General features: G+C 45.3%; 53 protein-coding genes, 2 tRNA genes and 2 pseudogenes (1 of these 57 running past the window's edge). 22 read left to right on the forward strand and 35 right to left on the reverse strand.

Going from position 1 to position 57,671, the window contains the following annotated elements; genetic code table 11:
• Nucleotides 1-228: pseudogene (locus tag K941_RS0105745) on the reverse strand (IS5/IS1182 family transposase); the annotation flags it as partial.
• 9 nt (nt 229-237) lie between these two features.
• Entirely contained in the window at nt 238-567 is a 330-nt protein-coding gene (locus K941_RS0105750; protein ID WP_029102864.1) for a hypothetical protein, read from the reverse strand.
• 388 nt (nt 568-955) lie between these two features.
• Here K941_RS0105750 and hutH point away from each other — a divergent pair, with 388 nt between their 5' ends.
• The 3 genes from hutH to hutI all read left to right on the forward strand — a co-directional run bounded on the left by hutH (nt 956) and on the right by hutI (nt 5,264).
• Nucleotides 956-2,515, forward strand: coding sequence for a histidine ammonia-lyase (hutH, locus tag K941_RS0105755; protein ID WP_029102865.1), 1,560 nt, complete (start codon nt 956-958; stop codon nt 2,513-2,515).
• Between the two features lie 357 nt (nt 2,516-2,872).
• A complete protein-coding gene (gene hutG, locus K941_RS0105765; protein WP_029102866.1) occupies nt 2,873-3,880 on the forward strand; it encodes a formimidoylglutamase in 1,008 nt (335 codons plus the stop codon).
• Nucleotides 3,881-4,034: 154 nt separating this feature from the next.
• Nucleotides 4,035-5,264, forward strand: coding sequence for an imidazolonepropionase (gene hutI / locus K941_RS0105770; RefSeq protein ID WP_029102867.1), 1,230 nt, complete (start codon nt 4,035-4,037; stop codon nt 5,262-5,264).
• Nucleotides 5,265-5,451: 187 nt separating this feature from the next.
• Here hutI and K941_RS0105775 read toward each other — a convergent pair whose 3' ends face one another.
• The gene (locus tag K941_RS0105775) at nt 5,452-5,871 is read right to left on the reverse strand and encodes a LexA family protein (RefSeq protein WP_208854362.1); all 420 of its coding nucleotides are present in this window, start codon (nt 5,869-5,871) and stop codon (nt 5,452-5,454) included.
• Between K941_RS0105775 and K941_RS0105780 the strand changes: the two genes are divergently transcribed.
• The gene (locus tag K941_RS0105780; protein ID WP_167539588.1) at nt 5,870-6,316 is read left to right on the forward strand and encodes a hypothetical protein; all 447 of its coding nucleotides are present in this window, start codon (nt 5,870-5,872) and stop codon (nt 6,314-6,316) included. The two genes, K941_RS0105775 and K941_RS0105780, sit on opposite strands and share 2 nt — an antisense overlap.
• A 112-nt stretch (nt 6,317-6,428) precedes the next feature.
• Here the strand turns inward: K941_RS0105780 and K941_RS0105785 are convergent, their stop codons facing one another.
• The 7 genes from K941_RS0105785 to accB form a co-directional block, all read right to left on the reverse strand.
• A complete protein-coding gene (locus K941_RS0105785; protein ID WP_029102870.1) occupies nt 6,429-6,833 on the reverse strand; it encodes an acetyl-CoA carboxylase biotin carboxyl carrier protein in 405 nt (134 codons plus the stop codon).
• 3 nt (nt 6,834-6,836) lie between these two features.
• A complete protein-coding gene (locus tag K941_RS0105790) occupies nt 6,837-8,018 on the reverse strand; it encodes an NRAMP family divalent metal transporter (RefSeq protein WP_029102871.1) in 1,182 nt (393 codons plus the stop codon).
• 163 nt (nt 8,019-8,181) lie between these two features.
• The gene (pxpA, locus tag K941_RS0105795; protein WP_029102872.1) at nt 8,182-8,943 is read right to left on the reverse strand and encodes a 5-oxoprolinase subunit PxpA; all 762 of its coding nucleotides are present in this window, start codon (nt 8,941-8,943) and stop codon (nt 8,182-8,184) included.
• Between the two features lie 12 nt (nt 8,944-8,955).
• Nucleotides 8,956-9,879: a 5-oxoprolinase subunit C family protein gene (locus tag K941_RS0105800; RefSeq protein WP_029102873.1), complete on the reverse strand. Its 924-nt coding sequence runs from the start codon at nt 9,877-9,879 to the stop codon at nt 8,956-8,958.
• Between the two features lie 9 nt (nt 9,880-9,888).
• On the reverse strand, nt 9,889-10,581 hold the full coding sequence (gene pxpB, locus K941_RS0105805) for a 5-oxoprolinase subunit PxpB (RefSeq protein ID WP_029102874.1): 693 nt from the start codon (nt 10,579-10,581) through the stop codon (nt 9,889-9,891).
• A gap of 17 nt (nt 10,582-10,598) precedes the next feature.
• Entirely contained in the window at nt 10,599-11,981 is a 1,383-nt protein-coding gene (accC, locus tag K941_RS14885; RefSeq protein WP_051225911.1) for an acetyl-CoA carboxylase biotin carboxylase subunit, read from the reverse strand.
• Nucleotides 11,982-11,997: 16 nt separating this feature from the next.
• Nucleotides 11,998-12,450: an acetyl-CoA carboxylase biotin carboxyl carrier protein gene (gene accB / locus K941_RS0105815; protein ID WP_051225912.1), complete on the reverse strand. Its 453-nt coding sequence runs from the start codon at nt 12,448-12,450 to the stop codon at nt 11,998-12,000.
• Nucleotides 12,451-12,797: 347 nt separating this feature from the next.
• Here accB and K941_RS0105820 point away from each other — a divergent pair, with 347 nt between their 5' ends.
• Entirely contained in the window at nt 12,798-14,069 is a 1,272-nt protein-coding gene (locus tag K941_RS0105820; RefSeq protein ID WP_036387667.1) for an NRAMP family divalent metal transporter, read from the forward strand.
• 60 nt (nt 14,070-14,129) lie between these two features.
• Here K941_RS0105820 and K941_RS14890 read toward each other — a convergent pair whose 3' ends face one another.
• Both K941_RS14890 and K941_RS0105830 read right to left on the reverse strand, forming a co-directional pair.
• Nucleotides 14,130-15,701 (reverse strand): aminotransferase class I/II-fold pyridoxal phosphate-dependent enzyme, encoded by a 1,572-nt coding sequence (locus tag K941_RS14890; protein ID WP_036387669.1) that lies wholly within the window; start codon nt 15,699-15,701, stop codon nt 14,130-14,132.
• A 295-nt stretch (nt 15,702-15,996) separates the two neighbouring features.
• Nucleotides 15,997-16,359: a hypothetical protein gene (locus K941_RS0105830; protein WP_029102878.1), complete on the reverse strand. Its 363-nt coding sequence runs from the start codon at nt 16,357-16,359 to the stop codon at nt 15,997-15,999.
• Nucleotides 16,360-16,491: 132 nt separating this feature from the next.
• Between K941_RS0105830 and msrB the strand changes: the two genes are divergently transcribed.
• From msrB to K941_RS0105890, 12 genes are all read left to right on the forward strand, one after another.
• Nucleotides 16,492-16,914, forward strand: coding sequence for a peptide-methionine (R)-S-oxide reductase MsrB (gene msrB / locus K941_RS0105835; RefSeq protein WP_051225913.1), 423 nt, complete (start codon nt 16,492-16,494; stop codon nt 16,912-16,914).
• 33 nt (nt 16,915-16,947) lie between these two features.
• Nucleotides 16,948-17,427, forward strand: a complete 480-nt coding sequence (locus K941_RS0105840) for a glutathione peroxidase (protein WP_029102880.1) — start codon at nt 16,948-16,950, stop codon at nt 17,425-17,427.
• A 188-nt stretch (nt 17,428-17,615) separates the two neighbouring features.
• A tRNA-Val gene (locus K941_RS0105845) sits at nt 17,616-17,691 on the forward strand.
• 38 nt (nt 17,692-17,729) lie between these two features.
• Nucleotides 17,730-17,806 (forward strand) — tRNA-Asp (locus K941_RS0105850).
• A 392-nt stretch (nt 17,807-18,198) separates the two neighbouring features.
• Nucleotides 18,199-19,296, forward strand: a complete 1,098-nt coding sequence (locus tag K941_RS0105855) for an AI-2E family transporter (protein WP_029102881.1) — start codon at nt 18,199-18,201, stop codon at nt 19,294-19,296.
• A gap of 140 nt (nt 19,297-19,436) precedes the next feature.
• Nucleotides 19,437-20,933 (forward strand): SulP family inorganic anion transporter, encoded by a 1,497-nt coding sequence (locus tag K941_RS0105860; RefSeq protein ID WP_036387671.1) that lies wholly within the window; start codon nt 19,437-19,439, stop codon nt 20,931-20,933.
• A 107-nt stretch (nt 20,934-21,040) separates the two neighbouring features.
• A complete protein-coding gene (locus tag K941_RS0105865; protein WP_029102883.1) occupies nt 21,041-21,808 on the forward strand; it encodes a DnaA ATPase domain-containing protein in 768 nt (255 codons plus the stop codon).
• Nucleotides 21,809-21,877: 69 nt separating this feature from the next.
• A complete protein-coding gene (locus tag K941_RS0105870; RefSeq protein WP_029102884.1) occupies nt 21,878-22,507 on the forward strand; it encodes a DUF2057 domain-containing protein in 630 nt (209 codons plus the stop codon).
• A 252-nt stretch (nt 22,508-22,759) separates the two neighbouring features.
• Nucleotides 22,760-23,371 (forward strand): CDP-alcohol phosphatidyltransferase family protein, encoded by a 612-nt coding sequence (locus tag K941_RS0105875; protein ID WP_051225914.1) that lies wholly within the window; start codon nt 22,760-22,762, stop codon nt 23,369-23,371.
• Nucleotides 23,372-23,406: 35 nt separating this feature from the next.
• Entirely contained in the window at nt 23,407-25,206 is a 1,800-nt protein-coding gene (locus K941_RS0105880; RefSeq protein ID WP_036387673.1) for a bifunctional alpha/beta hydrolase/class I SAM-dependent methyltransferase, read from the forward strand.
• 2 nt (nt 25,207-25,208) lie between these two features.
• Nucleotides 25,209-26,312, forward strand: coding sequence for a patatin-like phospholipase family protein (locus K941_RS0105885; RefSeq protein ID WP_029102887.1), 1,104 nt, complete (start codon nt 25,209-25,211; stop codon nt 26,310-26,312).
• 80 nt (nt 26,313-26,392) lie between these two features.
• Nucleotides 26,393-27,217: an SDR family NAD(P)-dependent oxidoreductase gene (locus K941_RS0105890; RefSeq protein ID WP_029102888.1), complete on the forward strand. Its 825-nt coding sequence runs from the start codon at nt 26,393-26,395 to the stop codon at nt 27,215-27,217.
• Here the strand turns inward: K941_RS0105890 and K941_RS16360 are convergent.
• From K941_RS16360 to K941_RS14900, 3 genes are read right to left on the reverse strand one after another with little or no spacing between them, the layout of a single operon-like run.
• Nucleotides 27,188-27,901 carry a phosphatidate cytidylyltransferase gene (locus K941_RS16360; RefSeq protein WP_051225915.1) on the reverse strand — a complete coding sequence of 238 codons (714 nt, stop codon included), beginning with the start codon at nt 27,899-27,901 and terminating at the stop codon, nt 27,188-27,190. The genes K941_RS0105890 and K941_RS16360 overlap by 30 nt on opposite strands.
• Nucleotides 27,898-28,656: a dual specificity protein phosphatase family protein gene (locus tag K941_RS0105900; RefSeq protein WP_147287563.1), complete on the reverse strand. Its 759-nt coding sequence runs from the start codon at nt 28,654-28,656 to the stop codon at nt 27,898-27,900. The genes K941_RS16360 and K941_RS0105900 overlap by 4 nt, the downstream gene beginning before the upstream one ends.
• On the reverse strand, nt 28,620-29,324 hold the full coding sequence (locus tag K941_RS14900) for a phosphatase PAP2 family protein (protein ID WP_029102890.1): 705 nt from the start codon (nt 29,322-29,324) through the stop codon (nt 28,620-28,622). Before K941_RS14900 ends, K941_RS0105900 begins: the two co-directional genes overlap by 37 nt.
• Nucleotides 29,325-29,814: 490 nt before the next feature.
• Between K941_RS14900 and nrdA the strand changes: the two genes are divergently transcribed.
• A complete protein-coding gene (gene nrdA / locus K941_RS0105915; RefSeq protein WP_029102891.1) occupies nt 29,815-32,091 on the forward strand; it encodes a class 1a ribonucleoside-diphosphate reductase subunit alpha in 2,277 nt (758 codons plus the stop codon).
• Nucleotides 32,092-32,403: 312 nt separating this feature from the next.
• Here the strand turns inward: nrdA and purF are convergent, their stop codons facing one another.
• From purF to xthA, 12 genes and pseudogenes are all read right to left on the reverse strand, one after another.
• Nucleotides 32,404-33,918, reverse strand: coding sequence for an amidophosphoribosyltransferase (purF, locus tag K941_RS0105925; protein WP_029102892.1), 1,515 nt, complete (start codon nt 33,916-33,918; stop codon nt 32,404-32,406).
• 99 nt (nt 33,919-34,017) lie between these two features.
• The gene (locus K941_RS0105930) at nt 34,018-34,521 is read right to left on the reverse strand and encodes a CvpA family protein (RefSeq protein ID WP_029102893.1); all 504 of its coding nucleotides are present in this window, start codon (nt 34,519-34,521) and stop codon (nt 34,018-34,020) included.
• Between the two features lie 101 nt (nt 34,522-34,622).
• Nucleotides 34,623-35,636: pseudogene (locus tag K941_RS14905) on the reverse strand (quinone-dependent dihydroorotate dehydrogenase); the annotation flags it as partial.
• Nucleotides 35,637-35,785: 149 nt separating this feature from the next.
• The gene (locus K941_RS14910) at nt 35,786-36,745 is read right to left on the reverse strand and encodes a cbb3-type cytochrome c oxidase subunit I (RefSeq protein WP_228130371.1); all 960 of its coding nucleotides are present in this window, start codon (nt 36,743-36,745) and stop codon (nt 35,786-35,788) included.
• 48 nt (nt 36,746-36,793) lie between these two features.
• Nucleotides 36,794-37,198 carry a hypothetical protein gene (locus K941_RS17700; RefSeq protein WP_228130372.1) on the reverse strand — a complete coding sequence of 135 codons (405 nt, stop codon included), beginning with the start codon at nt 37,196-37,198 and terminating at the stop codon, nt 36,794-36,796.
• A 588-nt stretch (nt 37,199-37,786) separates the two neighbouring features.
• Complete coding sequence (sixA, locus tag K941_RS0105950) at nt 37,787-38,281, reverse strand: phosphohistidine phosphatase SixA (protein WP_029102894.1); 495 nt, start codon at nt 38,279-38,281, stop codon at nt 37,787-37,789.
• A 152-nt stretch (nt 38,282-38,433) separates the two neighbouring features.
• Nucleotides 38,434-39,708, reverse strand: coding sequence for an NAD(P)H-dependent glycerol-3-phosphate dehydrogenase (locus K941_RS0105955; protein WP_029102895.1), 1,275 nt, complete (start codon nt 39,706-39,708; stop codon nt 38,434-38,436).
• A gap of 288 nt (nt 39,709-39,996) precedes the next feature.
• Nucleotides 39,997-40,569 (reverse strand): nitroreductase family protein, encoded by a 573-nt coding sequence (locus tag K941_RS0105960; protein WP_029102896.1) that lies wholly within the window; start codon nt 40,567-40,569, stop codon nt 39,997-39,999.
• A gap of 324 nt (nt 40,570-40,893) precedes the next feature.
• Nucleotides 40,894-41,991, reverse strand: coding sequence for a cell division protein ZapE (zapE, locus tag K941_RS0105965; RefSeq protein WP_029102897.1), 1,098 nt, complete (start codon nt 41,989-41,991; stop codon nt 40,894-40,896).
• Nucleotides 41,991-42,530 (reverse strand): hypothetical protein, encoded by a 540-nt coding sequence (locus K941_RS0105970; RefSeq protein ID WP_147287564.1) that lies wholly within the window; start codon nt 42,528-42,530, stop codon nt 41,991-41,993. Before K941_RS0105970 ends, zapE begins: the two co-directional genes overlap by 1 nt.
• A 17-nt stretch (nt 42,531-42,547) precedes the next feature.
• Nucleotides 42,548-43,174 carry an alpha/beta hydrolase gene (locus K941_RS0105975; protein WP_228130373.1) on the reverse strand — a complete coding sequence of 209 codons (627 nt, stop codon included), beginning with the start codon at nt 43,172-43,174 and terminating at the stop codon, nt 42,548-42,550.
• A gap of 304 nt (nt 43,175-43,478) precedes the next feature.
• Nucleotides 43,479-44,294 (reverse strand): exodeoxyribonuclease III, encoded by an 816-nt coding sequence (gene xthA, locus K941_RS0105980; protein ID WP_029102900.1) that lies wholly within the window; start codon nt 44,292-44,294, stop codon nt 43,479-43,481.
• Between the two features lie 210 nt (nt 44,295-44,504).
• On the opposite strand from xthA, the gene K941_RS0105985 reads away from it, so the two are divergent.
• Nucleotides 44,505-45,731 carry an NRAMP family divalent metal transporter gene (locus K941_RS0105985; RefSeq protein ID WP_036387698.1) on the forward strand — a complete coding sequence of 409 codons (1,227 nt, stop codon included), beginning with the start codon at nt 44,505-44,507 and terminating at the stop codon, nt 45,729-45,731.
• A gap of 79 nt (nt 45,732-45,810) precedes the next feature.
• Here the strand turns inward: K941_RS0105985 and K941_RS0105990 are convergent, their stop codons facing one another.
• The 7 genes from K941_RS0105990 to K941_RS0106025 form a co-directional block, all read right to left on the reverse strand.
• Entirely contained in the window at nt 45,811-47,409 is a 1,599-nt protein-coding gene (locus K941_RS0105990; protein ID WP_029102902.1) for an ABC transporter ATP-binding protein, read from the reverse strand.
• A 1-nt stretch (nt 47,410) separates the two neighbouring features.
• Complete coding sequence (gene oppC / locus K941_RS0105995) at nt 47,411-48,307, reverse strand: oligopeptide ABC transporter permease OppC (RefSeq protein ID WP_029102903.1); 897 nt, start codon at nt 48,305-48,307, stop codon at nt 47,411-47,413.
• 12 nt (nt 48,308-48,319) lie between these two features.
• A complete protein-coding gene (oppB, locus tag K941_RS0106000; protein ID WP_029102904.1) occupies nt 48,320-49,240 on the reverse strand; it encodes an oligopeptide ABC transporter permease OppB in 921 nt (306 codons plus the stop codon).
• 602 nt (nt 49,241-49,842) lie between these two features.
• Nucleotides 49,843-49,983, reverse strand: a complete 141-nt coding sequence (locus K941_RS17055; RefSeq protein ID WP_156892303.1) for a hypothetical protein — start codon at nt 49,981-49,983, stop codon at nt 49,843-49,845.
• 55 nt (nt 49,984-50,038) lie between these two features.
• Nucleotides 50,039-51,706: an ABC transporter substrate-binding protein gene (locus K941_RS0106015; protein WP_228130374.1), complete on the reverse strand. Its 1,668-nt coding sequence runs from the start codon at nt 51,704-51,706 to the stop codon at nt 50,039-50,041.
• 62 nt (nt 51,707-51,768) lie between these two features.
• Nucleotides 51,769-53,424, reverse strand: coding sequence for an ABC transporter substrate-binding protein (locus K941_RS0106020; RefSeq protein WP_029102907.1), 1,656 nt, complete (start codon nt 53,422-53,424; stop codon nt 51,769-51,771).
• Between the two features lie 209 nt (nt 53,425-53,633).
• Entirely contained in the window at nt 53,634-54,923 is a 1,290-nt protein-coding gene (locus tag K941_RS0106025) for an adenylosuccinate synthase (protein ID WP_029102908.1), read from the reverse strand.
• A 232-nt stretch (nt 54,924-55,155) separates the two neighbouring features.
• Here K941_RS0106025 and K941_RS0106035 point away from each other — a divergent pair, with 232 nt between their 5' ends.
• A complete protein-coding gene (locus tag K941_RS0106035; RefSeq protein ID WP_029102909.1) occupies nt 55,156-55,593 on the forward strand; it encodes an HIT domain-containing protein in 438 nt (145 codons plus the stop codon).
• Between the two features lie 117 nt (nt 55,594-55,710).
• Here K941_RS0106035 and K941_RS0106040 read toward each other — a convergent pair whose 3' ends face one another.
• Nucleotides 55,711-56,193 (reverse strand): septal ring lytic transglycosylase RlpA family protein, encoded by a 483-nt coding sequence (locus K941_RS0106040; RefSeq protein ID WP_029102910.1) that lies wholly within the window; start codon nt 56,191-56,193, stop codon nt 55,711-55,713.
• 774 nt (nt 56,194-56,967) lie between these two features.
• Here K941_RS0106040 and K941_RS0106050 point away from each other — a divergent pair.
• Both K941_RS0106050 and rsmA read left to right on the forward strand, forming a co-directional pair.
• Entirely contained in the window at nt 56,968-57,384 is a 417-nt protein-coding gene (locus tag K941_RS0106050) for a DUF4377 domain-containing protein (protein ID WP_029102911.1), read from the forward strand.
• A gap of 172 nt (nt 57,385-57,556) precedes the next feature.
• A protein-coding gene (gene rsmA, locus K941_RS0106055) for a 16S rRNA (adenine(1518)-N(6)/adenine(1519)-N(6))-dimethyltransferase RsmA (protein ID WP_029102912.1) crosses the window boundary here: on the forward strand, nt 57,557-57,671 show its 5' portion. It continues 749 nt past the right edge of the window; only the first 115 of its 864 coding nucleotides appear in the window; its start codon is at nt 57,557-57,559; the stop codon falls past the right edge of the window.

Consider the following 57,671-nt stretch of genomic DNA (forward strand, 5'->3'; position numbering starts at 1 on the left):
GCCAAAGTCAGCGGCTATCTGCTCATAGGTGCGATATTCTTTAAAATACTGTAAGGTTGCCATTAACAAATTGGGCATGCTGATTTTAAGTTTTCTACCGCCTCTTTGATGTACAGCAGCTTGTGCTTGCTCTAAACAAGCAAGCATTTCATTAAAAACCCTGCGTTCAATGCCAACTAAGCGTTTGAATTTGGTGTCGGATAGGTGTGTGGAGGCTTCGTAGTTCATTGGGGTATTTTAGCATAGGAAGGGTTTTGCAGGAGGTCTATTATAAAAATCATTCGCCTTAAACAAAATCACAAGCAAACTGGCATAACAAAAAATGCTAATCAGTGCCAAAAACATCAAGTTTACCGCACTCCGTTCGGGGCTTATCATAACCGTCAAAGGGTTAAAGGCATTTGCCATACTGCCCCAAAACAGATAATTAACAAACAGTTGTAAGATAAGTCCAATAAAGCAAATCCGCCCAACCAACCGCTCAACCTTAGCAGGGTTTTTTCTGACCAAATAAAACCCTGCCCCAAAGACCACGGCATAAATCAAAAACGAAAACAGATAAATCATACTAAGCCCCTTTTTAACCGTAATTACCTAATTTTTGTAGGGCGTGCCTGCCTTTTACGAAAAAGCGCAAGTTTTTCAAGGAAAAAGTGAAGTTTGGTAGTCGTTCTATCAAACGAGCTTTTGACTTCGAGCCACAAGGTTTAGCCATTTTTCATGCAAAAACGATTGATTTATTTTCACAATATTTCTATATTATAAATAGTGTTATAAAGGTCAGGCATGCCCTAAGTATTTATATCACAATTTAAAATTTTTGACTAGCGATAAATATAGACACTTTGTGGGATAAAATTTATATTAGGGACTTGCACTTGGTGGAATTTCTTGTTATATTTGTATAGACAAATTTGTCTTTTGCTCATTCATTTTATTTAAATAAGGATAGCCCATGAAACCCACCATCACCTTAACCCCACGCCATCTCACCTTTGGGCAGTTGCGTGCCATTTATAATAGCCCTGTTACCATCAGCCTTGACCCATCGGCTTATGATGCCATCGAAAAGTCGCACCAAGCCGTACAAGCGATTATCGCTCGTGATAGACCTGCCTATGGCATCAATACAGGCTTTGGACTGCTTGCCAAGACCCGAATCCCTGATGATGAGCTTGAACTTTTGCAAAGAAATCTTATCCTAAGCCATTCGGTTGGCACAGGCGAGGCATTGCCTGCGGACGTGGTTCGCCTTATCATCGCCATGAAAGTGTCAAGCCTATCGCAAGGGGTGTCAGGTGTTCGCCGTGAAGTGGTGGACGCACTTATCAATCTTATCAATCATGACATCACGCCCATTATTCCTGCCAAAGGCTCGGTGGGAGCATCAGGCGACCTTGCCCCGTTGTCGCACATGACACTTGCGATTTTGGGTGAGGGCGATGTGTTGGTTCGTGGCGAGCGTATGTCTGCCAAAGACGCTCTTGTCAAGGCGGGACTGTCGCCCATCACGCTTGCCGCCAAAGAGGGTTTGGCGCTTATCAACGGTACCCAAACGTCCACCGCCCTTGCCATTCGTGGCTATTTTATGGCGTGCGACCTTTTGGCAAGTGCGACCGTAACAGGAGCGTTGTCAGTGGAGGCGGCTCGTGGCAATGATTCGCCCTTTGACCCACGCATTCATGAGGTGCGTGGACATCATGGGCAGATTGAGCTTGGCAAGACCTATAAGGCGTTGCTTGAACATAGCGGATTTAGGGGTAAAAACCGTGGCGAGGCGGAGCTGCGTGTGCAAGACCCCTACTGCCTACGCTGTCAGCCCCAAGTGATGGGGGCGTGTCTTGACCTTATCAATCAAGCGGGTAAAACGCTACTCATAGAAGCCAATGCCGTAACTGATAATCCGCTTATCTTTGGCGATGATGAGCCTGTTGCCATCTCGGGCGGTAATTTTCATGCCGAGCCTGTCGCCTTTGCCGCCGATACCTTGGCACTTGCCATCAGCGAGATTGGCTCAATGAGTGAACGCCGTATTGCTCTACTTATTGACAGCAGTTTGTCAGGACTGCCTGCGTTTTTGGTGAGTAATGCAGGCGTGAATTCTGGCTTTATGATTGCCCATGTTACCGCCGCCGCTTTGGTTAGCGAAAACAAATCGCACGCCCACCCTGCATCGGTAGACAGCATTCCAACATCTGCCAACCAAGAAGACCACGTCTCAATGGCGACCTATGCAGGGCGAAGATTGTTTGAGATGGCACACAACACCGCTGTCGTGGTGGGTATTGAACTGCTTGCCGCTGCCCAAGGCGTGGACATTCATGGCGAAGATTTGGGCTACAAGAGCGATAAGGTGCTAACGGACGTTCATGCCAAAGTGCGTGCCAAGATTGCTCATTATGACAAAGACCGCTACTTTGCCCCTGATATTGAAAGTGCCAAACAGCTTGTCTTATCGGGTGAGTTGCTTGATGGCTGGGACGAGCTACGCCAAAATTGGTTTAGCAATGTGTGATGGCTGGGGTGTGTTTGACCCTATACGTCCAAATTTTAAAATGTATCTTTGTTAGAACTCTAAAATTACCACAAATTCAATGATGTATCAGTGTAGGGGCAGGTTCTGCATGCCTTATAAACACCAACATATCATCAAGAGGTGGAAGGCACGCCTTACAAATCTTGCTGTGGTAAATATAGCAAATCAACCTCATTTTGCACCAATCTACATTTTGAAAAATGCTTTTGTAGTTGAGGACTGGCAGGGCGTACCGAGCTAGCCCCTACGATGGTGCATTTTGAAGTTAAACAAGTATATCAAGTTCGCTAGATATATCCTAATTTTTATCCATCTATTTTAAACCAACTAAAAACCATGACCGACATTCACGCCACTCATATCCCCTTTGACCCCGCCCATTATACAGGACGCACCGACTCTTTTGAGAGCGATAGAGCGATGTATTGGCATAATGCCGTACAAACCTTTGACCGCCAGCCTATTGCCTTGGTGGGTTTTGCTTGCCATCAAGGGGTAAGGCGAAACTTGGGTAGGGTAGGGGCAAAGTCCGCTCCGCCTATTATTAGAGAGTTTTTTGCCAAATTGCCCATCACAACAGGCGTGCAGGACAAATATGCCACTTTGTCCGACTTAGTGGGCGACTGTGGCGATGTGGTGTGTCATGACAATGACATCATCGTCAAGGGCAGTTTAGAATCCGCCCAAAGAAGTTATGCCACGCACATCACCCATGCCCTACAAAACAACGCCCTAGCGGTCGGGCTTGGCGGTGGGCATGAGATTGCCTATGGCAGTTTTTTGGGATTGTATGAACATCTAAACGCAAGCGATGAGCATTTACCCAAGATTGGCATCATCAATTTTGATGCCCATTTTGATTTGCGAACGGATGAGTACGCCACATCGGGTACGCCATTTTTGCAGATTGCTGATATGATGGGTGATGAGTTTTGTTATTTTTGTGTGGGCATTAGCCGTTTTGGTAACACAGCAAGTCTATTTGACAAAGCCCGTGCCTTGGGCGTTGGTGTTGTTGGTGATGATGATTGCCACCGCTTGTCTTATGATGAGATTTGGGCAAGGCTTGATGGCTTTGCTCGGGGCGTTGATGTGCTTTATGTTACGGTGGATTTGGACTGTCTGCCAAGTGGTGTCATGCCTGCGGTCAGTGCGGTAAATGCCAAGGGGATTGAGCTTGATTTGGTGGAATTTTTGCTTGAAAAGCTCATTCAAACAGGCAAAGTCAAAGTGCTGGATTTTGCCGAATTTAACCCAACTTACGACATTGACAGCCGTGGAGCAAAAACCGTAGCACGACTGCTTGCGGTGTGTGTGGAGTGGGCGTTGCTTTATGGTGTGTGATTGGGATTATATTAAACTTAAAACTTATTAATGACTATTAATCTACTTTATTCTCAGCTTTATATAGGCAATTGATTTATAATAATTGCCCAATAATCAATAATTTGCAATTTTAAGTTGAGATTAAAGCTAATCTAATATTTAAGGAAAAACCATGCAATTTGACACCTTAATCACCAACGCCAACATCGCCACCATGAGCGAGACATTTGGCTACACCAAAGATACCCCCTATGGGGCGATACATGGCGGCGTGGTTGGCATCAAAGATGGCAAAATTGCCTTTGTCGGCACGATGGACGAGCTTGGCACGGCAACTGCTGACAAGATAATTGATGCCAAACAAGGCTGGCTAACCCCCGCTTTGATAGACTGCCACACCCATGTGGTCTATGGCGGTAATCGCAGTAATGAATTTGAGATGCGTCTAAATGGCGTGGATTATAAAGACATCGCCAAGCAGGGCGGTGGGATTTTGTCCACCGTGAAAGCCACAAGACAGGCGGATTTTGATGAATTGTATGAGCTTAGTTTGCCACGTTTTAAAAGCCTTGTAAGTCAAGGCGTGGGGACGATTGAGATTAAGTCGGGCTATGGGCTTGATTTGGATAACGAACGCAAAATGCTTAAAGTTGCCAAAAAATTGGGCGATGACTTTGGCATTACCGTCAAAAAAACCTACCTTGCCCTACATGCTCTACCGCCAGAATATCAGGGGAGGGCAGACGAATATGTCAAACAGGCGTGCGAGTGGCTAAAAGTGTTGCATGACGAGCGTTTGGTGGATGCAGTAGATGCGTTTTGTGAATCCATTGCCTTTGACGCCCATCAAGTGGGCAGACTCTTTGAAGTTGCCAAATCATTAGGTCTGCCTGTCAAACTTCATGCCGAGCAGATGAGCGATATGGGCGGAGCGGGTCTTGTGGCAGAGTTTGATGGCTTGTCTGCCGACCACATTGAATATCTGTCCACCGACAGCATTGTCAAGATGGCAAAGCATGGTACGGTAGGCGTGCTGCTGCCGACCGCCTTTTATGTTCTAAAAGAAACCAAACTGCCTCCCATTGATGCCATGCGACAACATGGCGTAAAAATGGCGGTATCCACCGACTGTAACCCTGGTACATCACCATCAACAAGCTTACTGCTTGCCCTGAATATGGCGTGTACGCTGTTTGGCTTAACGCCCGAAGAAGCGTTGGCAGGGACAACCATCCATGCGTCCAAAGCCTTGGGGCTACAAGATACCAAAGGGCGACTTTTGGTAGGAATGGATGCTGATGTGGCGTTGTGGCAGATTGACCGACCCGCCGATTTGTCTTATCTTATCGGACAAAACCGCCTACAAGGGCTTTGGGTGGCAGGTAGGCAGGTAGGCAGGTAGGCTAGGCTTTTCGCATAACGCTATTTAACATAATAGCTATTATGCGAAGTAAAATATCGCTAATTATAACATAGATTCACCCAAACTTCTATGCTGTTATTTTTACCAAATCTTACGCTTTTTTATCTATATCAAAACTCGCACATTTTTAATTATGTACGAGTTTAACTCAAAAAAGCAGGCGTGGTTATCGAAAACTCTTAATCACGTGCATGACCACGCCCACAACCATCATATGGTCGCCATCTTTAAAACTAAAATTGGGATGTGGGTCAGCTTCGTTTTCTGAATGTAACTCCAGTCGCCCATCTTTAAACTTGTGCAAGCGTTTAATGGTAAATTCACTGCCCAAATCCGCCATCACAATGTCAAAATGTTTTGGTTCTACCGAGCGGTCAATGATGAGCAAATCATCTTTATCAATACCAGCATCCAGCATTGAGTAACCCCCACATCGCACCACAAACGTATCACTCTGACGCCCGACCAGATAGTCATTAAGATTAATCTCTTCGCTTTGTCCGTCATTATAAGCAGGCAAACCTGCTGGCACCTTGGCAAGGCTCATCAGCACCGACATATCTGTGTCATCATTGGAAGGTATCATGGCATCAAGTGGCACATTAGGGCTTTTGATGACCGCTGAATCTGCCAATGTCTGTATCATGTTCTCAGTCATCTTATCAATCATCGGCACCAAAATACTCGGCTCAGCACGTGGCACATTCACAGGGCAAAAAATCTTTACGCCCCATAAGAAATTATATCATACAACTAATGTGCTATTTATTGCAGGTTGTTATGTCATTTGCCAACAACTAGAAATGCTTTATCAAGACATTCGACAGTCGCTATTACATATCAAACAAGACATCACGGGTAATAATGTGGTATTTTACCATAAGAGCAGTGTTAAAAACATTCGCATAAAAACGCCCAAATTTTACCAAGTCAAACAAGGACTGCCTTTGGTTTATCAAGCGTTTAGCTTAACCTTGTTTGTCATGATAATATCCAGCGTGGCACTGATGTTTGTCAAAGCTGGGTTTTAAATTCGCTCTTTTCAATGTCATTTCTTTTTAAATTAAAATTTTAACAATTCAAGCTTGTATAAAAAGGCGATGAGTTAATAACATCCCAGCCAATCAATATCAGCAAATGAAGTCATGCCAAACGCAACACCGCCTGCCCCCATTCTACTTTATCGCCAGCTTTGACAAGGTAGTCATGCAAAACCCCCGATTTATCGGCTATGATGGGGGTGAGTACACCAAGGGCAAGCACGCCCCCCACTGTGTCGCCAGCTTTGATGGTGTCGCCTGTGGTTAGGGCAATCCCATCAAGGCAGAACTTGCCCACACTTGCCGCTTTTATGATGGCTGATTCATCGGCATTGTTGGCATCATCGCCCAAAGGCGGGGCTAGGCTCATGGTTTTTGGGGCTATTGGCATTGAGGTCTTTGTGGTATTAACTACCTTGATACGCTCTGTGCCGTCTGTAACTTCAATTTGCCCAAGTTCGCTTGTCTCGGCAAGTGCGATAAGGCGTTGTATTATCTCAAAATTCATGATTTATCCTGCCAAATATTTATAAATTGTCATCACGCTAAGAATGGACATTGCCACCGCCACAATCCAGCCAAAGCCTGCCATCCAGACAGGGTGCTTGTAATCGCCAATGATGTTTTTGCGATAGGCAGCAAGCAAAATAACCACAAGGGCAATCGGCAGTACAAGCCCGTTTAGTGTACCCACAAGCACAAGCACTTGGGCAGGTCTGCCAATCGTTGCAAAAATGAGCGTTGAGATGGCAATAAAACCGATGATAAAATAACGGCTGTTTTTGGCGATACCTGCGTGAAAATTGGTCAAAAATGATACCGATGTATAAGCACAGCCAATCACCGATGTGATGGACGCTGCCCAAATCACCATACCAAAAATAATCCGCCCTGTGTCGCCAATCCCATGCACAAAGGGCGTAAGAGCAGGGTTGTCCTTCATCATGGCAACGCCTGAGGTAACCACGCCAAGGCACGCCAAAAATAAGAACACCCGAATGACGGACGCTGCCAAAATGCCCTGAATGGAGCTTTTTGAGACGACAGACAGATTTTCTTTGCCAGTAATGCCAGCATCAAGCAATCTGTGAGCCCCCGAAAAGGTAATATAACCCCCAACCGTACCACCAACCAAGGTAACAATCGCCATCGCATCAATTTTTTCGGGAACAACAGTGCGAGCGACCGCTTCGCCAAAGGGCGGATTGGTGTTGAATACCACATAGATGATAAGGGTAATCAGCACAAAGCCCATAAATTGGGTGAATTTGTCCACCAATGAGCCAGCTTCTTTGCTCAAAAAAATCCCAACGGCAATCACGCCTGACACTAACGCCCCAATGATGGGGTCAATGCCAAAAATAGACTGCACGCCAAGTCCTGCCCCGCCGATGTTGCCAATATTAAAGGCAAGTCCGCCCATGATGATAAGCCCTGCCAAGACATAGCCCATGCCAGGCATGACAAGGTTGGCAATCTCTTGAGCTTTCATTTTTGAGACGGCGATCACTCGCCAGACGTTTATTTGTACGCCAATATCCATCAAGATGGACACCAAAATCACAAAACCAAAGCTTGCTCCTAGTTTTTCGGTAAAAGTGGCGGTTTGGGTCAAAAAGCCTGGGCCAACAGCCGATGTTGCCATCAAGAACGCCGCCCCTAAGATGGCAGAATTTTTGGTAGAATTTTTCATAAATGTCCTTATTACCAATTAATGATGTTTTGCCCAATCTCAACTTAAAATTGTAAATATTGATGATTGGGCAATTATGGCAAATTAACTTCAATTTACACCAACGCTACATTTTAAAAAATACTTTTGTAGGGGCGAGTTACATTTGCCCTTACAAAACGCATTAAATGCTAGGTTTTGAGTTGTATTTGGGTGCAATGCCAATGCCTTTTTCAAGTAAGGTTTGTTTGATTTTTTGGGCAAAATCTAGGGCGTGCTTGCCATCGCCATGCAAACAAATGCTATCCACTTGCACATTGATGACCGAACCATCCACCGCCACCACTTGTCCGTCTTGCACCATACGCACCACTTGATTGATGGCTTCGTTATCGTATTCTATCAAAGCGTTGGGCAAGGTGCGTGAAACCAACGTACCATCGGCATTATAACGCCTATCGGCAAAGGCTTCACAGATGACCTTTAAGCCTGCCTGTTTGCCTGCATGAATAAGCTGACTGCCAGACAAGCCCATGAGTGCAAGGCTTGGGTCAAAGTCATACACCGCTTGGGCGATGGTCTTGGCAAGGGTGGGGTCGGTGCTGGCTTGGTTGTACAATGCCCCATGTGGCTTGACGTAGCTTGGGGTAAGCCCCATATTTTGGCAGACCGCCACAGTCGCCCCCAACTGATAAAACAACAAAGAACGCATGTCATCGGCAAATAGATTGTGATTGGTACGCCCAAAGTTGATACGGTCGTCATAGCTTGGGTGTATGCCAATGCTTACGCCATTATCACGGGCAAAGGCAAGCGTTTGGGCCATGCACACCGCCCCACCTGCGTGTAGCCCTGCACAGATGTTTGCTGAGCTGATGATGTGCATGAGTGCTTCATCAAATTCAAATCCTTCTGCCACGTCCGCATTCAAATCAATCGTTGTCATATGCTCTCCTATCTAAAAGCGTTTTGCCATGCTTGCCACTTGATGTAGATGGGTGTGATACGTTGCCATCTTTTGTAGGGCGGTGTCTGCGTCCACATAGATAAAGCGAATTTGATTGCCAAACCGCACCTGAGCTAATCTGCCCAAATCCGCCCCAATGACCGCCCCAATCTTGGGATAACCGCCTGTGGTCTGAGCATCTGCCATCAGGACAATGGGCTTGCCATCGGGCGGTACTTGTATCATGCCAAAGTCCACGCCGTGCGAATTCATCTCGATTTTGTCAAAGGTTAATGGCGTACCATCTAGCCGATAGCCCATGCGGTTGCTGTTTGGTGATAATGTGTATATTTGTTCGCCAAATTCATCACGCCCTTGGACAATCTTGTCATATTCGCTACTTTTAATGACGTGAATGTTGGTCAATTTGCCAAATTGGTACAAATTTGCCACACCCATCGATTTCATCTCACGCCCTGTATGATAAGGCAAGTCATCGCCTGCCATCACATAGCGACCAAGTCCGCCAAGGCGTGTCTTGATGTCGGTGCTTGCCGAGCCTAGCTCGTGTGCCACATCAAATCCGCCTTGCACACACAGATAGCCGTGCATACCATCTGTCATGCGTTTTAGGGTCAAAACTTGCCCCTGCTTGGCAAAATAACGATAGCCTGTGATGACACGCCTATCATCAAGTGTGCCATCAAAAATTGCTCCCATCAGACAAAACGTGGTGTCTTTGGTAAATGTAGCGGTCAGTCCGCCAAGCGTGATTTCAAGGGCAGGCAAGTGAGTATCATTGCCAAGCAGGGCATTGCCAAGTTGTAAGGACAAGCCGTCCATCGCCCCACATCGTCCAATGCCAAGCCCCAGATAGCCTGTGCGTCCTAAATCTTGAATGCTGGCAAGGGCAGATAATGTATTGATTGTTAACATGAATTATCCTTATGCCAAAATGTCCGTTGCCACAAAACGCAAGGTATCGCCAGCTTGCAGTAGCGTTGGGGAGTTGTGTGTTTTGTCAAAAAGTGGCAAGTTCGTCCGCCCCAAAAGTTGCCAGCCCCCAGGCGATTCAAAAGGATAAATGCCCGTCTGAGCCCCACCAATACCCACCGAGCCTTGTGGGACTTTGGTGCGAGGTTTGGCGTGGCGTGGCAGGTGTAGCTCATCAGGCAGTCCCCCAAGATAGGGAAAACCCGCCTGAAAGCCAATAAAATACACGGTATAAAGCGGTGCGGTATGACGTGCCACAAGCTCATCAATGCTCATGCCCAGCATTTTTGCACTGTCCGCCAAATCCACCCCATATTCTCCGCCATAGATGACAGGAATGTCCACGTGCTTGCCATCTATGCCATCAACACTGCCCGATGAGCCAACAAAGTCATGGGTAATTTCATTTAGCAGTTTTTGATAAATGGCAAGATTACTTGGATTTTGATAAAGTACATCTTTATCCAAATACATCGTCAAGGCATTCATGCCGACCACCGTCTCACTTACAGGCAAATCGGCGCAAGTGTCAAGATGGCGAGACAATGCCCAGCACAGTTTTTGTTTGTCAAGGCTGATTTGCCCACCCAAAAATAGTACAAAGGTGCTTTCTGATGAGCTTATCCATTGAGTGTTTGTGTCCATAAGTTGCCTAAATTTATCTAGTTTTTGTGATTGGGCTGATTGTTTTGATAATTGTCAAGCCAATGGGTGAGGTAATGAATGCTCACGCCACCTTTTATAAAGCTGTCATCATCAAACATTGCTTGATGTAGGGCTTTGTTGGTCTGTACGCCTTGAATGTCAAGCTCGGTTAGGGCGGATTTCATCTTGGCGATGGCAAGCTCTCTTGTCGGTGCGTGGATACATAGCTTGCCAATCAAGCTGTCATAATAGGCGGGGATTTTGTAGCCCGTATAAAGATGGCTATCCACTCGTGTGCCATAGCCTGCAGGCAGATGGCAGTAGCTTACCGTCCCTGCCGATGGCATGAGTGTGAACGGATGTTCGGCATTGATACGGCATTCAAAGGCGTGTCCTGTCAGCTGTATGTCGCCTTGGGTAAATTGTAAGGGATAGCCTTCTGCCACTCGGATTTGTTCGGCGATAAGGTTTACGCCTGTTACAAGCTCGGTAACAGGATGTTCTACCTGAATGCGGGTATTCATCTCAATAAAGAAAAATTCCCCATTTTCATACAAAAATTCAAACGTTCCCACCCCACGATAGCCCATATCAAGGCATGCCTTGACGCACGCTTGACCGATTTTGGCACGCTTATCATCGCTGATAAAGGGAGCAGGGGCTTCTTCGATGACTTTTTGATGACGGCGTTGCATGGAGCAGTCTCGCTCGCCCAGATAAATGGCATTGCCATGAGTGTCTAAGATGACTTGAATTTCAATGTGGCGTGGGTTTTTTAGGTATCGCTCCATATAGACCACAGGATTGCCAAAGGCACTCATTGCTTCTTTTTTGGTCATGGCAACCGCAGACAACAGCTCATCCATACTCTCAACAACTCTCATACCACGACCACCGCCACCGCCAGCGGCTTTGATGATGACGGGCAGTCCCACATCTTGGGCGATTTTGATGATTTGTTCGTCATCATCGGGCAACGCCCCATCAGAGCCTGGCACGCACGGTACGCCTGATGCTATCATGGTGTTTTTGGCAGCAACTTTGTCGCCCATCATGCGGATATTTTGGGCGGTAGGGCCAATAAATACAAACCCCTGCTCGCTAACAAATTCGGCAAAATCGGCGTTTTCACTCAAAAATCCATAACCAGGGTGAATGGCATCCACTCCCGTCAGCTCGGCTGCCGATACGATGGCACGCTGATTGAGATAGCTGTCTTTGGGCAGATGACTGCCAATGCACACCGTCTCATCGGCAAGACGAGCAGGCAAGCTGTCCTTGTCGGCGGTAGAATGTACAAGCACCGATTTGACACCAAGCTCACGGCAAGCACGGATAATTCTTAGGGCAATCTCACCACGGTTGGCAATGAGAATTTTTTTAAAAGGAGTTGGGTTCATGGACTGTCCTTATTGTCTATTTATTATTGATGACAAATAATGGTGCATCATATTCCACCATGTCGCCTTCTTCCACCAAAATCTCAGCCACCACGCCATCGCTGTCCGCCTTGACCTCGTGCATTATTTTCATCGCTTCTACAATACACAAGGTGTCGCCTGCTTTGATGGTGTCGCCTGATTCCACAAAATTCGGGCTATCTGGGGCGGATTTGCGATAAAACGTCCCCAGCATGGGCGATGTGATGGTGTGCTTAGCACTTGGATTGTTGAGGGTTTGGGTGGCTTTGGTGGGGGCTGTGCTAACTGTTGGCACAGGAGTGGTTTGTCCAATGGGGGCAACTGGTGTATCAGATGGGTATTTGGTCAGTTTGATGGTTTGAGTGCCGTCTTGAATTTCTAGCGAGTGAATTTGAGCGGTCTCGGTCAGCTTGATAAGGCGAGCTAAGTTGTCAAAATCGATGTTCATTATTATCCCTAAAAATGTGTGGGTGGGACTGCGATTATAAAAAAATTTTGCAAATTTGTCTAGACATTTTGACAGATTCTACATATGTTTTGAATACAAGTATATGATTTTACTTGATGTTTATTTGAAAGTTTTGATTTGTGATAGATGTGCAAAATTTTTCCATTCTATTGCATTAATCCAACCATATTGGGAAAAGTTTTATTGGAAGAAAGCTCTCAAACGCCATCATTATTATTCAACCTATCTTAAAAATCCTTCACTTTTTATTTTGTATAAACCATGTTATCTTATTTAACCATACCTTATACCTCTGTTGATTTATAGATTTTTATTTGAGAATAAACATGACAACAGCCGAACAAAGCATATCGCCACAAACCAATGCACAAACACAAAAACTCACTTGGAAAGCCTTCGGTCCCGGTATTCTTATGGCATCTGCCGCCATTGGCGGTTCGCACCTTGTATCGTCCACCCAAGCTGGGGCGTTGTATGGTTGGCAACTTGCCATTATGATTGTGCTTGCCAACTTTTTTAAATACCCTTTTTACCGCTTTGGCACAGAATACGCCTACAAAACAGGTGATAGTCTCGTGGCAGGTTACGCCAAAAAATCCAAAGCCTACCTTTGGGCGTTTTTTGGCTTATCTGTCGTGTCAGGCGTGATTACCACAGGGGCAGTTGCCCTGCTCTGTGCGACCATTTTGGGCTTTATTCTGCCTTTTGAGCTAAATCCACTTATCCTGTCCATCATTGTAATGACCGTCTCATGGGGGCTACTCATTGCAGGGCATTATAAGGTTTTGGATAATATCTCAAAGTGGATTATTCTGGCATTGACGGTTGCCACCATTTTGGCGGTTATCATCGCAGGTATGTCGCCAAAAGAAGCCGCCCCTGATTTTGTGCCAATGTCGCCTTGGAATTTGGCATCTTTGGGCTTTATCATCGCTCTTATGGGTTGGATGCCTGCTCCGCTTGAATTTTCGGTCATTACATCTGTGTGGACTGCCAAAAAAATCCGCACCGACCACACAAGCCATTTTCAAGGCGTGGTAGATTTTAACGTGGGCTATTTTACATCGGCGATTTTGGCATTATTTTTCTTGACACTTGGCGTGTTTGTACAGTACGGCACAGGCGAAGAGATTGCCACCAAAGGCGGCGCTTACATCGGTCAGCTTGTAGAGATGTATACAGAGACCATTGGCAATTGGTCAAAAATTCTCGTGGCATTCATCGCTTTTTTGTGTATGTTTGGCACGGTCATCACGAGTGCGGACGGCTATGGGCGTACCAATGCCGAGAGTCTGTCGCTCATCAAAACAGGCACAACCGAGCTTACCGAAAAATACGTCATGCGCTGGACGACCGCTATGGTCATTGGTGGATTTATCTTGATTAATGTGTTTGCAGGACAAATGGCAAGCCTACTCAAATTTGCGATGATTAGCTCCTTTGTCTCCGCTCCGATTTTTGCCTACTTGAACTACTCGTTGGCAAAATCTGAAAACCTACTCACCCCAAAAATGAATATTTATGCCCTACTTGGCATTACCTTTTTGGCAGGATTTGCAGGCTCGTTTTTATTGCAGTTTTTTGGGATTATTGGATAAAAACAAAAACATCAAAAAAGGGCGACAGCAATCGTCCTTTATTTTTGCAAATACCCTACCCTATTCTGTGCCAAATTCCTTACGCTTATTGGCAAAAAATCTATCCAGCCTATCCATCGCATCTTCCAAATCTATCAAATTGGGCAGAAATACGACTCTAAAATGGTTTGGCTTATCCCAATTAAAGCCCGTACCCTGCACCATTAAGACTTTTTCTTGAATCAATAAATCCATCATGAATTTCATGTCATTTTGGATGGGATAGACATCAAGGTCAATCTTGGCAAAACAGTAAAACGCCCCTTGCGGTTTGGTACAGCTAATGCCCTTAATAGCATTTAGGCGAGAGACCGCCATCTCACGCTGTTTATACAGTCGTCCTGTCGGTGCGGTCAGCTCCTGCATGGACTGATAACCACCCATTGCCGTCTGTATGGCGTACTGAGCAGGCACATTGGCACACAGTCGCATACTGGCGAGCATGGTCAAGCCTTCTATAAAGTCGCCAGCATGGTCTTTTTTGCCCGACAACATGACCCAGCCTGAGCGATAGCCTGCAATGCGGTGCGATTTTGACAAGCCATTAAAGGTCAAAACGAGCGTCTTGTCGGTAATCGTACACATGGGTGTATGCACAGCATCATCATACAAAATACGGTCATAAATCTCGTCCGCCATGATAACCAAGCCATGTTTTACCGCCAAATCAGCAATCTGCTCTAAGATTTCCTTGCTATACAATGCTCCTGTGGGGTTGTTGGGGTTGATGATAACAATGGCTTTGGTTTTGTCGGTGATTTTACTCTCAATATCTGCCAAATCAGGGTGCCAGTTGCCTTCTTCCACACAGCGATAATGCACCGCTCTGCCCCCTGCTAGGTTGGCGGACGCTGTCCACAGCGGATAATCAGGCATGGGAATAAGCACTTCATCGCCGTCATCAAGCAGGGCTTGCAAGGTCATGACGATAAGTTCCGACACGCCATTGCCGATATACACATCATTGACATCGGTCGCTGACAGCAGTCCTTTGGCTTGATAATATTGCAAGATTGCTTTGCGAGCTGAAAAAATCCCCTTAGAATCGGAGTAGCCAGACGCATTTTGCAAGTTCATCGCCACGTCTTGCACAATCTCATCGGGGGGCAACAACCCAAACGGTTCAGGATTGCCAATATTGAGTTTGATGATACGCTGACCTTCGGCTTCCATGCGGTTGGCGGTTTGCAAAAGTTCGCCACGAATGTCATAGCAGACGTTGGCAAGTTTGGCAGATTTTTTTAAAGGTTTCATTAGGGATGCCTTGTGAGAATGGTTGTGTGGATTTGGTAAATTATCTTGTAAATCAATCTCTTGACTGGCATTATTAGCGGTTATATTTGCCGATACATTACCTGTCAAAAGATAATTTTCGGTCGTGCCTAGCACTTGGGCGACTATGGGGAGCTTGCTACTTGTGATACCATTTTTATCGCATTCCCAATTGGCAATCGCCCCACGACTGACGGACGCACCGTGAGCGTTTAGCTTATCGGCTAGGGCTTGGGCGGATAATCCTAAGGATTTGCGGAGCTGTTTTAGGCGTTCGCCTTGCGTGGTGGGCGTATTTGGTGGGTGGGTGTCGTTGGTCATGGCGGTAATTGCAAGTAAAAGTTGCAGTTATCATACGCCTGTTTGGGGGATTTTGCAAGAGGTTTTTATAGATTTAAAAATCCCCTTAAATTACTACTAATAACAAAACCAAGCAGTCCAAAAGCACTTAACATTATTTCATCTTTGGTGCGTTTTGGGTGTTTCATGTTTGGCATGATAAAAAATGTCTTGGTTCTAAATGAATATTTTATCATGCCTATGGCAAAGGTAATAAAGCAAATAAATTGGATATAAGGAAGTAATTTTAGCCACACAACATCAGGATATTTTATTTTTAAATTTTTTGCTCATCTTGCACCTTAGGTTTCCACATTTTTGCAAATTTTAAAACATTTGGTGTATTCTGTGGCAACATGGGGTACAAAACCGCACAACAATGTTTTGCGTTCAAAATGGTACTCTCAAAAGCCAAATGACAGGGCAGTTGGCTGATTTTGTCAAATTCTTTTTGATTAACCCTGATTATCACTTTTCTAAAAGAATGGGCTAACCAATCTTGATAAATTTCATCTTCTGTTCGCGATGAAAATTTCAAATGAGCTGATAATACCGCATGGGCGATAAGCGTTGGGGTCATATAATCAGGCACATCATCTAAAACGGCGACATACATTTTACTTAAAACAGGTTGATTCATCTGATTTTTACTTTAATTAAAATTTCATTATACCCCAAGCCTTACCTTTTTACCACCAAAAAGCCGTTACAAAAAGCCAATTTGCCACCGCACCAAATTATGCTACACTTATTCTTTTAATTAGGAAAAACCATGCTATCTGATAACGTTTTAACCCCCGATGAAATCGCCCAATTGACCGAACAAGATTGGCAAAACCGCCTAACTGCGGACGAATACTATATCTTACGCCAAAAAGGCACCGAGCGAGCTTTTACTGGTCTTTATACCGATGTGTTTGATAAGGGCGTGTATCGCTGTAAAGGCTGTAATGCCAAGCTGTTTGACAGCGATAACAAATTTCACTCAGGCTGTGGCTGGCCAAGTTTTGACAAGACAATCAACGACACTGCCCTGACCGAAACACTTGATTTGTCGCACGGCATGAGACGTATTGAAGTGACTTGCACCAACTGTGGCGGGCATTTGGGGCACGTTTTCCCTGACGGGCCAAGGGAGACGACAGGCGTGAGATATTGCATTAACTCAGCGTCCATTCATCTTGAAAATCAATAATTTTTGATAATTATCAATAACTTAGGATAAGCCATGACAACCATCTACACCTTTACCGCCACCGACATTCGTGGCAATGTGGTTAATTTTTCCGATTTTAAAGACAAAGTGCTACTGATTGTCAATACCGCAAGCAAATGCGGATTTACGCCACAGCTTGCAGGCTTGCAAGAATTACACACAAAATACCACGACAAAGGCTTGGTTGTCATCGGTTTTCCTTGCAATCAGTTTGGCGGACAAGAGCCTGATGACGAAAATGGCATTGCAAGTTTTTGTGAGATGAACTATGGCGTGGACTTTTTGATGATGAGCAAGGTTGATGTCAATGGCGACAACGCTCACCCAATTTTTGAGTTTTTAAAAAACGAGCAAGGCGGAATTTTGACCGATGCAATCAAGTGGAACTTCACCAAATTTTTGGTCGGTCGTCATGGCAAGGTGCTAGACCGCTACGCCCCCACCACCAAGCCTGAGAGTTTGGAATATGACATCATCAAGGCATTGGCTTAACAAGCAAATTTTATAGATTTTAATTTAATAAAAATCAAACACTTATAAAAAATTTTAAAATTTTTTGCAAAAAATGTTTGACACCCACCAAAAAATCTATATAATACGCACCACAACGAACGACATACATAACAAATAAACATGGTTTAAATTGTTTATTAAAATAGTTAAGTAAGTAAGTTAAGTTCGGGCGGTTAGCTCAGTTGGTAGAGCGTCTGCCTTACAAGCAGAGGGTCAGCGGTTCGAATCCGTTACCGCCCACCATTTTAAATCTTTTATGCTAAAAAAGATTAGCGACCTTAGCAGCGGTAGTTCAGTTGGTTAGAATACCGGCCTGTCACGCCGGGGGTCGCGGGTTCGAGTCCCGTCCGCTGCGCCATTTTTAACTGGTTTTTCCAGTTTATCCCCTAAGTCTCCCCTGACTTAGGGATTTTTTATGTCTTTTGTGTGTCTATTTATCAATCCTTTACCAATAAATTTTCAATAAAATCTTTCAAAAATCTAGGGCGTGCCTACCTTTGGTGTTTGCAATGAAAATGAGAAAAATCGCACGTTTTTCAAGAAAAAACGCAGACTGATTGTCATTCTATCAGATTTTCATGCAAAAATTGGTTACAACGTTAAATTTTTATCATTATTTCTAAAAATGTTATCAATGTTCAACATTCCTTATCATTTATTTTTACAAAATTTATCATAAATAACTTACTCTTTTGGCAAAAATAGGCTAAAATATGCGGATATTTGTCCACTTTTTTGTGCTATTTTATCATGCGACATCGTACCCTTGACCCCTTTTTTCGCCGAATACTGATTGTTCTGTTTTGGGTGGTTTTTCTGTATGCCCTATATCTCATGCGTGCGGTGATTTTGCCTTTTATGGCGGCGTTTATTTTGGCATACATGCTAAACCCTTTGGTGACACAATTGGCTCGCTACATGAATCGCATGCTTGCCATTGTGGTGGTGTATTTTGCTAGCATTCTACTGACGGGGGCGTTGGTTGTGTGGTTTGTGCCTGTATTGTGGCAACAAATCACTTTGGCGTGGGAGTCGCTACCCTTGCTTGTAGAGTGGTATAACACCACAGCAAGAACATGGATAAGTCAACACATGGGCGGACGTCCCATGCCCCTTGAAGTTGATGTCATCTCAAATGCACTCATTGAGTACGCTCAGAAAAATTATCAGGTGGCGGATGCTCAGTCGCTCATCAAGCAGGCGCTAAACTCGGGCATGATGGTGGCAAATAATGTTGGCATGGCAGTAATGGTGCCGATATTGACGTTTTATTTTCTCATCGGCTGGCAAAAACGTCTAAATACATGGCTGCATGCCATGCCTAAACCACATCAGAAAAAAGCTCTAGAAATCGCCAAAGACTGTGATACCACGCTCATGAACTTTATCAAGGGCCAGCTTAGTGTCATGTTACTGCTTGGGGCGATTTATGCCATACAACTACAACTCATCGGACTAAAATTCGGACTGCTCATCGGTGTCGGGGCAGGCGTAGCAAGTTTTGTGCCGTATTTGGGTTTTGGTGTGGGGATTATTGCGGCGATTGTCGTGGGGCTGTTCCAATTTGGTTTCGACCCCATTTATATCGGTCTTATCATTGGGGCGTTTATGGTCGGTCAAGCGATGGAAGGCTATGTATTACAGCCCCTACTGCTTGGCGATAAAATTGGACTGTCGCCATTGTGGGTGATTTTCTCGGTATTGGCAGGGGCGTCCTTGTTTGGCTTTGTTGGCATGCTCATCGCACTGCCCGTCTCAGCGATTTTAAATGTTCTGTTTCATCATGCGTACTGTGCTTATCTGAACAGTGATTGGTATAAAGGGCAAAAACAGCTAACGTTGTGGTGAATTTTTAAACCACTATCGATTTTTAAAAAATAAATAATGGCAGGGTTTGTCTTTGCCATTATTTATTTTGGGCGGTTATTTGGGTTTGGGTGTCAGATACGCTATAATAGGCGGTTTTTGCTACTGTACTGACTTAACTGATGAATATTTTTAACCACTTTACCAAAGACCAATGGTTCTCAAACGTCCGTGGCGATGTGCTGTCAGGGCTTGTGGTCGCCCTTGCTCTCATTCCAGAAGCAATTGCCTTTTCTATCATTGCAGGGGTTGACCCAAAAGTGGGGCTGTATGCGTCCTTTTGCATTGCGGTGGTGATTAGCTTTTTTGGCGGTCGTCCTGCCATGATTTCGGCAGCCACAGGAGCGATGGCACTTGTCTTGGCAAGTCTTGTCAAAAATCATGGGCTAGAATATATGCTCGCCGCCACGCTACTGACAGGCGTGATACAAATCATTTTTGGCTTTTTAAAAGTCGGGTATCTTATGAAATTTGTCGCCCGTGCGGTGGTCGTGGGCTTTGTCAATGCGTTGGCGATATTGATTTTTATGGCACAACTGCCTGAGATTTTGGGACGTGGCATGACAACCTATGCCTTGATTGCACTCGGGCTTGGGATTATTTATGTCTTTCCTTATGCTCCCAAACTTGGCAAAATCCTGCCATCGCCCCTTATTACCATTGTCGCCTTGACCATCATCAGCGTGATGATGGGGCTTGATGTGCGGACGGTGGGCGACATGGGCGAGTTGCCCGATACGTTGCCTGTGTTTTTGTTGCCTGACATTCCTTTGAATTTGGATACGCTGTGGATTATTTTGCCTTATGCACTTAGCCTATCGGCGGTGGGTCTGCTCGAATCCTTGATGACGGCAACCATCGTGGACGAGATGACCGACACCACAAGCGACAAAAACCAAGAATGTAAAGGACAAGGGGTTGCCAACATCGTAGCAGGATTATTTGGTGGCATGGCAGGCTGTGCGATGATTGGGCAGTCAGTCATCAACGTCAAATCAGGCGGTCGCACACGGCTATCCACGTTGTTGGCGGGTGTGATTTTGCTGATTATGGTCGTATTTCTGAGCGATGTATTAAGTGTCATTCCCATGCCAGCACTGGTGGCGGTGATGATTATGGTGTCCATCGGCACGTTTAATTGGCAGTCGGTCAAGGAGCTAAAAACGCACCCCTTGGGCTTTAATATCGTCATGATTGCCACGGTCGCCATCGTGCTATATACCCACAACTTAGCCCTTGGCGTGGGGGCAGGCGTGCTACTTGCGTCTTTGTTTTTTGCCAACAAAATCGGTCGCTTTATGTCGGTACAATCCTTACCCACGCCAGATGAGACCACGCTTGCCTATGGCGTGGTGGGGCAGGTATTTTTTGCCAGTGCTGACCGATTTGTCGCTCAGTTTGATTTTGATAAGCCTGCTGAGGCGGTGAGCATTGATTTGACTTATGCTCATTTTTGGGACGTAACAGCCGTATCCGCCCTTGACAAAATCGTCATGAAATACCGCAAAAAAGGCGTATCAGTGGAAGTCTTTGGGCTAAATGAAGCGAGCAAAACTTTGGTGGATCAATTTGGCGTACATGACAAACATGATGGCAAGGATATTATTTTTGAGCATTAGGGCGATATGACTTGCAAAACCGTCAAAAATTTGGTATATATAGCACATTTTTAAATCAGTTGAAAACCACTGAGCGATTCTAGCAAACTTTGGGATACCAAGCTTACATGACCGACCTTTTTCAGTCCGCCCTAGACCTTGACGTACAAGAGGAACCTCGGCTTTCGGATTTTACGTCCGTGGGCTATCAAGCAGTCATCATCGCCACCCAAAAGCTCTGCCAAGGCGAGTTGCCTGAAATCTTTATTTATGGTAAAAAAGGCTCTGGCAAATCCCATCTCGCTCTCGCCATTTATAACGAATACACCAAAACAGGCAAAACCGCCATCAGTCTATCGCTTGACAAGATGATAGAGAGCGAGGGCGATGACGCATCCGCCCTACAAGGCTTACAGCTGTTCAACCTTGTGATACTAGATGATGTCGAGGCGGTAGCACACAGTCATGAATGGCAAGAGGGGCTGTTTCATCTGATTAATGAAGTCAGACGTGAACAAAAACAGCTCGTGTTCCTAGCTAACGACCCTGCCCGTGAGCTGGACATTAACTTGCTTGACCTGCTCACACGACTCTCGCTCGCTCCTGCCTTTAAACTGCCCGATGGCGACCGCCCTGCCGACCGTGAGGCGATGTTAAAGTCCATTCTAAGACGTAAAAACTGGCGACTGCCCCCTGTTATTTTTGAGTATCTGGTCAGCGATGGTCCTTATAATGCCACAGACATGATGAGCGTGCTAGACAGCATCTCGCCCCTGCTCACACGATTGGCACGCACGCCCGTGAGCAAAAAAACCTTAGAAGACACCAAAAAAATCATCGATAAAGAAACTCTACTTTTGGAGCTGGGCGACTACATTGATGACATGGATGGCTGATTTTGCTTTACCGATTTTAAATAATTAGCATTTTCTCACTTTCTCCAACCCCACCCAATAGGAAATACCATGAAAAAATTAAGCCTACTGCTCGCTCTCGCACTTGCCACTCCTGCTTTTGCCGAGGTACGCCTGAACGTAGATGAGCATATTAAAGTAACCGCCATCAATGGGCAAGAGATTAAACACGGAGCCTTGCAACCACTCAAACGTGAGTTCACCCTTGACGCTGGTCGTCATGTCATTACCGCTCGCTATGACCGCTTATTTGACTTGCCCCGTGGCGAGCATGATTACCTAAAATCAGGTAACGTTACCATCACCGCTGACCTAGCGGACAACCAAACTTATCAGCTGGTCATGCCAAATCAGCCAAGCAACTACCGTGATGCCAAAGAGTACGCCAAAGCCCCTACCCTTGCCATCAGCCAAAATGGCAAAGTGTTAGCTTCTGAGCAGACCGTAGAGAGTCGCACGGGCATTTTATCAACACTAGGCGACAGCATTGGTGGACTGTTCGGTCGTGATGACGTCACCCGAGCCAACCAAAAAGCCATCGCCGCCCTTAACCAAGCCCCCACGCAGCCCACCACTCCAACCATGGTCGCCCCCAAGGACAACTTAGACGGCTTTATGCAACTGTGGCTCAACGCTACTCCCGAAGAGCGTGAAAAAATCCGTCAATGGGTTGAAAAATGATTTTAGGTATTGTAAAAAAGCTGTCTTTGGACGGCTTTTTTGTTGGCTATAAACTGCATACGCCAAGGAGATGATTTTGAAATTAAGCAAAAAAACAATTCTCCATGGTTAAAGATATAATGATTAACTTGATTTGAATTTTCATTCTAAATAAATAATTTAAAAAGGATTATGTTAAATAAAATAATTTCCACAACGCTCTAAAAGTTTGTTAAAATACAAAACACTGTTATATTATGATGTAGCCATATCATGTCTGTTCATCAATTAAAAACTGCGTTTCAAAACAAACTTCGCCCCATCAGTAACACGCTGGTCAAACAAGGCTTCACCGCCAATCAAATCACCCTATCGGCGGTGATATTAAGCCTTATCATGGCTCATCTGATTGCCCGTCACGCAAAACACCATAAGGCTTATTGGTATCTACTACCCACAGGGCTGTTTGTCCGCATGGCAATGAATGCCATCGATGGCATGATGGCAAAAGAACACGGACAAGCCAGTACGCTCGGGGCATGGCTCAATGAAAGTGGCGATATGGTCTCAGACACCGCACTCTTTTTGGGGCTATTGCCACACACCAATCACCCTGCCCATCTTGTCTTCATCACCACCCTATCGATAGCAACAGAGCTAACCGCCATCATGGCAACCCTGCTCACGGGCGAGCGTGCCAATCATGGACCCTTGGGAAAAAGCGATCGTGCCTTGGCACTTGGGATATTTGGACTGATAAAGGGGCTGGATAAAGAGCTAAGCCATGAATGCCTAATCCTTATCATCGCCCAGTTGTTACTTATCAAAACCATCATCAATCGTGGGCAAGCCATCATCTGTCATCGCTCCACAAATCAACAGTAGTTTTGCAAGACCAACAAAGTTAATAAGGATTTATCATGCAACCCATCAGCACAGCAAATATTCATGAATATCACAGCACGTTTAATAGCTATGACGGCACAGCCATGTTCTATCGCTACTGGCTCACCGACAAGCCAGAGCATGTCTATGACCATGATGGCGACCGTGATGACCTAAAAATCATCGTCATGCTCCATCGTGGGCATGAACACTCACAAAGGCTGACCGACATGGCTCATGCCTTCGTCAAACAAGGCTATCAAGTCTTTGCATGGGACGCACGGGGCAACGGACGTTCAGGCGGTGAGCGAGACCATGCCGAGAGCTTTGGGCAATTGGTGCGTGATTTAGATGAATTTTTAAAAGTCATCAAAGCCCAAACGCACGCCAATGATGAGCAGATTGTACTCATCGCCAGTAGTTTGGGAGCGGTCATCGCCAGTGCTTATGTGCATGACTACGCCCCCAACATTCGTGGCATGATACTCGGCACGCCTGCCCTTGCCATTCGTCTGTATGTCCCCTTTGCCCTACCAGCACTCAAAGTCGCCAAAAAACTCGGGGTCATGTCTCGTGTGTCAAGCTACGTCAAAGCCCAAGTACTCACACACGACAAAGAAGCCCAAAGCCAATACCACGCTGACAAACTCATCTCATCAAGTATCTCTCGCGACCTGCTCATCGACTCCCTACAAACAGGGGCACGCCTGCTCGATGACGCAGGTGCCATCACCACACCGACCATGATACTGTGTGCAGGTCAGGATTATGTCGTGGACAAAGAAGCAATACGCACCTTTTATGACCGCATTCGTTCGCCCATTAAGCGTTGGGCGCATTATCCCAAAAGTTTTCACGCCATTTTTCATGAAGTCAATAAACAAGACGTCTTTGCCGACTGTTTGGCATTTACCGATGAGCTTTTTGCCAGTCCGCCCCAAACTGTGGACTTGACATCTGCCCACAACCCAACCACGCACGCCCAAAGTTTTAGTAAAGACAAAGTCGATACACTCATAGCAAAAGGTTTTAACCCCAGTTTTGCCATGACCAAATTCATGATAGAACGCTTTGGATACGTCAGTGATGGAGTATCAGCGGGGGTAACACATGGCTTTGATTCGGGCGTGTCGCTAGATAAGGTTTATCAAAATGAGCCACGTGGTAAGTTCGGTGTGGGCAGACTCATTGATAATTTTTATTTAAACAACATCGGTTGGCGTGGCATTCGCATTCGCAAAGCTCATCTGTTAGAATTGGCAGGGATTGCCATTGACAAACACCTTAACGCACACCCAGACAAACAGCCCATAAAACTCTTGGACATCGCCAGTGGTAATGGTTATTATGCGTTTGAACTTCTGCATAAATATCCCACACTGACCGCCACGCTACGAGATTATGATTCACACAATGTCAGCGTCATGAAGGATAAAGCTGTCAAACAAGGTCTGTCATCACGAGCGACCATCAGCCAGCAAGACGCTTTTTGTGCTGACAGCTACCACTCATCTGATAACGACATCGCCATCGTCTCAGGGCTGTTTGAGTTGTTCTCAGATAACACCCTTATCCAAACCGCCCTAACTGGTATGCACCGAGAATTATCAGACGGCGGTTATCTGCTATACACCAATCAGCCGTGGCACCCCGAACAAGAATTCATCGGCAAGACCCTAAACAGCCATCAAGGCACAGATTGGGTCATGCGATGTCGCTCACAAGCCGAAATTGACCAATTGGTTGCACAGGCAGGCTTTAAAAAGATTGATATGCGAATTGATGCGTTTGGCATTTTTAGCGTGTCTTTGGCAGTCAAGCTCCCGACTGACTAATCATGACCACAAGCACCACACCGCCCCTTACAAAGCCCCTTTACCGCCGAGCCCTACTCATGGCAGGCGGAGGGTTACGCTTTGGTTATTATTTGGGGATTTATCAGGCGTTGTGTGATACAGGCAGGCGACCTGATTTGGTGATTGGTAACTGTGGAGGAGCAATGGCAACCGCCCTGTTGTTAGAAGCCCTGTCCGATTCGTCAGAGACAAGCCGGCAGTCGCTTATCACTGTGATGAACAGTCGCTTGCCTTATGAAAGTATCGGTAGCATTACTGACAAACGCTCTGATGGTTATGGGCAGTATCTCATGCCTGCCCTAAAACGTTGGTGTGGTTATCAACTCTCTCATCTACTTAACCGTCCTATCCGCCACACTCATCTGACGGACAAACTCATCGGCAACCTCACCCATCACGCCATCGGTCATGTGGACGGCGAAACGCACACGCCCTGTTGGCGTTTTGATGAGCCCACCTCCAAGCCGTCCGCCACACACGCTCTGATTCTCGCCAGTCAGCTGAATCGTATTCACGCCCATCATCAATGGCAAGGGCTACTGTGGACGTCAAACCCTCTGCTTTGGCAAGCCCTTGAAGAGCTAACCCCAACCAACATCATGGCACGCTACTCACCGCTCATTTGTGCCGATTATCATTTGACCAATCTGCCCTTGTCCGTCATGGTGCGTGCGTCCATCACAGACATGTATTATTTACCTCCCCTATGTCATGATGACCACTGTCTTATGGGCGGAGTCATCGATTTGACGCCCATTGAGCTTGCCTGTCAGCTTGCCGATGTGGTGTATGCCGAACCAAAATCTCCCTTTGGTCGTGTGCTTGCCGAACCTGCCATTCATCACGTCTTTGGCTTCTCGCCCAATGCTCGCCTGCAAGATGTGCATGATTATATGGCAAATAACCCCCAAATACGCCATTTAGATACCAAAGATTATCGCCGTGTCCGCCCTTTATTTGACAAAAAACCCAATCTTCGACAAGGGCGTATTTTGGCATATCATCATGATTTTACTACTTTTGTCCAAATCACTGCCGAGCAGTTTGCCTATGGCTATGATGTGGGACTGCGTTGTGATGAGTGAATTGGGTAATTATTTTAAGAGAAAGTTAAAATTTTACTCTATAAATCAATTACTTATATTAAATTAAAAGGCATAAATAAATGAACACCCCCCAAACCATCATCATCTTTGGCGGTACGAGCGGTATCGGTCTTGCCCTTGCCAAATGGCACGCCCGTCAAGGCAATCTGGTTACGGTCATTGGTAGCAATCCCCACAAAGTACAAGCCATCTTAGAGCTTGACAACATCACCGCCATCTGCTGTGATGTCCGCTGTCGTACTCAGAGAGATGAACTCTTGAAACGGCTAGATACGCCTTTTTCTCAGCTGATTTATAGCATTGGTAAATATTATCCTGAACGCAAACAAGCCCTTAGTGCCGATGAAAGCCATGATATGCTCATGCTAAATTTGCAAGCCTTTCAAGCGGTGTTTGCTTGGGCAAGTGAGCGTCTTATTCACAAAAAACAAGCTCAAGAAAAACAAACCATTCATCGCACCACGCCTGCCACGCCCACAAGTTTGGTCGCCATCTCATCTGTGGCAGGGCTATTTGACTTTCAAGGGGCAAGCCTATACGCTCACTGCAAACGTGCGATGATACAAGACACGCTTGCCTATCGCATGGCACTTGCTCCATTTGGCATACAAGTCATCGCCATCGCTTGTGGCTATGTGGATACGGCGACATTAAGTCAGTTGCATGGCGGACGAGCGGATAAGCCATGCGGACGAGCGGATAAGCCATTTTTAATCAGCGAACAAGAAACCGTCCATCAAATCATTCACGCCATACATAACGACATCGCTCTACACGTCTTTCCCAAATCCATGAAAGCCATCGTCAAGCTCCTAACCGCCCTGCCTCGTCCCTTACTTGCCAAAGTCATGCAATTACAGTACCACCATCAAGACCGCAAATAGTGGCACGCTCACCAGTAGGCTGTCCATTCTATCTAAAAGTCCGCCATGCCCTGCCAGCCACGCCCCCATGTCCTTGACCTGATGACGGCGTTTGACGCTCGATTCTAACAAATCGCCAACAATACCGCATGCCCCAAGCGACACCGCCAGTAGTACCAACTGACCCATGCCAAAATCAGTCAAAACTCGCCCCACAGGCAGGCTTAGCACCATCATCAACAGCACGCCAAACACCGCCCCTTCAATGGTCTTATTAGGGCTAAGATTGGGGGCAAGTTTACTGGCAAACAGGCGATGACCAAAAGCTCGCCCCATGAGATATTGGCACACATCACAAACCTGCACCGCAAATAGGACAAACAACAGCACAGATAAAGGCTTGACGGTCAAGGCGAGCCACACCCACGCCAGCCCAAACAGTCCGACACAGCCCACAAATAGCCCATCACGCCATGTCCACACCTTAATCACTCTCCACAGCTCCCACAGGGCGATACCACTCATCAGCATGCCCAATGTCGCCACGCCATATCGCCCAAGCATAAAGGCAAGCCACAGCACTGCCAACAGCCAAAACCATGACCGCACTGTTTGATAAACTCCCCGACATTTGCCCAAGCATTTGATAAACAACATGATCAGCAAGACAACCGTCATTAAGATTAATAATAAATATTCACTCATGCCAATAACCTCCACGCACGGTGCTTGCCATAGGACGACAGCACAGAATCTATCATCTCTTTATCCTGCACGGACAGCCGATGTGGACAAATGCTCTGTTGTAAGGCAAGCAGGCATATCATCACCGCCACACTCCTAGATTGTCCCATCGCACATTGGCAGATAATGAGTGTATTAGGCTCGCCTGCTTGCTTGATATCATCATGTAATGCCTTGATATGATTCATGATAGAGTCGTCAAAAGACTGTAAATCCATCACGCCAAGATTGACATACCGCCATTTTGTCGCTGTTCTCTTATCCGCCAGTAGCCTAGCATGGGCAAAATCAGATGCCATCTCCGCACAGACATCTACCCACAGTATCTGCCGATATCGCCCAGCGTATTGGCTTAACTCATCTAGCACATCATCAGACAGATGACCGATTGCCATAATGGTAAACGCTTGGGTGTGAATCACTCGCCTGCCAATGTCATGACACACAAAATGACACGCCCACGCCAGTCGCCACATGAGCTTATAAATGATGATAATAGGTAAACCCAATCCGTACGCACTGGGACGAAATGCACCAACATGATGTTTATCCGTCTGTTTGGCTAATAGAATAGTTATCCATGACGGCTTGGCATAGAGCCACGCCACCGAGAACAGACCCAAACAGCCATACATGCCCATAAGTTTTGCCATCATTGCCCACGCCGTACCTTGATAACCTACCAAGACAGGCACGACCGCCCACCCCAAAACCACAGCACCCCAAGCGTGATAAACTTCATCATCGCTCGCCCTGTGATGTATGGCAAGTCATGAAGCCATCGCTCCGCAACCAATACCACTACCGCAAGCGCAAGCCCTGCGACCACGTCCGCCACGTGATGTTGCCAAGTAAAAAGCGTTGCTCCTGCTATCGCTACACAGATAAGACTTAGTCCCACACGATACAGACCACGCCACCGCCCTTGCACCACATGCCACAAACTCACCCCAAACAGCAGTGCATAGCAGGCGTGCAAAGATGGCAGTTGATTATAAGGCTTATCCACGAGCGACAACAGCTCATACGCCCACCGCCACTGCTCCGACATGACAGGTCTATCACAGGCAAACACCAAAGGATAAGCATAAAAGCACAGGCACGCCACCAACGTCCCAAGCACCAAACGGTGCAACAGCCGAGACAGCATGGCAGACGACACCACATAAAAACTCAGCACAAACAGTACAAAGGATAAACTATAAGGCACTATCGTCCACGCCACAAATGGCACGACATCATAGCGACTTGCCACCGTCCCCACCGCTGTTGGTGTGTGCGACATCAAAGCGTGCGTATAGGCATTGGTTAGGGGGTATGCTAGCCCAAATACCACCAATGTCTTAACAAGTGCCGTCGTTCGCTGTTTTAGGTCATCATTCATGATTGCCAAATATGTACAAATAAACTGCATTAAATGCCAAATTCACCCCAAAGTCAAGTAAAAATAGCCCAAGCAAAAACAAATCCACACCCATTTATACACCTATTTTTTACCCTATTTTAAAAAATCCGACTGGTTGGTTTTTTTATAATTTTTATAAAATTTATCAAAAATTTGATAATCGTCTGTCCGACAAATTGATGAAAATTTGCCCAATTTCTTTACAAAATTTTCTTAAAAAATTTTATCCATCTCTTGACAAGCCTCAAAGCCTTATCCTGTCTTTTTTGTACGTTTTTCAAGTTTGGTTAAAATGACAAAATCACAGATTGGCACAAAATACAAGCTAGTATTTTAAAAATTTTTAGGCTATATTGTGCTACCTTAGAAATGCATTACTACATCTAGTGGTTAATTTTTAAATAGAAAAATCGCTAAGTCATTGAGATTTGGTAATTTTTTACAATTTACAACAAAAACGGGTGATTTTATGACACACATCGACCAAATCAAAGTCAAAAAAAGAGACGGCACCTTTGAACCCATCAACCTTGATAAGATTCACAAGGTCATCACATGGGCAGCCAAAGGATTAGACAACGTCTCCGTGTCGCAAGTGGAACTAAAATCACACATTCAGTTTTATGACGGCATTGCTACCCGTGACATTCATGAGACCATCATCAAGGCGGCGGCGGACTTAATCTCAGCCGAAACGCCTGATTATCAATATCTGGCGGCTCGTCTTGCCATTTTTCATCTACGTAAGATTGCCTATGGCGACTATGAACCGCCACATCTGTATGACCATGTCGCCTGCTTGACCGAAATGGGCAAATACGACAAGCACATTTTGGCAGATTATGACCGTGCCGAATTTGATGAACTAAACGCCTACATCGACCACGAACGTGACATGAACCTTGCCTATGCAGCGGTTGAGCAGATGATGGGCAAATATCTCGTCCAAGACCGTGTCACCAAAAAAGTCTATGAAAGCCCCCAGTTTTTGTACATTTTGGTCGGCATGTGCCTATTTGCCAGCTATGATAAAGCGGTACGACTGGACTACATCAAGCGTTTTTATGACGCCACATCCAACTTCTACATCTCACTGCCTACCCCCATCATGTCAGGCGTGCGCACCCCCACCCGTCAGTTTAGCTCATGCGTACTCATCGAATGTGGCGACAACCTAGACAGCATCAACGCCACCACATCCGCCATCGTCCGCTACGTCTCACAGCGTGCGGGTATTGGCGTGAATGCAGGGGCGATTCGTGCGTTGGGCTCACCCATTCGTGGCGGTGAAGCTCAGCACACAGGCTGTATTCCATTTTTTAAAATGTTCCAAGCAGCGGTCAAATCCTGCTCACAAGGCGGTGTGCGTGGTGGGGCAGCGACTTTGTTTTATCCGCTGTGGCATTTAGAGGTCGAGAGCCTACTTGTCCTAAAAAACAACCGTGGCGTCGAAGACAACCGTGTCCGTCACATGGATTATGGCGTACAGATTAACAAAACACTCTACACCCGACTCATCAAAAACGAAGACATTACCCTATTCTCCCCATCTGATGTGGCAGGGCTTTATGACGCATTTTTTGCTGACCAAGCCGAATTTGAACGTCTCTACACCCTATATGAAAATGACAAGAGCATTCGCAAACGCAAAATCCCTGCCCGTGAGCTGTTTAGTCTCATGCTCCAAGAGCGTGCCAGCACGGGGCGTATCTATGTCCAAAACGTTGATCACTGCAACACGCACAGCCCCTTTGACCCGTCTGTTGCCCCTGTTCGCCAATCCAACCTATGCATGGAAATCGCCCTACCCACCAAACCGCTTGATAATATCAATGATGAGCATGGTGAGATTGCCCTATGTACGTTGTCTGCCATCAATCTAGGCAAGATTGACAAGCTAGAAGAGATGAGAGAGCCTGCCGAGCTGATTGTGCGTGCGTTGGACGCTTTGCTTAACTATCAAGACTATCCTGTCATCGCCGCCAAAAATGGTAGCATGAACCGCCGTACACTGGGTGTGGGTGTGATTAACTACGCCTATTATCTTGCCAAAAACGGCACACGCTACTCAGACATGGGGGCGATTGGGCTGACTCACCGCACTTTTGAAGCGTTCCAGTATTATCTGCTAGAAGCGTCGAACAAACTTGCCCAAGAAAAAGGGGCTTGCCCTGCCTTTGGCGAGACGACATACAGTCAAGGTATTTTGCCGATTGATACCTACAAGGCGGATTTGGATAACATCTGCAATGAGCCACTACACCTAGACTGGGAAGCCCTGCGTGCCAACATCAAACAGCACGGTCTGCGTAACTCCACCTTGTCGGCTCTCATGCCATCTGAGACATCTAGCCAAATTGCCAACGCCACCAACGGTATCGAACCGCCACGGGGCTTGGTGTCGGTCAAGCAGTCAAAGGACGGCATTTTAAAACAAGTCGTGCCTGACATCGAGAATTTGGCAAATAAATACGAGCTGTTATGGCAAATGCCCGACAATAACGGCTACCTAAAACTCGTTGGCATCATGCAAAAATTCATCGACCAGTCCATCTCTGCCAACACCAACTATGACCCCAGCAAGTTTGAAGGCGGAAAAGTCCCCATGAAAATCATGATTCAAGACCTGCTTACCGCTTATAAACTGGGCGTAAAAACCCTATATTATCACAACACCCGAGACGGAGCAGACGACAGCCAAGGCGAGTTAGATGACGGCTGTGCAGGCGGGGCGTGTAAGTTGTGATTTTAAAATCAAGTCTAGGGCGTGCCTACCATTGATAACATTTTTATAAAATAAGATGAAAATTTGACAATTTCAATCAATTTTTGCATGAAAAATGGCTAAATCTGGTTTTTCATCGTCAAAAACTTGCTTGATAGAATAACTATCAGCCTCAAGTTTTTTCCTTGAAAAACGTGCGATTTTTCTCATTTTTCATTGCAAATACCAAAGGCAGGCACATCCTATCGACTGGTAGGCTTGATTTTTTGGCTTTTATATATAAAAAACAGGTCTTGACAGACAAGACCTATTTTCACAACATGAAGCATTGATTTATTCCATGATCCCTGTAATGTCCACAGGATTATTTGCCACTTGCTGTTTTTTGGCACCGTCATTGCGTTTGGCTTGTAGCTCTTGTAGATACTCTTCGGTAATCTGCCCCGCCACATAACAGCCGTCAAACACCGAGCAGTCAAAGCCATCAACACGACTGTATTTGGTATTATTAACCGCTTCCACCAAATCATCCAAATCTTGGAAAATCAAGCGGTCAGCCCCGATAATCTCACGCACTTCATCAACCGTACGCCCTGATGAAATCAGCTCACTCCGCACTGGCATGTCAATGCCATAAACATTGGGGAAAATCACAGGCGGGGCAACGGATGCAAAAAAGACGTTTTTCGCCCCAGCATCTCGTGCCATCTGAATAATCTCATGGCAGGTCGTCCCACGCACGATAGAATCATCCACCAGTAGGACGTTTTTGTTTTTAAATTCCAAAGGAATGGCGTTTAGCTTTTGGCGGACACTCTTTTTACGCATGGATTGACCAGGCATGATAAAGGTACGCCCGATATAGCGGTTTTTGTTAAAGCCCTCACGGTATTTCACGCCCAGATGAGTGGCACATTCTAGTGCCGAGTTGCGAGATGTATCAGGAATGGGAATGACCACATCAATCTCGTGATTGTCACCCCACTCCGAGATGATTCGCTGAGCGAGCTTCTCCCCCATCCGCATGCGAGCCTTATGTACTGAGATGTTATCAATGATACTGTCAGGACGGGCAAAATAGACATACTCAAAGATACAAGGCGTGTGCTTGATTTTGTCGGTGCATTGCTTGGTGTGTAAGTTATAATTTAAATCAATAAAAATCGCTTCACCAGGGTTGATGTCTCGCACCACTTCAAAGCCCAACGCAGTCAGTGCCACCGACTCCGACGCCACCATGTACTCCACGCCAGCGGGGGTCAGACGGCGACCATAGACCAGTGGGCGAATGCCGTTAGGGTCTCTAAACGCCAGCATGCCATGCCCTGCTATCATTGCCACCACGCCATACGCCCCTTGACAGCGGTCATAGACAGCTTGTAAGGCGGTAAAAATGTCATCGGGGGCGAGTTTGGTTTTGGTGAATTTTTGTAGTTCATGAGCAAAAATGTTAAGTAGCACTTCCGAGTCCGAATCGGTGTTCAAATGACGGCGGTCATGCTCATAGACTTCTTTGGCAAGGGTTTCGGCATTGGTTAGGTTGCCGTTGTGTGCCAAGGCAATGCCGTAGGGAGAATTGACATATAAAGGCTGAGCTTCTGCCGTGCTTGATGTACCTGCGGTCGGATAGCGAACATGCCCGATACCAAAATTCCCCACCAAACGCACCATGTGCTTATTTAAAAACACATCTCGCACCATGCCGTTGTCTTTACGCAGATACAGGCGGTCATCTTTTAGGGTTACTATCCCTGCCGCGTCCTGCCCTCGATGTTGTAACATGGTCAAGCCATCATATAACATCTGACCCACAGGCTCATGGGCACACACACCAATCACACCACACATAGTTGTTCACTCCAAAAGTTTGGCAACACGCCAATTAGGTTAAAAAGATTTAATGCTGATACAGATTTTTAACAAATTTTTTACATTAAAAAATCCGCCCTATTGATACGGATTTTCTACTTGATTCCATGCTTCACCAAGCACTTCGGTCAATAACGCCTGTGCCACAGGGGCAAGGGGAAGTAAGTTTTGGGCGAGAATGGATTCTTGCCATTGGGGTAGTTTAATAAGCAAGGGGGATGCGATACTTAGGATAATCAGCACTTTTAACACGCCCTTACCTGCCCCCAAGATACCACCCAAAATGTTATCCAAAAAGCCCAATTTTAAAAATTTTAAAGTTTTTAATGCCAGCCACGAGATAACGTGCGTGATACTCACAATAATCAGCACAATCACCAAAAATGCCAGCGAAATCTGTAAGACTTCGTTATCAACCACACCTGCAAACAAAGGCGAGAACTCTTTGGCAAGCGCTGACGCCACAATGAGTGCGACAAACCACGCCACCAGTGACATCGCTGTCTTAATCGCCCCTGCTTGAAAACCACGCCACAGTCCAACAAGCACCATAAAGGCGATACCAATATCAAGAATACTCATGCTTTATTCGGCTCGCCCGAAGTATTTTTGTCCAAGTCGTTATCATTCACGTCTTTATCCAAATCATCAGATTTATCCGCCACGACCAAGGCACGCTCTTTGTAGTTAGCAATGCTTTGCACGCAGTCCTGCACGAGCGAAGGACCTTTATAAACCAGTCCTGAGTACAACTGTACGGCGGTCGCTCCTGCACTCAGCTTACGCACCGCCAAATCGCCCGTGTCAATACCGCCCACCCCAATCAAATCCACCTTGCCCGACAGTCGCTCAGCAAATGCCATTAGCACCAATGTGCTTTGATGACTAAGCGGTCTACCTGACAACCCACCATCTTCATGGGCATACTCTTGGTCTTCGACACCCGCCCGTGATAACGTGGTATTCGTGGCAATCAGCCCATCAATGTCAAAGTTGGTGAGATTTTTAGCGATGTCATCTATTTGGTTCTCGTTCAAATCAGGGGCGATTTTTAGGGCAAGTGGCACATAGTAGCCATACTCGTTTGCCAGTTTTGTATGGCAAGTCTTGATGCCATCTAACAGATGAGCCAGCTCGGACACCCCTTGCAGGCTTCGCAAATTGGCGGTGTTGGGACTAGAAATGTTAATGGTGATATAACTGGCATAAGGATAAACCCGCTCCAAGCAGTACACATAATCATCCAAGGCATTCTCAACAGGCGTGGTCGCATTTTTACCGATGTTAATGCCAAGCACGCCTTTGTATTTGGCACGCTCGATGTTGGCAACCATCTTATCCACACCATCGTTATTAAAGCCCATGCGGTTGATAATCGCTCCACTGTCCGCCAAACGGAACATTCTCGGGCGTGGATTACCCACCTGCGGTTGTGGCGTGACTGTACCAATCTCCAAAAAACCAAAGCCGAGCTCAGCCAAGGCGTCAATATACTCGCCATTCTTATCAAGCCCTGCCGCCAGTCCCACAGGGTTCATCAGGCTAATGCCCATGCAGTTGGTCGGCATTGACTGGCGTGGATAAGCAAACCCAAGCAGGCGTGCTTTATGCAATCGCTCTAAATTTTCAAGCGTCCATTCGTGGGCTTTTTCAGGTTGCATGGAAAATAGATAAGGGCGAAGTAAGCTATATGACATGGGTCTCTCAAAATGGATAAATACATCTTTTGACATTATAACATATTCTGTTAAAAGGTTAAATATCACTCATGATTGACTTTTGACCGCTTTTTTACCATTAAAAACCGCCACTCAGATTGAGTAGCGGTTATAATACTGACAAAGATTTAACGATTTACAGGAGTATTAGGCTGATGATTATCATCGCCTGCTTTGGCAAAAACCAATTTTACCACTTGCCATGCCACTGCTATCGCCCCAATGATAAAGACCACATCACCAATGGTGCGAATCCATCTTAGCATGACCAAAAAGTCCTGTTGCAAAAAGCCTTCACTGCGTGCATACCACAAGCCTTCGGTAATGGATGCATGGGCTTGATACACTCCAATGGGCAACAAGCTTGTCATTATCATCAGCACAAGACCTGCATTCAGAGCCCAAAAACTCATCTTCATCAGACTGTCATCAAAGACATGATTGGGGCGAATATAACGCACAATCAACAGCACAAAGCCGAGAGCCAAAAAGCCATACACACCAAACAACGCCGCATGAGCATGGACGGCAGTCGTGTTTAGCCCTTGGATATAAAACAGTGCCAATGGCGGATTTAACATAAAGCCAAACACGCCTGCTCCGACCATGTTCCAAAACGAGACTGCCACAAAATACAAGATGGGCCATTTTAACTTGTCCATCCACGGGGCTTGATGTTGTTTTTCCCAATGTTCATAGGCTTCATAGCCAAGCACCACGAGTGGCACAACTTCCAATGCCGAAAATGACGTACCGATTGCCATGATTGGTGTGGTCGCTCCTGTGGCGGTTTTATAACGCACCAGCCCAAGGTTATAAAAGATAAAGGCAAATGCTGCGGTTGCAAATACTTCAAAAAATCCTTCAACCCACAGATGCACCACCCACCAACGCCAGTATTCCATGATGGCAATATTGGTGCGTTCACCATAGAACAGACCCGAGCCGTAGAACAGACCAACACACGCCACAGACGCCACAAAGATAAACAATAGGTTTTTATCGCCTTTTTGTTTAAACCCATAAGCCCAGCCACGTGCCATCAGTACAAGCCACAGCAAAATACCAACAAATTTTAAAATCTGCAAAACCGCCCCAAATCAATAAACTCATAGCCTTGATGTCGAAACCAAAAGTTAAGATGGGCAGGCATGATGTGTTTTAGGGCAAAGAACTGAGCAATGAACGAACCCACACACACGATGATAAGCGCCACCCACAGAATGTCCACGCCTAGTTTTTGGAATTTGGAGTCTTTGCCACCATTGATGATGGGGGTCAAAAAATAAGCCTGCCGCCAAAAATGCCGTGGCAATCCAAAACAGTGCCGCCTGAATGTGCCATGTCCGCACCAGTGAGTAAGGCAACCAGTCCGCCACAGGAATGCCATAGAACGAATGTCCTTCTACCGTATAGTGAGCAACAAAACCACCTAAAAATACTTGTAGTACAAATAACGCCACCACAAGCAGTCCGTATTTGCCCAACGCTTTTTGCGATGGTGTTAGGCTTATCTTGGTCAAAGGGTCAGACTCTGGCACCGCCAAATCGCATTATCTTAATGACTGTTTTAAAAATATATTTTAAATATATCTTAAAAATGGCATTGTACGCCCACCCACCGCCAAAAGTCAATGCTTTATGACATAATTTTTAAAATTTGTTATGTTTATTAGGGCGTGCCTGCCTTTGGTATTTGCAATAAAAATCACGAAAAATCACACGTTTTTCAAGGAAAAGTCCGCAGTTGATATTAAAATATCAACAAGGATTTTGACTTCGAGCCACAAGATTTAGCCATTTTTCATGCAAAAATATGATTTTATTTCTGAAATATTTCTATAATAGACTTCCTGCAAAACTAGGTTTTCCGTTCGCCCCGAGCTTGTTGAGGGGTGGCGGAAAACCGTTATGGTTCGACAAGCTCACCACGAACGGTTTTCCTTATTTTTGGGTTTTGCAAGAAGCCTAATGTAGACTGTGTTATAAAGGTTCAACACGCCCTAATGATTGGTTGTATTTATAGATAAAAGGTAACTTATTTTTATTAAAGGCAAACAAAAAAACCGCCACCCAAATAGGTAGCGGTTTGTTAAATGAACCTGTAAAGCGGTTATGTTATCAGTCCATCAAGGTTGCACAGGCGAGAATCTCTCGCTTTGACGTGCTAGACCTTGGGCGATGACATCGGCTGTCATGACTCTGTATTCTGCCAAATCAAACATCGGCGGGGGCAAGCCGTCTGCGTCCAGATACGCCACCATACGAGCGACTATCGGCATATGACACACCACTGCTATCACTTTATCATGCTCATGCCCATAGTGCGATGTAATAATCCGCTCAATGTCCGCCACGCCTGCCACAGGGTCGTCATCAGGAGTGATGCTGTCTAACGTGATGAACGTGGGATTTTCTTTGTTATCTGCAATGTTTTGCAAGATTTTGGCGGTTTGGTCGGCACGGTTAAAGGGACTGGCGATAATCATGTCAAGGCTATATCGCTCGGTGAGATGCGTGGCAGTCTGGTTCGCCTGAGCTTGTCCAAATTCGGTCAAATCACGCCCCGCGTCATCAGCACAATAGGCGGCTGCTTGTCCGTGTCGGATAAAGATAAGTTTCATGGTAAATCCTTCTTCTAATATAGGGTAAATTGCAATTTGCCCCTACACACTTATTTAAAAATTTTCAAAAGTAAATATAGCCCAATTTAACAATCACAACCTATTTATCGTCATTATCATCAATAACTTCATCATCTTTGGGCTTATTCTCTTTACTTGCCTTTAATTACCTTATCAAACTCTTTTGATAGCTTTTCATTACTCTCATCATGGGGCATGACAAATTCCACATCACTTCGAAACCCTGTTTCCATCAGGTTTACCGCCACACTTAGAGCCGATTTGTTTTCATATAGCACCGCATATAGAGCATGGGTAATTGGCATATAAATGCTCAGTTTTTTGGCTTGCTCTTCTACCTGAGCAATGGTGTTCACCCCTTCGGCGGTTTGCCCAAGCTTTTTAATGGCATTATCGAGCGTGATACCCTTGCCAAGCATATTACCAATTTGATAATTGCGACTTAGGGTGGAGTTACAAGTGGCGTATAAATCGCCCACACCCGATAAGCCTAAGAACGTCAAGGGATTCGCCCCCACCGCCACACCAAATCGGCTCATCTCCGCCAACGCCCGAGTAAGTAGCATGGCTTTGGTGTTCTCACCCACGCCATAGGCATTTGCCATACCCATTGCCACAGCATAGATGTTTTTTAACGCTCCACCAAGCTCCACACCCTTGACATCATCAGAGGCAAACACCCGAAAAAACGCACTATGTAGTGCTGTCTGTACCGCCACTCTGAGTGGCTCGGACGGACTGGCGATGACGCTGGCGGACGGCATATTATTCATGATTTCAAGGGCAAGGTTCGGCCCGCTCATTACGCCAAAATTGACCTGTGGCAATTCTTCCTTGATGATGTCGCTCATCAGGGCAAACGTGCCTTTTTCTATGCCCTTGGTCAAAGACACCACCGCTTGATGTGTGATGTATGGACGGATATTTTGCAAGGTCTCACGCACCGCCGAGCTTGGCACCGCCACAAAGATGATGTCTTTGTTTTTGACTGATTCTGCCAAATCATGACTAAACGCCAAACGGCTATCTAGCACATGATTGGGTAGGTATCTTTTGTTAATGCGGGTTTTTTGTAGGGCTTTGACCGTCTTTTTATCACGCACCCACAGGGTCGTCTCACAACCGTTTTTGGCGGACAAATTTGCCATTGCCGTCCCAAAACTACCCCCACCGAGTACCACGATACGCAGGGGTGTATCCATTTGCTTATCCACATGAATGCCAAATGTATCAGTCTTAGGCTCTTTTTTGCGTTTTTTGGCAAGATGGGCAAGGTTTGCCAAAATTCCGCCTTCGGCTTCGGATTTTTCTAAGAGATGTCGGGCTTCTTCTAAGCCTTGATTGATGCTTTGGCTTGCTGCATCGACAATCTTTTTGACTTTGGGGTTATCTTTTGGCAATTTCATGGGCTTATCCTTTTGCATGGATTTTTTGCATATCTAAATTGTTAAAACATTCAATAGACTTCCTGCAAAACCCAAAAATAAGGAAAACCGTTCGTGGTGAGCTTGTCGAACCATAACGGTTTTCCGCCACCCCTCAACAAGCTCGGGGCGAACGGAAAGCCTAGTTTTGCAGGAAGTCTAATTAAACATTTTTTAAATTTTCAATTTTTTTATCATTGTTTTGTCAAGGGCAAATTGTAATTTGCCCCTACCATTCAAAAACAATCAAAAATCGTTGAGATTGATAATTTATTGATAAAAATAAACAAATTCTGCCAAATCCACTTCTTCATGCTCAGGCATGACAATATCGCTTGACCCAACATAAACAAATCCGCACACGAGATTGTCATCGCTAACCTCAAAATGGGCTTTGACGGCAGGCTCATTACACAAATGGCCTGTCCGCCACACCGTGCGATAGCCCATGCTTTGTAGTGCCAACAGCAGGTTTTGCACCACCGCCCCCACGCACAGAAGTTGCTCAAATTCTGGTACTTTTGGGTGCTGTTTGTAGTCGGTTGCCACCGTGATAATCATCGGAGCCCGTTTTGGCATATTGATGAGTTTGATGCGTGCGGTGTCGTCTAGGCTCTCGCCGTCTGCTTCGGCTTTGGCAAGCCCTGCTTGGAGCAATACCTGCCCAAACTCATCAAGAGCCTTGCCCGTCATCACGCCAAACCGATAGGGGCGTAACACCTTATGGTCGGGGGCGGTCATCGCACACAAAAAGGCGGTGTTTAGCTCATCATGGCTTGGCATGGGTAGGGAGAGCTTGCCAATGCTACGGCGAGCATGGATAAGGGAGATTAGGTCGTTCATGGTTGTTCTCGTTTGATTTTACTTTTAATCGGTTTGGAATATAAATAGACTTCCTGCAAAACTAGGCTTTCCGTTCGCCCCGAGCTTGTTGAGGGGTGGCGGAAAACCGTTATGGTTCGACAAGCTCACCACGAACGGTTTTCCTTATTTTGGGTTTTGCAGGAAGTCTAATATATAGGGATAATTTATTTGCCCAAAAATCAAGGTTTTTTATACAAGACAAATGTCATTCACCCAATCATCGGATATGGAAAGCACGCCCCTACATGGCATTTTTCAAAATTTAGCATTGGTACAAATTGGGGTTAATTGGCTATAAGCCCCCTATTCCACCCGATGCTCTTCCGACAGATATTCCTCAGACTGCATTTCAAGTAGGCGTGAACGTGTCCGCTCAATCTCAAAGGCGAGTTTTTCGCCTTGATACAACTCCAAAATGGACTGCTCGGCACGCACGAGCAATTTGACACGGCGGTCATAAAATTCGTCCACCAAATAAATAAATCGTCTGGTTGGGTCCATAAACGTATCTGTCAAGGCAGGGACATTATCCACCATCACCGTATCAAAATCACTGGCAATCTCAATAAAATCAGACGCCGAACGGGGCTGCATACACAAATCCCTAAAACTTGCCAACAGCATGGTCTCGGTACGCTTAATGATATCAATCTTGCGCCCACCGATGACAATGGGGTCGGTCAGCACTTTTTGACCACCTGCCAGCGTGTCAAACCGCTCGGACAGCCAGTCTTTGGTGTCGTCCGTTAGGGGCGATGAGTAGAGTTTGGCTTGCTTTAACAATCTTAGCCGATAATCCACGCCTGCGTCAATATTCATCACGGTTGTGTGCTTTTCAACTTGCTCGATGGCAGGCAAAAAGCGGTCCCTGTGAATGCCATTTTTATAAAGTCCAGACGGCTCAATGTTGGACGTTGCCACAAGCGTAATGCCACGCTCAAAGAGCATACTAAACAAATCGCCCAGAATCATGGCATCCGACACATTGGAGACAAAAAATTCATCAAAACAAATAACAACCGCCTCAGCATGGATAATGTCCGCCACTTTTTGTAAGGGATTGACTTGCCCTTGCAATTTGACAAGCTCGGACTGCACTCGTTTCATAAAATGATGAAAATGCAGTCGCATTTTTCGCTCTATCGGCAAGCTGTCATAAAACATATCCATAAGCCACGTCTTGCCACGTCCGACACCGCCCCACATATACAAGCCTTTGGGAGGCGTGGGTTTGGATTTGAACAGACTGGCAAAAAAGCCTTGATTGGTGTTTTGGCTTGCCATGATTTCATGGTGCAATTTGTCAAGGTAGGCAACCGCCTTTGCTTGCACGTCATCGTGGCTAAAATTGCCTGTGGCTAGGGCTTCATCATAGCGTTTTTGGGGGGATAAATTGGTCATTATTTTTCCTTTGGCTCTATATTTGCCTTGTTGATTTTGCGATTTTCACCACAAACATCGTCACGTGTATAATTGAACGTCATCATCATAATATGTCCTAGAAATAGCACAAAAAACAATGCGCTTACAAGTGCCGAACCCCATAAATAGCTTTTTAAACTACGTACGCCACGAGCATATTCATATTCGGTTAAATATTTATAAGGCTTATCGGACAAATAATAAATATTAATGGTCTTAGGTGGGTTATTACAACCGCCTGTCAGATTATGTGTGTAGGTTTTACCATTAACCACACGCCGATAATAAGCATCGTCACTCCCACCTCTTCTGCCACTAGAACATAATGTTTTATATAAATACGCTGTTGTGGCCACCCCGTTAGCATGAATGCCTACATGAAGTTCTTGTGCTTTTATGCGATAGCTGATAGATACAAGCATTGAGATTAGCATAATGAACAACAAAACAACTACCCATATTATAAATATTCTCTTGTTGTACACAAAAAATGCTTTATCTAAAACAATATCATTCATCTGCACAATTTCTCAAATCATTTTTCAATCAATTCTTTTAACTCACTAAGTCGCCCATGAAAAAAGTGGCTCGCCCCTGTCATCACTTTACTGCGTATGCCAAACTCATCGGCAAAATCCGCCATACTGCTTGGGCGGACAAATTCATCTTGGTCGCCATAAATCATGAGCGTATCGGTCGGCAAGGTTAGCCCTGTTGGGTCGTTTTTTTCAACGGACGGGGCAATGAGCGTGAGTTTTTGCAGATTAACATCGTAATCCGTCAACACCTTATCCGCCACACGGCACGCAATAAATCCCCCAAAAGAAAATCCCGCCAGCCACAGCGTCTTGGCATTCGTCTGCTGCAGTGCCCAATCAAGCACGCATAGGCTGTCCAAATACTCGCCATTGCCATACTCAATCTCACCGCTTGAGAGCCCCACGCCCCGATAATTAAACCGCACGGTATCCATGCCATTTTCTTTACAAAAGCGGTATAGGGTCGTAACGACCTTATTATTCATTGTCCCGCCTGCTTTGGGATTGGGGTGCAAAATGACGGCAAGCGTGTCCGAGTTTGCCCAATGTGCGTCTACTTCAAGCACTGCATTATCGCCCATGTGCGGGGCAAGGATTAGGGTTGTGGGTTTTAAGTTTTTCATGTTTTTAAAAGTATAAAATTAGCCATTATAGCATAAAATCAGACTTATACAGATGTTTTTGTGGTGGGTTTTTATGATGAAATTTTGGGATTTCTTTGTAAATAGGGATAAATAACTAGGATTATGTTAAATAAATTTTTAAAATAAAAAGGGAATCATAAGTTTTTGTGTTAAAGTTACCACAAATTTTTGATATTTGAATACTGCCCTTTTTGTAGGCGTGCACAGCACGCCCCTACATCAAAACATCATTGCGTTTGTGGTAATTTTAAAGTCTATTGAGTATATAATAATACTCGTGTTATCACACCCCAAACCTTGCCCAAATCGGTGCATGGTCGGACGGTTTTTCTAGCCCACGAATGTCATAGCTAATCCCTGCATCCACACAGTCTTGGATAAGTTTGTCTGTACACAAGATATGGTCAATTCTAAGCCCCCGTTTTGGCGTGTCATCAAAGCCTTTTGAGCGGTAATCAAACCAGCTAAACTCGTCTGCACTGTCAGGCTTAAACTTACGGTAAGTGTCATATAAATCACGACTCATCAGCTCATCATACCATTCACGCTCTTCTGGCAAAAATGAACAGGTGCCATTTTTTAGCCAGCGTTTGGCATTTGGCTCGCCAATACCCACGTCATTGTCATGGGGTGAGATGTTCATATCGCCCATGATGACAAGCTCACGCCCCTGCCCTTTTAGCTCGTCAATGTAGCGGTTTAGGTCGGCATAAAAGGCACGTTTCATGGGAAATTTGGTCTCATGGTCTCGATTTTCGCCTTGGGGGAAATAGCCGTTGATGACATCAATCTTACGCCCATTGACATCAAATCTGGCATGAATCAGTCGTCTTTGGGCATCCACATCGGCAAAGGGAAAGCCCTTTTGTACAAAAATCGGCTCAAATTTGGACAAAATCGCCACGCCATAATGCGACTTTTGTCCAAAAAATTCCACATGATAGCCAAGGCTCTCCACGTCTTTTAAGGGAAAGGCTTCATCATGAACTTTGGTTTCTTGCAAACCGATAATATCCGCCCCAAGCGTATCACGCACGGCAAGAAGTTGGTGTGGTCTGGCACGCAGTCCGTTGATATTAAAACTGACAAAAGTAGTCATTGCAATATTCTCTTAAAAAATAATGGCATATTATAAGGGCAAAACCACAAATATAAAGGGCATGCCGACCGTTGGTAGCATTTTTACAAAATACCTGCTTGATACATAATAATTTTTGCATAATATAAATTATTAATCATAAAAAATTATAAAACAATAAGCTATAGTATGCTAATATCACAAAACTTTATTTTTATTATTGGGGCAATTATGGCTAATCGCATTAACTGGAGAGCCTTTGGACCGGGCATCTTGATTGCATCTGCTGCCATTGGTGGGTCGCATTTGGTCGCATCAACACAAGCAGGGGCGTTGTATGGTTGGCAACTTGCCATCATCATCTTATTGGCAAACTTTTTTAAATACCCCTTTTTTCGCTTTGCCACTGACTATGCTTATGAGACAGGCGACAGTCTCATCACAGGCTACGCCAAAAAATCCAAATTTTATCTTTGGGCGTTTTTTATCCTGTCCATCTTATCAGGCATGATTAGCACGGGGGCAGTGGCACTGCTGACGGCAGTGATTTTAAGCTACATGCTCCCCTTTGAACTATCTACCATTGCTTTATCAGGCTTAGTCATGGTTACTTCTTGGGCACTGCTTATCTTTGGGCATTTTCGAGTGCTTGATAATATCACCAAATGGATCATCATTCTTTTGACCGTAACGACCGTCTTGGCAGTGATGGTCGCAGGGGCAAAAGCCTCCCCACCCGCTCCTGACTTTGTGGCGGTCTCGCCCTTTAATATGGCAGGGCTTGCCTTTATCATCGCTTTGATGGGCTGGATGCCAACGCCATTAGAATTCTCTGTCATCTCCTCAATATGGACTGCCAAAAAAATCCGTGACGACCACCCCACGCACAAGCAAGGCTTGCTTGACTTTAATGTTGGCTATCTTACTTCTACCATCTTGGCGTTATTTTTCTTGGCATTGGGGGTGTTTGTCCAGTATGGCACAGGACAAGAGATTGCCATGCAAGGCGGTGCCTACATCGGGCAACTCATTGACATGTACACCAAAACCATCGGCGAATGGGCAAGGGGCTTGGTGACGTTCATCGCCTTTTTGTGCATGTTTGGCACCATCATCACTTGCGTGGATGGCTATGGTCGTGCCAACGCCGAATGCTTTACGCTCATCAGCGGACACAAGCCATCAGGCAAAACCACACTGTTTTGGACGACTGTCACCACCATCACAGGTTTTGGGCTTATCACGTTCTTTATGGGGCAGATGGCAACTTTGCTCAAATTTGCCATGATTTCTGCCTTTGTCACCGCACCGATTTTTGCCTATTTGAACTACTCACTCATCAAAAGCCGTGGCAAGAAACTCTCGCCTTTGATGAACGTGTATGCCATCTGTGGGATTGTGTTCTTGACAGGGTTTACAGGGCTGTTTTTGTTACAGTTTTTTGGGGTTATCGGATAAACTTTGCACCAACCCACGATAAAAAAACCAGTCGCTTGACTGGTTTTTTGTTGGATGGGGTAAAATAAATCAAGATAAACTAAGACAAATTAGACGCTTGCACCAACAGCTGGGTGTACTCATGTTTTGGTTCTTCAAAAATCTGTCTTGCTGTCCCCATCTCCACCACTTCGCCCCCACTCATCACAATCACACGGTCAGAGAGTGCTTTAACCACCGACAAATCATGACTGATAAAGATATAGCTTAGTCCATATTTCTTTTGTAGGTCGTTTAAAAGCTCGACCACCATGATTTGGGTAGAGCGGTCAAGGGCAGAAGTCGGCTCATCAAGCAGGACAAATTTCGGCTCTAAGATAATCGCTCGGGCGATGGCGATACGCTGACGCTGACCGCCTGAGAACTCATGCGGGTAGCGGTTTATCATGGTAGGCGACAGATTGACTTCTTTTAAAATCTTCACCACCTTTTGCCGACGCTCTTCTTTGGTCATCTGTGGAAAATGCACGGTCAAGCCTTCTTCGATAATCTCACGCACGGTCAGGCGGGGCGAGAGTGAGTTAAAAGGGTCTTGAAAGACGATTTGCATGTCGCGGCGTAGGGCTTGGCGTTTGTCGCCCTTTGTGTCAATGATTTTCTCGCCATTAAAACGAATGTCGCCCGTGGACGCCACAATCTGCATGATGGCACGCCCCAGCGTGGATTTGCCCGAACCCGACTCGCCCACAATACCAAGCGTCTCGCCCACTTTTAGGTCAAGCGTAATACCCTTGACCGCATTAAAGGTCTTGGTCGGCTTACCAAAAAAGTTGCGTGCGACGACATAGTCCACCTTGACATTGTCCGCTGTGATGAGTTTGGGGGCAGATTCATCAAGGATGGGTTTGTGGTTATTAGGAATGGGGGTCAAAAGCTCCACCGTATAAGGGTGCTGTGGGTTATTAAAGACGTCTTGGGTTGTGCCACGCTCGATAATCACGCCATGTTGCATGACACACACTTGGTCGCTGTACTTTTTCACCAGTCGCAAATCATGGGAGATTAAAATAATCGCCATGCCCAAATCACGCTGTAACTCTAGCATCAAATCCAAAATCTCCGCCTGCGTGGTCACATCAAGTGCCGTCGTCGGCTCATCAGCGATGAGTAGGTCGGGCTTATTGATAATCGCCATCGCAATCATGATGCGTTGGAGCTGACCGCCTGAGAACTCATGCGGATATGCCGTCATTTTTTTGTCGGCATTGGGGATTTTAACCTTTTGTAAGGTGTCAAGTGCCAGCTTGGTCGCTTCGGATTTGCTCACGCTCGGGTTGTGAATGCTGACCGCTTCTGCCACTTGTTTGCCAATAGGGACAAATGGGTTTAGGGAAGTCATCGGCTCTTGGAAAATCATGGCAATCTTATCACCACGAATGGTACGCATCTCACGCTCAGACAAGCTAAGTAGCTCTTTGCCATCAAAGAGTACCGATGAGTCTTTACCAAAACTGGCGATATTTTTTGGCAACAGTTGCATAATCGCCATTGACGTGACCGATTTGCCCGAACCTGACTCGCCTACGATGGCAAGCGTCTGTCCTTTTTCTACGGTAAATGATGAATCTTTGACCGCATGAACAAGCTCTTCATCGGTTTTTAAAAATACGTCCAGATTTTTTACTTGTAATAATGTCATATCATCTATCCTTTGGGTCTAGGGCATCACGCAAGCCATCGCCGATAAAGTTAAAACAAAACAGTGTAACCACCAAAAAGGTAGATGGCACAAGCAGTTGCCAAGGAGCGACTTGCATGGTCTGAGCCCCTTCTTGGAGCAGTGCCCCCCAACTGGTTCTCGGCTCTTGCACGCCCAGCCCCAAAAAGCTCAAAAATGACTCAAACAAAATCATACCCGGAACGATAAGAGACGCATAAATCACGACCACGCCGAGCACATTTGGCACGATATGACGGGTCACGATTTGCCAGTTATTCACGCCTGTGACTCGGGCGGCTTCAATAAATTCCTTGTTTTTTAGGCTTAATGTCTGACCACGCACGATACGAGCCACGTCAAGCCATGACACCAGACCGATTGCCACAAAAATCAAAATGATATTACGCCCAAACAGGGTTACCAATAAAATCACAAAAAACATAAAAGGAAAGGCACTTAGGATTTCTAAAAATCGCATCATGACCATGTCCACTTTACCACCCAAAAAGCCAGAGACAGCACCATAGACCGTCCCCACCAACACCGCCACCAACGCACCAGCAATCCCCACCATGAGCGAGATTTGTCCGCCGACAGCTGTCCGCACGAGCAAGTCTCGCCCTAAGGTATCCGTACCAAAATAGTGCTTGGTTTCCATGGATGGGGCGATACCCATGTTACTCCAATCTGTGTCAGCATAGCCAAATGGCGATAACATGGGGGCGACAATCACAAATACCGTGATAAGAAGCAACACCACACCACTTGCCATGGCGGCTTTGTTACGGCGAAAACGTCGCCATGCATCTTGCCACAGACTTCGTCCTTTTACCACAGGCTCTACGGCTTGCACTGTTTCGCTTGCATTCATAGACATACGCATTCCTTTTTAGTATTTAATTTTCGGGTCAATCACGGCATATAAAATATCAACAATCGCATTAAATAGGATTGTCAATACCCCCACCAAAATCGTCAAACTCAGCACAAGGCTATAATCACGGTTTAATGCACCGTTCACAAACAGCTGACCGATACCGGGCAGACCAAAAATCGTCTCAATCACGATAGAGCCTGTGATAATCCCCACAAACGCAGGTCCTAAATACGAGATGATGGGCAACATGGCAGGACGCAAGGCATGTTTAAAGACAATGTGCGACAAGGGCAAGCCTTTTGCCTTGGCGGTGCGAATATAAGGGCTGTTCATCACTTCAATCATCGACCCTCTTGTGATACGAGCGATACTCGCCACATAGCTTATCGCCAATGCTGTCACAGGTAGCACCAAATTCATGAATGCCCCACCATTCCAGCCCCCTGCTGGAAACCATTTTAAAATGACCGCAAAAATCAGCACAAGTAGCGGTGCTTTGACAAAGCTTGGCATGACCACGCCCGTCATCGCCAATGTCATCAACACATAATCAAGCCAGCTGTTTTGTTTTAGAGCGGCGATAACCCCAAGACCAATCCCCAACACCACCGCAATGATGAATGCATACAAGCCAATCTCCACCGAGACAGGCAAGGCTTGGGCAAGCAGTTCATTGATGGTGTAATCCTTGTACTTAAAAGATGGGCCAAAATCCCCTTGAGCAAGCTGTTTTAGGTAATTTAAAAACTGAAGCCATATCGGGTCATTTAAATGATATTTCGCCTCGATGTTGGCAAGTACCGCAGGGGGTAGATTACGCTCGCCCGTAAAAGGACTACCAGGGGCAAGTCGCATCATAAAAAATGAAATGGTAATCAAAAAGAGCATGGTTGGAATGGCTTCTAACACACGCTTAAAAATGAGTTTAAACATAAGCACTCTCTTATTGTTGTTGCAAGTCCATGGCAACGTAGAAATCCTGCCAGTTTAACAAATGTAACGATGACGTATTACGTCCTTTTGTCATTACTTTTTACATTTGTCATCATCTAACATTCCCTCTACTAATGAGTTTTATCTAGGGCGTGCCCTCCCTTTATAACACATTTTAACATTTAGAAATTTCATAGAAATAAAATGGTGTTTTTGCATGAAAAATGGCTAAATCTTGTGGCTCGAAGTCAAAAGCTCGTTTGATAAAATGACTATCAAACTTCACTTTTTCCTTGAAAAACGGGCGATTTTTCGTGATTTTCATTGCAAATACAAAAGGCAGGCATACCCTAAAGAATCGGTGGCTTATTGTAACATAAGCCATTATATACACCTATTAATTATTTTTGATAAAACATCAGTATTTAAAACTTTTATTAAAAAAATCTCATTGCAAAAAATTTGCATCAATCATAGGGCGTAATTTTTAAAAACAACAGCACCTTACAAACAACTGCAAGGTGCTGTGATTAATGCCAATTATTTTAACGTCCAGTCCTTGATTTGCCAGTTACTGCTCGGGTCATTTAGTGACTCTGTTTCTAAATGATGCTGTCCTTGGATGCACTGATACTGCTGGCACTACCTGCTTGGGTGGACGGCTTATCACTCCCCCCACACCCTGTCAAAGCAACCGCTCCACATAAGGTAAGCATGGCTAGGTTTAATGTTGATGGTTTCATCTTAGTTCTCCATGATGATGAAGCTGGAGCATTCCGCTCCAGCGGTGTTAATGGTCTATTTTACCACTGACCAATATTTGGCTTGCCATTGGTCAAGCGGGTCTTTATTAGAATACCCTTGTACATAAGGCTTGATTAGACGGGCATTGGTATAATAAAAGATGTCAATATGAACCTCATCTTTGTCCAGCAGACTCTCGGCTTGATGATAGATTTTCACTCGCTCTTCATCGCTTAGCCCTGCCTGTAATGAACTTGCCATGATGGCGTCATATTCGGCACTCTTATAGGCTGACCAGTTGTTGGTGTTATTTGATTTCATCAAGTTTAGGAACGTTGATGATTCGTTATAATCGCCACACCATCTGGCTCGCACCATTTGGTATTTACCCAAACGACGAGTTTCTAGATAGCTCTTCCACTCTTCGTTCACAAGCTCTACATTTACACCCAAGGACTCTTTCCACAGGCTTGCCATTGCCACGGCGATTTTTTTGTGGCTTTCGTTGGTGTCATACAACAGCTTAAAGGTCAGCGGGTTAGATTCATTATAACCTGCTTCACCCAGTAGTTTTTTAGCCTCCTCTAAACGCTTTGCTCTGTCCCATGATTGCCATTCTGGGGTATATTTTAATCCCCCTTTGACGGCAGGCGGGGTAAATTGATAGGCAGGTACCTGTCCTTGCCCCATGACTTTCTTGGCAATCAACTCTCTGTCTGTCGCCAAGTTTAGAGCACGGCGAACCTTGATGTCATTAAAGGGGGCGTTATCAACATTGAGCTCATAATAATAGGTGCATAGCGTTGGGGCGGATTTGACCTCATCGCCTAAGGTTTGTTTTAGTGATGCAAACTGCTCAGATGGCAACTCACTGGCGGTAATGTCAATCTCGCCCGCCTGATAACGCTGTACGTCTGTGGTTGCCTGCGGAATGGGTAGCATGGTCAGCTTATCCAGCTTGACATTAGCATGGTCATGATAGGATGGATTTTTCTCTAAGACAATTTTTTCATTGACTATCCATTCGGTTGGCTTATATGCCCCATTGACCACGATATTCTTAGGATTTGTCCATTTATCGCCATGAGCTTCCACGGTTGCCTTATGCACAGGCTGTACAGACGTATGAATCATCATGTCAGGCAAATAAGGTACCGCTTCTGACAAAGTAATCTCTAAGGTCTTATCATCAATGGCTCGTACGCCCAATGCATCCGTTGGCTTATTACCCAAGATAATTTCACTGGCATTGACCACTTTGGCATCTTCTAGATAACTGGCATACGATGACCCTGTTTTTGGGTCAACCAAACGCTGAAAACTATATACAAAATCATGAGCCGTTACAGGGTCGCCATTTGACCATTTGGCATCACGCAAGCTAAATGTCCATACTTTATTGTCAGCACTCTCCCAATTTTGTGCCATGCCTGCCACCAGATTACCATCATTATCTGTTGTCAATAGTCCTTCTGAAAACTGACGAATCACGTTCGCCTCTTGCACACCCTTGGCGACATGCGGGTCAAGCGACTCAGGCTCACTGGCGTTATTAATGGTAATGGCTTGCTCAGTAGTCGCTTGGGCATTGGTGTCAGTTTGGGTAGCATCGGTTTGGGCCGAGCTTGGCTTATCACCGCCACACGCTGTCAAACCAAACAAGACTGCCATGCTAAGCACAGCAGGACGAAAACATGGCAGTTGAGACATAAAATGGGACATAATTTCTCCTATAATAAACAAAACACAAACCACCCTAGGGCGATTTGTGCTGTTGTGATGTGTTAGTGTTTGGCGATTTTCCAATCTTTGACCTGCCATGTACTTTGCGGGTCGTTGTCTGCATAGCCTAGGACGTATGGTTTTACCAAACGGGGTGATACATAGTGATACACAAAGATGGTCGCACTGTCTTTGTCTAGCACCGCTTCGGCTTGACGATACAGCTCGGCACGCTGTTCTGCGGTAACATCCGCCCCTAATGTACTACTCATCAAACGGTCAAACTCTGGGCTGTTGTATTTACCATAGTTGCTCGAATCGGTTGAGATGAATGTATTTAGGAAAGTTGACGCTTCGTTGTAGTCAGCACACCATCCACCACGAGAAACTTGATGCTTTTGAGTACGTCGAGTTTCAAGGTAGGTTTTCCATTCTTGGTTATTTAGGCTCACTTCAACAAAGCCCAAAGAATCCTTCCAAAACGACGCTGCTGCCACCGCCAGTTTTTTGTGTGCCTCTGATGTATTATACAGCAGTTCAAACTTCAAAGGATTGGACTCATTATAACCTGCTTCACCCAGTAACTTTTTGGCTTCTTCAATACGCTTGGCTTTGTCCCACGCCTTCCACTCAGGCTCATAATCTTTCATGCCTGCGATAGAATTTGGCGTGAATTGATATGCCACGGTCTGACCTTGTGCCAAGATATTGTCAGTAATGATGTCACGGTCTAGTGCCAACGATAACGCTTTACGCACACGCACGTCATCAAATGGAGCTTTGGTATGGTTGAACTCATAATAATAAGTACATAGCTTCGGCTGAACCTTGACCTGCTCGCCCAACTCTGATTGGAGCTGTTTGAACTGCTCTGATGGTAGGGCATCTGCCGTAACATCTATCTCGCCCGCTTTGTAGCGAGTCACGTCGGTAACCTCCGATGGGATGGCCAGTAGCGTGACTGTATTGATGGTGGTCTTGGCGTCGTCATAATAACTGACATTACGCTCTAGCACGATGCGTTCATTAACTTGCCAATCTTTTAGGTTGTAAGCACCATTCGCCACATAGTTACCCACTGCTGTCCATTTGTCACCATGTTGCTCTACTGCTTTTTGGTTGACAGGCTTGACAGAAGTATGAATGAGCGTGTCAGGCAAATAAGGTACAGGCTCGGATAAGGTGACCTCAAGCGTCTTATCATCAATGGCTTTAACACCCAGTGTATCAGGTTTTGCCTTACCGTCTACGATGTCCTGGGCATTCACCACCTTGACCGCCGCCAAATAAGTGGCATAAGGCGATGCTGTCTCAGGATTTACCAGGCGCTGAAAACTATATACAAAATCCTGAGCCGTTACAGGGTCGCCATTTGACCATTTGGCATCACGCAATTTAAATGTCCACACCTTATTATCAGCACTCTCCCATGATTCTGCCATGCCCGCCACGGTATTGCCATTTGCATCGGTTGACGTCAAACCAACCAATAGCTGACGAATGACGTTAGATTCTGGTGTGCCTGATACTTTATGCGGGTCTAGCGACTCAGGCTCTGCACTGTTATTGATGGTCACTTCTTGTGTATCGGCAAGTTCGCCTTTAGCAACAGATGTATTACCTGCTGATGTTTGGGTTGACTCTTTATCGCCACCACAGCCAAATAAAGCCAGGCTAAGCGAGACAAGCAGTGCTGATGGTACAAATTTTGCATTCATGAGTATGTCCTTATGTGAAAAACAGTAACTTATCGTTAGCATTGCGTTATTTGAACTTGCGTAATTACCACTTATTCAAATGACAACTAAATATAATCATTTTTTACCCCCAAAGTCAAGAATTTTTTAAAGATTATGGCAAAATAATGACAACAAAAAACCACTTATCATAAAATAAATGGTTTTGTGTCAGATTAAATCATGCTAAATCATGCATTAAACGGGTCTCTTAGCACAATCGTCTCGGCTCTGTCCGCCCCTGTTGAGATGATGTCCACAGGACAGCCCACAAGCTCTTCGATACGCTTGATATAGACTTTGGCATTCTCTGGCAAGTCGTCAAACTTAGTGATACCGATTGTAGACTCACTCCAGCCTTGCAATGTCTCATACACAGGCGTTACTTTGGCATAATACTCAGCATCATACGCACCCTGAATCTCGCCTTCTGGCAAGGTATAGTCTGTGGCGATTTTAATCTCACTAAGACCGTCTAGCACGTCAAGCTTGGTTAGGCAGATACCGCTCATGGAGTTTAATACAACCGCTCGTCTAAGTGCCACTGCATCAAACCAGCCACAACGTCTGGCACGCCCTGTGGTCGCTCCAAACTCATGCCCCACTTTGCCCAAATGCTCACCCACATCATCAAACAGCTCGGTTGGGAAAGGTCCTGAACCCACACGAGTGGTATAGGCTTTGGTGATGCCAAGCACATAATCAAAATACAAAGGCCCAAGCCCTGTGCCTGTTGCCACGCCCCCTGCGGTGGTGTTTGAGCTCGTTACAAACGGATAAGTCCCGTGGTCAATGTCAAGCAAGGTGCCTTGGGCTCCTTCAAACATCAAGTTCTCGCCTGCCTGACGGCGTGTTTCTAGCTCGTCTGTGACGTCCACAACCAAGTCTTTTAGCTCGCTTGCCCACTCTTGGCATAGGGCAAGGGTGGCATCATAATCAATCGCTTCCGCTTTGTAGTACTGGGTCAAAGCAAAGTTATGATACTCCAAGATAGTTGCCAATTTATCCGCCAAATCACTGCGGAACAAATCAGCCACACGCAAGCCACGGCGAGCCACTTTGTCTTCATAAGCAGGGCCGATGCCACGCCCTGTTGTGCCGATTTTACTGTTGCCACGCTTTAACTCACGGGCTTGGTCAAGAGCGGTGTGATAAGGCATGATAAGCGGACAAGCAGGCGAGATACGCAGACGCTCACGCACAGGCACGCCTTTGTCGGTCAAGCCTTTCATCTCTTTTAATAGAGCGTCAGGGGCGAGCACCACGCCATTGCCGATAAAGCAGGTTACGCCTTCACGCAAAATCCCAGACGGAATAAGGTGCAAAACGGTCTTTTCGCCACCGACCACCAGCGTATGCCCTGCATTGTGTCCGCCTTGATAGCGTGCCACCGCTGTTGCTTTTTCGGTCAGCAAATCCACGATTTTGCCTTTACCTTCATCGCCCCACTGACTGCCAAGCACGACAACATTTTTACCCATGTCTTTCACCTTTTTTTAAAGTTAAACCAATGCCAAATTTTGGCGTTTTTCCTATCTAGTTTAACACATAACCAAGGGGGAAAACTAGCTTAAATTGAATAAATTTTTAAAATTTATCAAATCAATTCAAATTAGCAAAAACTTGCAAAATTTTGCCAAAGCCCTTAAAATTTTCGCCAAAATCATGTTACAATATCCTGTTAAAATTCATAATTAAAAAAAGGCTATCTCAATGTTCCAATTACATCCCGCCCTTGCCAAAGACACATTTTTGGTTGGCGACCTGCCCCTATGCACCGTGCGTTTGATGAATGATTGTCAATTTCCTTGGCTGATTTTGGTGCCACGTGTCTCAAACATCAAAGAAATCTATGAGTTATCTGATGCTGACCAAGTACAATTTTTACGTGAATCAAGCTGGGTATCTAGCCAAATGGCAAAAATCTTTGGTGCGGACAAAATGAACGTCGCCGCCCTTGGTAATCAAGTGCCACAACTACACTTTCATCATGTCGTCCGCTATCAAAATGACGCTCGCTGGCCCAACCCTGTTTGGGGTTGCCCTGCCATCGCCTACACGCCCGAAGTCTTGCAACACATGAAGCAAACCCTGATGATGGCACTGCGTGGACATCATGAAATGCCTTTTGACTGGAAAATGGTGGTTTAGCGTTTAATCCATTGATTTTATTTAAAAAAATTGATAATTTATTCACATCAAGCAACACATAAAAAAATCCGTCATTACACCAAATGACGGATTTTGTGGTTTTTACAAATGATTTAATCACTTGTCTTGTTCAAATGCCAGATTTAGCGTGCCATCTTGATTATTTTCATTCAGCTTTTGCTCATCTTGTGCCAATTTTTCTTTGGCAAGGCTGTCTTTGGCGATGACGGTATCATCCGCCTTGGTTGATTTTTCATCTTTACCCACTGGGGTAACGGTCACTTTTACCAAACCCGCTGACAATGGGACAAGCTGTTTAAAGGCATTTTTAGTCAGGTCAATACGCCCCACCTTACCAATACGGTCATTGACTTTGCAAGTAATGGATTTGCCTGTTTTGGCATTGGTCACTTTGACATGAGTGCCTAGCTTGTATTGGTTGGACGCACAAGTCATGCCGTTATTGCTAAATACTTCGCCATTGGCAGTTTTACGACCATTAAATTTATCGGCATAATAAGACGCCGTGGTCGAATGGGCAGAAGCCTGCACGCCAATCAAGGCAGTTAGAACTAGGGCGGTGATGTTAAGTAAACGCATAATGTCTCTTTACTCCAATCTCAACTTAAAATGGTAACTTATTGATTGCTCAATAATTATTATTTAAATTGTAAGGGCGAATTGCAATTCGCCCTTGATAAATCAGTCATTTATGTAAAGTTGAGAATAGGGTTCTCTTTATAAAATAATACAAAAGATGTTTTAACCATCTTTGATGTTAGTTCTCTATGGTTGAGAAATGAATAACGGTTTTAAAAAAATATGAAAACCTGCCAAACAAAAAGAATGGCTAGGGTGTGCTGAACTTTTTTATTTGCAATGAAAATCACGAAAAATCGCCCGTTTTTCAAGGAAAAAGTGAAATTTGATAGTCATTTTATCAAACGAGCTTTTGACTTCGAGCCACAAGATTTAGCCATTTTTCATGCAAAAACACCATTTTATTTCTATGAAATTTCTAAATGTTAAAATGTGTTATAAAGGGTGGGCACGCACTATTATAACAAATCATCATCCGTCACTTGTTAAGCGATTGCTATTTTTTTGTAAACGTGTATTGATACCACTCCATCATGTCGCTTTTATTTTTGGCAAATTTTAATTTGAGAAAATGTTTAGATAATTTGAAAAAAGCAAAATGCGTGTATGTTTTGTAATGAATGTGGCTAAAAATAAGCCAAAACCAACGCTTTATTACTCTTTATTACATTTCAAAAAGAATATGGCAATAAAAAAAGACTACAATAAATTTGCAGGCAATCACTGCCCTGCTGTAAATTTAGCATCAACACCAAATTAAATTAGGATACCCCCATGAAAAAAATCATCGCCCTATCATCAATCACTGCCTTGACCTTAACAGGCTGTGCCAGCACCCAACTAGACGACACCCGTGTCAAGACTGTAGAAGGCGAAGTTAAAGCTGTTAAAGTAGTTAACATCCCAAGCTTTGACATCGAAATCGCTCCACGCAAAGCCACTTGCCAGCTCACCGACACCGCAGGTAACGCCGTTGCTAGCGAATGCCTACAATACCGCCGTACCCACGAGCGTAACTATAATGTCCTAAGTGGCAACATCGAAGGATTTAGCTTTGAAGAAGGTAACCGCTATGTGCTAAACATCAGCCAAACGGCAGTTGATGATGAAGCCTCAGGCAAAGTCGTTCCTGTATGGAAACTAAACAAAGTCATCTCGGTAAATCCTGAAATCATTAATCCTGTACAGTAATTATTTCTGACTGCAAAGACTTGAAGACTCTTTGTTCTTGTAAAGCCTTTCAAGTTAGTATAATCTACCCATTGGGCGAGCTTACCATCATGAAAATGACTGGTTGGTTCGTCCAATTTTTATTTTTTGGCAAAGGGTGTTATAATTGGCTAAATTTTAAGACAAACACACCATGACCATTCGCACGCCAAAAGAATTTAATCACGCCCCCAGAAAACGCTTTGGGCAGAACTTTTTACACGATACAGGCATCATCCGCCAAATCGTTGATAGTGTTCGCTTATCTC

This window comes from Moraxella caprae DSM 19149, assembly GCF_000426885.1.
Classification (GTDB): Bacteria; Pseudomonadota; Gammaproteobacteria; order Pseudomonadales; family Moraxellaceae; genus Moraxella; species Moraxella caprae.

Bases quoted from the DNA above. Each gene is read 5' to 3' on its own strand.
- K941_RS0105750 (WP_029102864.1), bottom strand. From the start codon at position 567: ATGATTTATCTGTTTTCGTTTTTGATTTATGCCGTGGTCTTTGGGGCA.
- hutH (WP_029102865.1), top strand. From the start codon at position 956: ATGAAACCCACCATCACCTTAACCCCACGCCATCTCACCTTTGGGCAG.
- hutG (WP_029102866.1), top strand. From the start codon at position 2,873: ATGACCGACATTCACGCCACTCATATCCCCTTTGACCCCGCCCATTAT.
- hutI (WP_029102867.1), top strand. From the start codon at position 4,035: ATGCAATTTGACACCTTAATCACCAACGCCAACATCGCCACCATGAGC.
- K941_RS0105780 (WP_167539588.1), top strand. From the start codon at position 5,870: ATGGCATCAAGTGGCACATTAGGGCTTTTGATGACCGCTGAATCTGCC.
- K941_RS0105775 (WP_208854362.1), bottom strand. From the start codon at position 5,871: ATGATACCTTCCAATGATGACACAGATATGTCGGTGCTGATGAGCCTT.
- K941_RS0105785 (WP_029102870.1), bottom strand. From the start codon at position 6,833: ATGAATTTTGAGATAATACAACGCCTTATCGCACTTGCCGAGACAAGC.
- K941_RS0105790 (WP_029102871.1), bottom strand. From the start codon at position 8,018: ATGAAAAATTCTACCAAAAATTCTGCCATCTTAGGGGCGGCGTTCTTG.
- pxpA (WP_029102872.1), bottom strand. From the start codon at position 8,943: ATGACAACGATTGATTTGAATGCGGACGTGGCAGAAGGATTTGAATTT.
- K941_RS0105800 (WP_029102873.1), bottom strand. From the start codon at position 9,879: ATGTTAACAATCAATACATTATCTGCCCTTGCCAGCATTCAAGATTTA.
- pxpB (WP_029102874.1), bottom strand. From the start codon at position 10,581: ATGGACACAAACACTCAATGGATAAGCTCATCAGAAAGCACCTTTGTA.
- accC (WP_051225911.1), bottom strand. From the start codon at position 11,981: ATGAACCCAACTCCTTTTAAAAAAATTCTCATTGCCAACCGTGGTGAG.
- accB (WP_051225912.1), bottom strand. From the start codon at position 12,450: ATGAACATCGATTTTGACAACTTAGCTCGCCTTATCAAGCTGACCGAG.
- K941_RS0105820 (WP_036387667.1), top strand. From the start codon at position 12,798: ATGACAACAGCCGAACAAAGCATATCGCCACAAACCAATGCACAAACA.
- K941_RS14890 (WP_036387669.1), bottom strand. From the start codon at position 15,701: ATGACCAACGACACCCACCCACCAAATACGCCCACCACGCAAGGCGAA.
- K941_RS0105830 (WP_029102878.1), bottom strand. From the start codon at position 16,359: ATGAATCAACCTGTTTTAAGTAAAATGTATGTCGCCGTTTTAGATGAT.
- msrB (WP_051225913.1), top strand. From the start codon at position 16,492: ATGCTATCTGATAACGTTTTAACCCCCGATGAAATCGCCCAATTGACC.
- K941_RS0105840 (WP_029102880.1), top strand. From the start codon at position 16,948: ATGACAACCATCTACACCTTTACCGCCACCGACATTCGTGGCAATGTG.
- K941_RS0105855 (WP_029102881.1), top strand. From the start codon at position 18,199: ATGCGACATCGTACCCTTGACCCCTTTTTTCGCCGAATACTGATTGTT.
- K941_RS0105860 (WP_036387671.1), top strand. From the start codon at position 19,437: ATGAATATTTTTAACCACTTTACCAAAGACCAATGGTTCTCAAACGTC.
- K941_RS0105865 (WP_029102883.1), top strand. From the start codon at position 21,041: ATGACCGACCTTTTTCAGTCCGCCCTAGACCTTGACGTACAAGAGGAA.
- K941_RS0105870 (WP_029102884.1), top strand. From the start codon at position 21,878: ATGAAAAAATTAAGCCTACTGCTCGCTCTCGCACTTGCCACTCCTGCT.
- K941_RS0105875 (WP_051225914.1), top strand. From the start codon at position 22,760: ATGTCTGTTCATCAATTAAAAACTGCGTTTCAAAACAAACTTCGCCCC.
- K941_RS0105880 (WP_036387673.1), top strand. From the start codon at position 23,407: ATGCAACCCATCAGCACAGCAAATATTCATGAATATCACAGCACGTTT.
- K941_RS0105885 (WP_029102887.1), top strand. From the start codon at position 25,209: ATGACCACAAGCACCACACCGCCCCTTACAAAGCCCCTTTACCGCCGA.
- K941_RS0105890 (WP_029102888.1), top strand. From the start codon at position 26,393: ATGAACACCCCCCAAACCATCATCATCTTTGGCGGTACGAGCGGTATC.
- K941_RS16360 (WP_051225915.1), bottom strand. From the start codon at position 27,901: ATGAGTGAATATTTATTATTAATCTTAATGACGGTTGTCTTGCTGATC.
- K941_RS14900 (WP_029102890.1), bottom strand. From the start codon at position 29,324: ATGAATGATGACCTAAAACAGCGAACGACGGCACTTGTTAAGACATTG.
- nrdA (WP_029102891.1), top strand. From the start codon at position 29,815: ATGACACACATCGACCAAATCAAAGTCAAAAAAAGAGACGGCACCTTT.
- purF (WP_029102892.1), bottom strand. From the start codon at position 33,918: ATGTGTGGTGTGATTGGTGTGTGTGCCCATGAGCCTGTGGGTCAGATG.
- K941_RS0105930 (WP_029102893.1), bottom strand. From the start codon at position 34,521: ATGAGTATTCTTGATATTGGTATCGCCTTTATGGTGCTTGTTGGACTG.
- sixA (WP_029102894.1), bottom strand. From the start codon at position 38,281: ATGAAACTTATCTTTATCCGACACGGACAAGCAGCCGCCTATTGTGCT.
- K941_RS0105955 (WP_029102895.1), bottom strand. From the start codon at position 39,708: ATGAAATTGCCAAAAGATAACCCCAAAGTCAAAAAGATTGTCGATGCA.
- K941_RS0105960 (WP_029102896.1), bottom strand. From the start codon at position 40,569: ATGAACGACCTAATCTCCCTTATCCATGCTCGCCGTAGCATTGGCAAG.
- zapE (WP_029102897.1), bottom strand. From the start codon at position 41,991: ATGACCAATTTATCCCCCCAAAAACGCTATGATGAAGCCCTAGCCACA.
- K941_RS0105970 (WP_147287564.1), bottom strand. From the start codon at position 42,530: ATGAATGATATTGTTTTAGATAAAGCATTTTTTGTGTACAACAAGAGA.
- K941_RS0105975 (WP_228130373.1), bottom strand. From the start codon at position 43,174: ATGAAAAACTTAAAACCCACAACCCTAATCCTTGCCCCGCACATGGGC.
- xthA (WP_029102900.1), bottom strand. From the start codon at position 44,294: ATGACTACTTTTGTCAGTTTTAATATCAACGGACTGCGTGCCAGACCA.
- K941_RS0105985 (WP_036387698.1), top strand. From the start codon at position 44,505: ATGGCTAATCGCATTAACTGGAGAGCCTTTGGACCGGGCATCTTGATT.
- K941_RS0105990 (WP_029102902.1), bottom strand. From the start codon at position 47,409: ATGACATTATTACAAGTAAAAAATCTGGACGTATTTTTAAAAACCGAT.
- oppC (WP_029102903.1), bottom strand. From the start codon at position 48,307: ATGTCTATGAATGCAAGCGAAACAGTGCAAGCCGTAGAGCCTGTGGTA.
- oppB (WP_029102904.1), bottom strand. From the start codon at position 49,240: ATGTTTAAACTCATTTTTAAGCGTGTGTTAGAAGCCATTCCAACCATG.
- K941_RS17055 (WP_156892303.1), bottom strand. From the start codon at position 49,983: ATGAAACCATCAACATTAAACCTAGCCATGCTTACCTTATGTGGAGCG.
- K941_RS0106015 (WP_228130374.1), bottom strand. From the start codon at position 51,706: ATGTCCCATTTTATGTCTCAACTGCCATGTTTTCGTCCTGCTGTGCTT.
- K941_RS0106020 (WP_029102907.1), bottom strand. From the start codon at position 53,424: ATGAATGCAAAATTTGTACCATCAGCACTGCTTGTCTCGCTTAGCCTG.
- K941_RS0106025 (WP_029102908.1), bottom strand. From the start codon at position 54,923: ATGGGTAAAAATGTTGTCGTGCTTGGCAGTCAGTGGGGCGATGAAGGT.
- K941_RS0106035 (WP_029102909.1), top strand. From the start codon at position 55,156: ATGTTCCAATTACATCCCGCCCTTGCCAAAGACACATTTTTGGTTGGC.
- K941_RS0106040 (WP_029102910.1), bottom strand. From the start codon at position 56,193: ATGCGTTTACTTAACATCACCGCCCTAGTTCTAACTGCCTTGATTGGC.
- K941_RS0106050 (WP_029102911.1), top strand. From the start codon at position 56,968: ATGAAAAAAATCATCGCCCTATCATCAATCACTGCCTTGACCTTAACA.